Origin of the sequence: Dokdonia sp. R78006, from assembly GCF_042466145.1 — a bacterium.
In the GTDB taxonomy this organism is placed as follows: Bacteria; Bacteroidota; Bacteroidia; order Flavobacteriales; family Flavobacteriaceae; genus Dokdonia.
The window spans coordinates 3350908-3408578 of sequence record NZ_JAXHBU010000001.1; the positions used below are offsets into that span (position 1 = coordinate 3350908).

General features: G+C 37.7%; 53 protein-coding genes, 1 pseudogene and 1 riboswitch (1 of these 55 running past the window's edge). Of the genes and pseudogenes, 36 read left to right on the plus strand and 18 right to left on the minus strand.

Annotated features, from left to right (window positions below):
• Positions 1-20: 20 nt before the first annotated feature.
• The gene (locus SJY37_RS14870) at positions 21-1271 is read right to left on the minus strand and encodes a cation:proton antiporter (RefSeq protein WP_379953318.1); all 1251 of its coding nucleotides are present in this window, start codon (positions 1269-1271) and stop codon (positions 21-23) included.
• Between the two features lie 328 nt (positions 1272-1599).
• Between SJY37_RS14870 and SJY37_RS14875 the strand changes: the two genes are divergently transcribed.
• The 5 genes from SJY37_RS14875 to SJY37_RS14895 all read left to right on the plus strand — a co-directional run bounded on the left by SJY37_RS14875 (position 1600) and on the right by SJY37_RS14895 (position 4705).
• Positions 1600-2412, plus strand: a complete 813-nt coding sequence (locus tag SJY37_RS14875; RefSeq protein ID WP_298327216.1) for an alpha/beta hydrolase — start codon at positions 1600-1602, stop codon at positions 2410-2412.
• A gap of 23 nt (positions 2413-2435) precedes the next feature.
• Positions 2436-3050, plus strand: a complete 615-nt coding sequence (locus SJY37_RS14880; RefSeq protein ID WP_298327214.1) for an SGNH/GDSL hydrolase family protein — start codon at positions 2436-2438, stop codon at positions 3048-3050.
• Positions 3051-3292: 242 nt separating this feature from the next.
• Positions 3293-3664: a hypothetical protein gene (locus SJY37_RS14885; RefSeq protein ID WP_298327212.1), complete on the plus strand. Its 372-nt coding sequence runs from the start codon at positions 3293-3295 to the stop codon at positions 3662-3664.
• Positions 3665-3768: 104 nt separating this feature from the next.
• Positions 3769-4257, plus strand: a complete 489-nt coding sequence (locus SJY37_RS14890) for a hypothetical protein (protein WP_298327209.1) — start codon at positions 3769-3771, stop codon at positions 4255-4257.
• A 121-nt stretch (positions 4258-4378) separates the two neighbouring features.
• Complete coding sequence (locus tag SJY37_RS14895) at positions 4379-4705, plus strand: multidrug efflux SMR transporter (protein ID WP_298327207.1); 327 nt, start codon at positions 4379-4381, stop codon at positions 4703-4705.
• Positions 4706-4838: 133 nt separating this feature from the next.
• Here SJY37_RS14895 and SJY37_RS14900 read toward each other — a convergent pair whose 3' ends face one another.
• Entirely contained in the window at positions 4839-6008 is a 1170-nt protein-coding gene (locus SJY37_RS14900) for a proline dehydrogenase family protein (protein ID WP_298327205.1), read from the minus strand.
• 90 nt (positions 6009-6098) lie between these two features.
• Between SJY37_RS14900 and aroB the strand changes: the two genes are divergently transcribed.
• A complete protein-coding gene (gene aroB / locus SJY37_RS14905) occupies positions 6099-7178 on the plus strand; it encodes a 3-dehydroquinate synthase (protein WP_379953319.1) in 1080 nt (359 codons plus the stop codon).
• On the opposite strand, the gene SJY37_RS14910 is transcribed toward aroB, so the two are convergent.
• The 3 genes from SJY37_RS14910 to SJY37_RS14920 form a co-directional block, all read right to left on the minus strand.
• A complete protein-coding gene (locus SJY37_RS14910; protein WP_379953320.1) occupies positions 7175-7699 on the minus strand; it encodes a DinB family protein in 525 nt (174 codons plus the stop codon). The two genes, aroB and SJY37_RS14910, sit on opposite strands and share 4 nt — an antisense overlap.
• 81 nt (positions 7700-7780) lie before the next feature.
• On the minus strand, positions 7781-8263 hold the full coding sequence (locus tag SJY37_RS14915) for an Lrp/AsnC family transcriptional regulator (protein WP_013751723.1): 483 nt from the start codon (positions 8261-8263) through the stop codon (positions 7781-7783).
• 132 nt (positions 8264-8395) lie between these two features.
• A complete protein-coding gene (locus SJY37_RS14920; RefSeq protein WP_379953321.1) occupies positions 8396-9445 on the minus strand; it encodes a M14 family zinc carboxypeptidase in 1050 nt (349 codons plus the stop codon).
• A 282-nt stretch (positions 9446-9727) separates the two neighbouring features.
• Between SJY37_RS14920 and SJY37_RS14925 the strand changes: the two genes are divergently transcribed.
• The 3 genes from SJY37_RS14925 (at position 9728) to SJY37_RS14935 (ending at position 11543) form a co-directional block, all read left to right on the plus strand.
• Positions 9728-10177 carry a helix-turn-helix domain-containing protein gene (locus SJY37_RS14925; RefSeq protein WP_379953322.1) on the plus strand — a complete coding sequence of 150 codons (450 nt, stop codon included), beginning with the start codon at positions 9728-9730 and terminating at the stop codon, positions 10175-10177.
• A gap of 137 nt (positions 10178-10314) precedes the next feature.
• The gene (locus SJY37_RS14930; RefSeq protein ID WP_108876526.1) at positions 10315-10698 is read left to right on the plus strand and encodes a DNA topoisomerase IV; all 384 of its coding nucleotides are present in this window, start codon (positions 10315-10317) and stop codon (positions 10696-10698) included.
• Positions 10698-11543, plus strand: a complete 846-nt coding sequence (locus SJY37_RS14935) for a TerC family protein (RefSeq protein ID WP_298327182.1) — start codon at positions 10698-10700, stop codon at positions 11541-11543. Before SJY37_RS14930 ends, SJY37_RS14935 begins: the two co-directional genes overlap by 1 nt.
• Positions 11544-11637: 94 nt before the next feature.
• Here SJY37_RS14935 and SJY37_RS14940 read toward each other — a convergent pair whose 3' ends face one another.
• The 3 genes from SJY37_RS14940 to SJY37_RS14950 form a co-directional block, all read right to left on the minus strand.
• Positions 11638-12972, minus strand: a complete 1335-nt coding sequence (locus SJY37_RS14940) for a histidine kinase (RefSeq protein WP_339848674.1) — start codon at positions 12970-12972, stop codon at positions 11638-11640.
• A 6-nt stretch (positions 12973-12978) separates the two neighbouring features.
• The gene (locus SJY37_RS14945) at positions 12979-13608 is read right to left on the minus strand and encodes a hypothetical protein (RefSeq protein WP_379953323.1); all 630 of its coding nucleotides are present in this window, start codon (positions 13606-13608) and stop codon (positions 12979-12981) included.
• 79 nt (positions 13609-13687) lie between these two features.
• Positions 13688-14359, minus strand: a complete 672-nt coding sequence (locus SJY37_RS14950; RefSeq protein ID WP_298327173.1) for a DUF2306 domain-containing protein — start codon at positions 14357-14359, stop codon at positions 13688-13690.
• A 147-nt stretch (positions 14360-14506) separates the two neighbouring features.
• Here SJY37_RS14950 and SJY37_RS14955 point away from each other — a divergent pair, with 147 nt between their 5' ends.
• From SJY37_RS14955 to SJY37_RS14965, 3 genes are all read left to right on the plus strand, one after another.
• A complete protein-coding gene (locus tag SJY37_RS14955; RefSeq protein WP_298327171.1) occupies positions 14507-15121 on the plus strand; it encodes a Crp/Fnr family transcriptional regulator in 615 nt (204 codons plus the stop codon).
• Between the two features lie 75 nt (positions 15122-15196).
• Positions 15197-15403 (plus strand): DUF2892 domain-containing protein, encoded by a 207-nt coding sequence (locus tag SJY37_RS14960; protein ID WP_298327168.1) that lies wholly within the window; start codon positions 15197-15199, stop codon positions 15401-15403.
• 148 nt (positions 15404-15551) lie between these two features.
• A complete protein-coding gene (locus SJY37_RS14965) occupies positions 15552-17423 on the plus strand; it encodes a SulP family inorganic anion transporter (protein ID WP_379953324.1) in 1872 nt (623 codons plus the stop codon).
• A 1244-nt stretch (positions 17424-18667) separates the two neighbouring features.
• Here SJY37_RS14965 and rho read toward each other — a convergent pair.
• The gene (gene rho, locus SJY37_RS14970) at positions 18668-20440 is read right to left on the minus strand and encodes a transcription termination factor Rho (protein ID WP_379953325.1); all 1773 of its coding nucleotides are present in this window, start codon (positions 20438-20440) and stop codon (positions 18668-18670) included.
• A gap of 202 nt (positions 20441-20642) precedes the next feature.
• Here rho and SJY37_RS14975 point away from each other — a divergent pair, with 202 nt between their 5' ends.
• The 3 genes from SJY37_RS14975 (at position 20643) to SJY37_RS14985 (ending at position 23351) form a co-directional block, all read left to right on the plus strand.
• On the plus strand, positions 20643-21053 hold the full coding sequence (locus SJY37_RS14975) for a DUF4293 domain-containing protein (RefSeq protein WP_298327161.1): 411 nt from the start codon (positions 20643-20645) through the stop codon (positions 21051-21053).
• A gap of 251 nt (positions 21054-21304) precedes the next feature.
• The gene (locus SJY37_RS14980; protein WP_298327159.1) at positions 21305-22879 is read left to right on the plus strand and encodes a GMC oxidoreductase; all 1575 of its coding nucleotides are present in this window, start codon (positions 21305-21307) and stop codon (positions 22877-22879) included.
• Positions 22880-23000: 121 nt separating this feature from the next.
• Positions 23001-23351 (plus strand): hypothetical protein, encoded by a 351-nt coding sequence (locus SJY37_RS14985; protein ID WP_298327157.1) that lies wholly within the window; start codon positions 23001-23003, stop codon positions 23349-23351.
• A 208-nt stretch (positions 23352-23559) separates the two neighbouring features.
• On the opposite strand, the pseudogene SJY37_RS14990 reads toward SJY37_RS14985, so the two are convergent.
• Positions 23560-24294 (minus strand): annotated as a pseudogene (locus SJY37_RS14990) (bacteriorhodopsin-like).
• A 114-nt stretch (positions 24295-24408) separates the two neighbouring features.
• Between SJY37_RS14990 and SJY37_RS14995 the strand changes: the two are divergent.
• From SJY37_RS14995 to SJY37_RS15010, 4 genes are read left to right on the plus strand one after another with little or no spacing between them, the layout of a single operon-like run.
• Positions 24409-25314, plus strand: a complete 906-nt coding sequence (locus SJY37_RS14995; protein WP_298327151.1) for a Brp/Blh family beta-carotene 15,15'-dioxygenase — start codon at positions 24409-24411, stop codon at positions 25312-25314.
• A gap of 1 nt (position 25315) precedes the next feature.
• Positions 25316-25855: a DsrE family protein gene (locus SJY37_RS15000; RefSeq protein ID WP_298327148.1), complete on the plus strand. Its 540-nt coding sequence runs from the start codon at positions 25316-25318 to the stop codon at positions 25853-25855.
• Positions 25856-25903: 48 nt separating this feature from the next.
• Positions 25904-27523 carry a M1 family metallopeptidase gene (locus tag SJY37_RS15005; protein ID WP_298327145.1) on the plus strand — a complete coding sequence of 540 codons (1620 nt, stop codon included), beginning with the start codon at positions 25904-25906 and terminating at the stop codon, positions 27521-27523.
• 49 nt (positions 27524-27572) lie between these two features.
• Positions 27573-28070 (plus strand): hypothetical protein, encoded by a 498-nt coding sequence (locus SJY37_RS15010; protein ID WP_298327142.1) that lies wholly within the window; start codon positions 27573-27575, stop codon positions 28068-28070.
• Between the two features lie 13 nt (positions 28071-28083).
• On the opposite strand, the gene SJY37_RS15015 is transcribed toward SJY37_RS15010, so the two are convergent.
• Positions 28084-29316, minus strand: a complete 1233-nt coding sequence (locus tag SJY37_RS15015; RefSeq protein ID WP_298327139.1) for an ABC transporter permease — start codon at positions 29314-29316, stop codon at positions 28084-28086.
• Between the two features lie 36 nt (positions 29317-29352).
• Here SJY37_RS15015 and SJY37_RS15020 point away from each other — a divergent pair, with 36 nt between their 5' ends.
• The 4 genes from SJY37_RS15020 (at position 29353) to SJY37_RS15035 (ending at position 35815) form a co-directional block, all read left to right on the plus strand.
• On the plus strand, positions 29353-30579 hold the full coding sequence (locus SJY37_RS15020; RefSeq protein ID WP_298327138.1) for a DUF1343 domain-containing protein: 1227 nt from the start codon (positions 29353-29355) through the stop codon (positions 30577-30579).
• Complete coding sequence (locus SJY37_RS15025; RefSeq protein ID WP_298327136.1) at positions 30572-31234, plus strand: hypothetical protein; 663 nt, start codon at positions 30572-30574, stop codon at positions 31232-31234. The genes SJY37_RS15020 and SJY37_RS15025 overlap by 8 nt, the downstream gene beginning before the upstream one ends.
• Positions 31235-31429: 195 nt before the next feature.
• Positions 31430-34234, plus strand: coding sequence for a TonB-dependent receptor (locus tag SJY37_RS15030; RefSeq protein WP_298327134.1), 2805 nt, complete (start codon positions 31430-31432; stop codon positions 34232-34234).
• Positions 34235-34375: 141 nt separating this feature from the next.
• Complete coding sequence (locus SJY37_RS15035) at positions 34376-35815, plus strand: S41 family peptidase (protein ID WP_298327132.1); 1440 nt, start codon at positions 34376-34378, stop codon at positions 35813-35815.
• Positions 35816-35892: 77 nt separating this feature from the next.
• On the opposite strand, the gene SJY37_RS15040 is transcribed toward SJY37_RS15035, so the two are convergent.
• Both SJY37_RS15040 and SJY37_RS15045 read right to left on the minus strand, forming a co-directional pair.
• Complete coding sequence (locus SJY37_RS15040; RefSeq protein ID WP_379953326.1) at positions 35893-36966, minus strand: YncE family protein; 1074 nt, start codon at positions 36964-36966, stop codon at positions 35893-35895.
• 8 nt (positions 36967-36974) lie between these two features.
• Positions 36975-38831 (minus strand): TonB-dependent receptor, encoded by a 1857-nt coding sequence (locus SJY37_RS15045; RefSeq protein ID WP_298327127.1) that lies wholly within the window; start codon positions 38829-38831, stop codon positions 36975-36977.
• Between the two features lie 32 nt (positions 38832-38863).
• Positions 38864-39070, minus strand: a riboswitch (cobalamin riboswitch).
• Between the two features lie 120 nt (positions 39071-39190).
• Between SJY37_RS15045 and SJY37_RS15050 the strand changes: the two genes are divergently transcribed.
• The 7 genes from SJY37_RS15050 (at position 39191) to SJY37_RS15080 (ending at position 45867) form a co-directional block, all read left to right on the plus strand.
• Positions 39191-40372, plus strand: coding sequence for an ABC transporter substrate-binding protein (locus SJY37_RS15050; protein WP_298327125.1), 1182 nt, complete (start codon positions 39191-39193; stop codon positions 40370-40372).
• Positions 40365-41390 (plus strand): iron ABC transporter permease, encoded by a 1026-nt coding sequence (locus SJY37_RS15055; protein ID WP_298327122.1) that lies wholly within the window; start codon positions 40365-40367, stop codon positions 41388-41390. The genes SJY37_RS15050 and SJY37_RS15055 overlap by 8 nt, the downstream gene beginning before the upstream one ends.
• The gene (locus tag SJY37_RS15060; RefSeq protein WP_298327119.1) at positions 41391-42182 is read left to right on the plus strand and encodes an ABC transporter ATP-binding protein; all 792 of its coding nucleotides are present in this window, start codon (positions 41391-41393) and stop codon (positions 42180-42182) included.
• A gap of 5 nt (positions 42183-42187) precedes the next feature.
• Positions 42188-42715, plus strand: a complete 528-nt coding sequence (locus SJY37_RS15065) for a hypothetical protein (protein ID WP_379953327.1) — start codon at positions 42188-42190, stop codon at positions 42713-42715.
• 82 nt (positions 42716-42797) lie between these two features.
• Complete coding sequence (locus tag SJY37_RS15070; protein ID WP_298327114.1) at positions 42798-44033, plus strand: DUF2130 domain-containing protein; 1236 nt, start codon at positions 42798-42800, stop codon at positions 44031-44033.
• Positions 44034-44081: 48 nt separating this feature from the next.
• Positions 44082-45491, plus strand: a complete 1410-nt coding sequence (gene rmuC, locus SJY37_RS15075) for a DNA recombination protein RmuC (RefSeq protein WP_298327112.1) — start codon at positions 44082-44084, stop codon at positions 45489-45491.
• A gap of 7 nt (positions 45492-45498) precedes the next feature.
• Positions 45499-45867: a hypothetical protein gene (locus tag SJY37_RS15080; RefSeq protein WP_013751691.1), complete on the plus strand. Its 369-nt coding sequence runs from the start codon at positions 45499-45501 to the stop codon at positions 45865-45867.
• A 45-nt stretch (positions 45868-45912) separates the two neighbouring features.
• Here the strand turns inward: SJY37_RS15080 and SJY37_RS15085 are convergent, their stop codons facing one another.
• From SJY37_RS15085 to rpmH, 3 genes are all read right to left on the minus strand, one after another.
• Positions 45913-46251 carry a T9SS type A sorting domain-containing protein gene (locus SJY37_RS15085; RefSeq protein ID WP_379953328.1) on the minus strand — a complete coding sequence of 113 codons (339 nt, stop codon included), beginning with the start codon at positions 46249-46251 and terminating at the stop codon, positions 45913-45915.
• A 251-nt stretch (positions 46252-46502) separates the two neighbouring features.
• Positions 46503-49355: a carbamoyl-phosphate synthase large subunit gene (carB, locus tag SJY37_RS15090; RefSeq protein WP_298327105.1), complete on the minus strand. Its 2853-nt coding sequence runs from the start codon at positions 49353-49355 to the stop codon at positions 46503-46505.
• 106 nt (positions 49356-49461) lie between these two features.
• Positions 49462-49623 (minus strand): 50S ribosomal protein L34, encoded by a 162-nt coding sequence (gene rpmH, locus SJY37_RS15095; RefSeq protein WP_013751688.1) that lies wholly within the window; start codon positions 49621-49623, stop codon positions 49462-49464.
• A 199-nt stretch (positions 49624-49822) separates the two neighbouring features.
• On the opposite strand from rpmH, the gene SJY37_RS15100 reads away from it, so the two are divergent.
• From SJY37_RS15100 to uvrB, 3 genes are all read left to right on the plus strand, one after another.
• Complete coding sequence (locus SJY37_RS15100; RefSeq protein ID WP_298327102.1) at positions 49823-50404, plus strand: DUF2892 domain-containing protein; 582 nt, start codon at positions 49823-49825, stop codon at positions 50402-50404.
• Positions 50405-50490: 86 nt separating this feature from the next.
• Entirely contained in the window at positions 50491-51669 is a 1179-nt protein-coding gene (locus SJY37_RS15105) for an aspartate aminotransferase family protein (RefSeq protein WP_298327099.1), read from the plus strand.
• Positions 51670-51777: 108 nt separating this feature from the next.
• Positions 51778-53778, plus strand: a complete 2001-nt coding sequence (uvrB, locus tag SJY37_RS15110) for an excinuclease ABC subunit UvrB (RefSeq protein ID WP_298327096.1) — start codon at positions 51778-51780, stop codon at positions 53776-53778.
• Positions 53779-53832: 54 nt separating this feature from the next.
• Here uvrB and SJY37_RS15115 read toward each other — a convergent pair whose 3' ends face one another.
• Complete coding sequence (locus tag SJY37_RS15115) at positions 53833-54267, minus strand: Hsp20/alpha crystallin family protein (protein WP_298327093.1); 435 nt, start codon at positions 54265-54267, stop codon at positions 53833-53835.
• Positions 54268-54387: 120 nt separating this feature from the next.
• Positions 54388-54783: a TerB family tellurite resistance protein gene (locus SJY37_RS15120; protein ID WP_298327090.1), complete on the minus strand. Its 396-nt coding sequence runs from the start codon at positions 54781-54783 to the stop codon at positions 54388-54390.
• Positions 54784-54942: 159 nt separating this feature from the next.
• Here SJY37_RS15120 and SJY37_RS15125 point away from each other — a divergent pair, with 159 nt between their 5' ends.
• The 3 genes from SJY37_RS15125 to SJY37_RS15135 all read left to right on the plus strand — a co-directional run.
• A complete protein-coding gene (locus SJY37_RS15125; protein WP_298327088.1) occupies positions 54943-56316 on the plus strand; it encodes an amidohydrolase family protein in 1374 nt (457 codons plus the stop codon).
• Between the two features lie 134 nt (positions 56317-56450).
• Entirely contained in the window at positions 56451-57143 is a 693-nt protein-coding gene (locus SJY37_RS15130; RefSeq protein ID WP_298327085.1) for a fumarate hydratase, read from the plus strand.
• Positions 57143-57671: the 5' portion of a DUF3307 domain-containing protein gene (locus SJY37_RS15135; RefSeq protein WP_298327081.1), read on the plus strand. The gene runs 188 nt beyond the window's last position; only the first 529 of its 717 coding nucleotides appear in the window; it begins with the start codon at positions 57143-57145; its stop codon lies off the right edge, out of view. The genes SJY37_RS15130 and SJY37_RS15135 overlap by 1 nt, the downstream gene beginning before the upstream one ends.

Sequence of the window (57671 nt, forward strand, 5' to 3'; positions counted from 1 at the left end):
TATCTATGTGTCACAGTCCCTTACACTTTGTCAGACAGTGAGGTCCTTTTTACAAGTTTCTCTACCGTGAGACCTTGTACTAAAATGGAAAATACCACGACAATATAAGTCATCACGAGAAACATATCTCTGTACATATCTTCAGATAGACTGAGCGCTAGTGCTATAGAAATCCCGCCTCGTAGTCCGCCCCAGGTCATTATGAGGTTTGTTTTTGGCACAAAATCCAGCTTGTCTTTAAAGACTCTTATAGGTAACCACAGTGATATATACCTGCTTATGAGTACGAGAGGTATGGCGATTACTCCGGCAAGTAAATAACTATTTTGATAGGTGAGAATGAGCATTTCCATCCCAATGAGTACAAATAAAATAGCGTTAAGCAAGATGTCTATGAGCTCCCAGAATTTATCTACATAATGCTCTGTTGTCTCAGACATTGCGGCTGTGCGCACTCTATCATTCCCTATTAATAATCCGGCAACTACCATCGCTAGTGGAGCAGAAAGGTGCAGCTGTGTTGCTAGCACTGTACCCACCATCACAGCAGCAAGTGTAATAATTACTTCTGTACTAAAATCATCAATAGATTTCATCATTTTATACGTGATCCACCCTATAATCATTCCTAGCAATATTCCTCCAAGTACTTCTTGACCAAACAACGTCAAGATATCTACCGGTGTCACAGGGCTATCTTTTGCACTTGCAATCCCAAAGATGGTCAAAAATACCACGACTCCTACCCCATCGTTAAAGAGAGATTCTCCCACGATTTTGGTTTCTAGTTTCTTAGGCACTTTGGCTTTTTTAAGAATCCCAAGTACGGCAATAGGATCTGTAGGCGAGATAAGAGACCCAAAAAGTAGACAGTAAATAAAGTCTACCTCCATACCTAGTAGCTGTAGCACGTAGAAAACAAAGGTACCTACCAGAAATGTGGATACTAGAACACCTAAGGTTGCAAAGGCGAGTATAGGCCAGCGCTGCACTTTGAGTTGTTCAAAATTAGTGTGTAGCGCTCCTGCAAATAGCAGGAAACTAAGCATATAGTCCATAAGTACTTTCTCAAAGTCTATCTCCTTGATGAGTTGTATTTCGGCTTTGAGTAGGGTATCATCAAAATAGCTTAAAGCGAAAACAGCTAGGGTGTACACAATGGTGATGAGCATAAGCCCTATGGTAGTGGGTAGCTTGAGAAAACGCGCATTTATAAACCCAAAAAGAGCGGCAAGAAATATTAAGGCTGCTATAATGATGTAATAATCCATAGTATATCTTCTTAAATCGCAGTTTCTCAATCACAACAGATAGTCGAACTGCTTTTTTGTACAAAATTTAAAGGTGTAGTACCTGCTGGCACATTAGAACGGTAAAAATAAGACATCTACTGCTGCTATAAATGTTTGTTATGTTTTCTCTACATAAGTATGCAGAACAATGTTCTAATTGCATTAAACATCCTCAAGTTATTCCCTGAATACTAGCTAGTAACATAAAAATTCCTTGTATATTTAAGTCTATTATATCATGGTTGTGTAAGACGACTATTGATTACTAGTATCAAAAATCTATCACTACATTTTACCATCATTTTATATGAAGAAGCTTTTATTACTATTGTCTCTTTGTGGCATACTCGCTAGCTGTGCTAAGCATCAAGCACCTATTAATGATGTGATCCCAGAACATGATAGTCTTACAATAACCTCAACATTAGTACATGAGGATCGAGTAATTAATGTTTGGACTCCGCCATCATACGCTACATCTAGCGATAGTTTCCCAGTGCTTTATATGGCAGATGGAGGGATTAAAGAAGATTTTCCGCACATTGCAAATACGCTGGCCCAGCTTATTGCAGAACGTAAAATACCTCCTTACATACTCGTGGGGATTGAGAACACAGACCGACGTAGAGATTTATCTGGCAGCTCTCAAGTAGCTGCAGATGAAGAATACTGTCCTCTTACAGATGGCGCAAAAAACTTTAGAGCTTTCATTGCAGAAGAACTAATCCCAAATATAGACAGCACCTATAGGACTCAAGAACAAAAAGCTATTATAGGAGAGTCACTTTCTGGTCTGTTTGTGATGGAGACTTTTTTCTTGCAGCAATCACTTTTTGATACCTACATCGCAATGGATCCTTCCTTGTGGTGGAATGATCAATATCTTGTAAAAAATACTACCGCGTTCCTAGAAAATGCTCCACAAAAGCAAACTAAACTCTGGTTTGCTGGTTCTAGTGCTCAAGATATCTCAATAGCGACTAACGAGCTTGCAGATATTTTGAAAACTATAAAACACCCTACACTTATGTGGACTTATAGCGATGAACCTAACGAGCAGCACAATACTATCTTTAGAGCCACCAAAGAGAAAGCATTGATATGGGCGCTCAATAAATAGAAAATTATATTCAAATTTTTTCTATGCGCTATTTCCTCTTCCTACTTTGTCTATGCTTTACTGCAATTACTAGCAGAAGTAATACACTGCCTGAAATTAAAGACCCCACAATAAACATCTTATTTATAGGCAATAGTCTGACCTACACTAATGATTTGCCAAAGCTTGTAAAAGCACATGCAAAAACCAAGGGTATAAAGACTAAGACACACATGGTTGCATTGCCTAATTATGCGCTGGAAGATCACTGGAATGATGGCAACATACAGCAGCTCATCGCCACTGGCAAGTATGACTATGTCATCATTCAGCAAGGGCCGTCTTCACAACATGAGGGTCGCGACATGCTTATTACTTATGGTAAAAAATTTGCCACTCTCTGCAGTAAGTACGATGCCAAACTTGCTTACTTTATGGTATGGCCCTCATTACAGTATCACCACACCCAAGACGCTGTCATACAGAATTATCATGATGCCGCAACTATCAACAACGCCATCATACTTCCCGTAGGTATGACTTGGAAAGAGTATCACAACTCCAACAATAGTAATGATTACTATGGTCCTGATGGTTTTCATCCCTCGCTTAAAGGGAGTAAAGCCGCTGCGGCTAGTATTGTCTCTCATTTATTTTAGTCTTAAAACACAATATTGCTGTTTTAAATTTATGCCAACTCTTGTTAGTTATGATTGATTTTAAATACGCTTTCGCGAAAGCGTAACAACATCACCCATAGTGCTTCTCTAATCACATACTGTTCTTTCAAAAGCGCTACTTTCTCCTAAACGCCCATTTATATTGAATGGCAACTCTTAAAATCACTCACAAAGTTTTATTAATTAAACTTCAGTATTAAAAACTAAATTACATTTGCGGCGTGAACACAACTCTTAGACATATAAGTGTATTTATTCTAGTAGCCCTTTGCAGTATTGCAATGAGTGCTATGGATACATCATTTGTTAATTTAAATGAGAATATCACTACTTCTTCCTCAACAGAAAAGGTAACTGCTGCTGTTTCGGCAATTATTGTTGGAGAGTTACCGCAGTCTGAAGTTGTGATAGAGGCGCCTAGTACTATAAGTGTTCCCCATCTCAAGAAGTTCGTTTCTAGCTGTGGAACTTTATCACATACTACAGATGTACTCGCTAGTAGTACGTATACTCAGTACATAAAGACCTCGATCAATGTTTTAATACATCATCGTAAGGCAGATCACATCTTTCCTTTTCATTATTTCTGGTAATTTTTTTTGTATTGCTTCCAGGCGCTAGTAATTGCTTCTGGAAAACATTTAAGGCATTGCAATAATTGCAATGCCCAGTATATCAATATCAAAAAAATAATATCATGGATTTAGGAAGTATTACCGTAGGAACAATCATTGTAGCAATTTGCATCATACCATTTGTGATGATGGCTATGAATAAAAAGAAGAAAGAAAATAAAATGCTACAAGCACTTAATCATATCGCAACCGCTCAAAATCACACCATAAGTGATTACGAGTTTTGTGGAGATTTTGTGATAGGAAGAGATAAAGAGTTAAATGCCATTTTCTTTTACAAGGAGAGTAATGGACAAGCACAATCATCCTCTGTAGATTTATCCACTATTAAGAACTGCCAGACAGTAAAAGCGCATAGAAATATAAAGAGTGATGGCGAGCAACTTACTATTACAGAACGCGTAGCACTAGCTTTTACCCCATCTAATGCCACCGAACCAGAAGTAAGCTTCACATTATATGACGTAGATAATATGCAGCTTAACGGCGAACTACAACTTGCAGACAGTTGGAGTACACTTATTAATAAAAGGCTACAGATAGCGAGTTAAAGAAAGAAGCCCTATAAAATCTATAGGGCTTTTTTTATATTTACTTAAAGCTTGATACGTAGATTACTTCTCTACACAATGAAGCTAACACCGTTATTTAAATACACTTTACACCAATCATATGAACTGGATACTATTAGTTATTGCTGGGCTTTTTGAAGTTGCATTTGCTGCTTGCTTAGGTAAAGCAAAACAAGCGGAGGGAGCTGAGAGTACCTACTGGTACATTGGTTTTTTACTCTGCTTGACGGTGAGTATGCTCTTGCTAGTAAAAGTGACTCGTGTATTACCTATAGGCACTGCATATGCTGTGTGGACGGGTATAGGAGCTGTAGGAACAGTATTGCTAGGTATTTTTGTATTTAAAGAACCGGCTACCTTCTGGAGATTGTTCTTTATCGCAACACTTATTGTCTCTATAGTAGGTTTGAAATTTGTATCGAATTAATAAAGTGGCTTAGAGTTTAAAATTCGCATGTAATAATTCACAGCTAGCAATTTTTAAAAAGCAAAAGGTCTAGCATATGCTAGACCTTTGTGTTTGTATGTTTCTATGTATGACACTTAGATACTATTTGTAATTATAGTCTTCGTCTTTTCTTCTCTGCTTTGAGTAATTCAAGTTCGCGGTTAGTTTGTCCTGCTACAGAGGTATTCTCCTCTGCTCTTCTCATTAAGTAGGGCATCACATCTTTTACTGGGCCAAATGGAAGGTACTTTGCTACATTATAGCCTTCCTTAGCGAGGTTAAAGCTTATGTGGTCACTCATTCCGTAAAGCTGTCCAAACCATACTCTATTGTCCTCTTTTGCTATTCCCATTTCTCCCATCAGTTTTACAGCAAGTAAAGAGCTATCTTCATTATGAGTTCCTAGAAACAGTGAGATGTCATTTAGGTTTTCAATAATGTAACGCATGGTTGCATTAAAGTTTTCATCTGTTGCTTGTTTAGTAGCGCATATAGGAGTTGGGTATCCTTTTTCCTTTGCTCGTTTGTGCTCTTTCTCCATGTATGCCCCGCGTACGACTTTTATACCTATTGTAAATCCGCGAGCTCGGGCTTCTAGGTGTAATTTCTTTAAGTAATCTAATCGATCATGACGGTAGCATTGTAATGTGTTATACACAATAGGCTTTTCCTTATTGTATAGTGCCATCATTTCTGCCACTAGATCATCTGCAGCGCCTTGCATCCATGATTCTTCTCCATCTATCAATACTTCTACATCACGCTCGTAAGCAATCTTGCATATTGCGTTTACACGCTCTTTAATACGCTCCCACTCTACTTGCTCTTTGGCATCTAGTTCTTCTCCTTCGGTAAGCTTTTGCCAGATAGCAAAACGACCAACGCCCGTTGGTTTAAAAACAACAATAGGCATCGCTTCTTTCTCATCTGCAAACTTCACCAGACCTATCACCTTATTCATGCACTCATCAAAAGATGCTGCTTCTTCTTTTCCTTCTACAGAGTAGTCTAGTACAGAGCATACATTTGCACTATACAGTTTATCTACAGAGGTCATACAGTCTTGTTCATTTACACCACCACAAAAATGATCAAACACCGTTGAGCGTATGAGACCTTCTACAGGTAAGTTTGCACCTAGTGCAAAACGAGCAGCCGCTGTACCTATGCGCACAAGCGGTTCTTTAGAAATCATTTTAAATAAAAAGTAAGCGCGTTCTAGTTCGCTATCTGATTTAAGAGCAAATGCAGTTTCAGTATTTTCAAAAAGAGAGGTTTGCATATCAATATATTTGTTACACAAATATACACCCACTTTAAACTTTTTTTACTCAAAAGTGAGTAATTTGCAACCGTTAAAATTTCAAAAATAATGACTGCCATACAAGCCGCTTCTTACGACATCCTTTTTAATGAATCTGGATATGATGCCCTTAATGTATTACTACTACAGAGCAACTACAGCAAGATCTTCGTTATAGTAGATGAGCACACACACGAGCACTGTCTTGCACCTTTTTTAGGCAATCTCGCGACAGAGATTCCTATTGAGATAATTGAGATTCCTTATGGGGAAATCAACAAGACTATAGAAACGTGTACTGGAGTATGGGATGCACTGGCAAATCTAGATGCAGACAGAAAAGGGCTTATTATCAATGTAGGTGGTGGGGTTGTCACAGACCTTGGTGGTTTTGTAGCAAGCACTTTTAAGCGTGGTATGGATTTTATAAACGTTCCTACCTCTTTACTCTCAATGGTAGATGCTAGTGTAGGTGGTAAAACTGGTGTGGATCTAGGTACATTGAAGAACTTAATCGGGGTAATTAACAATCCGCAGATGGTATTGATAGATGGTGGCTTTCTTGCAACCTTACCTCCAGAAGAATTACGTTCTGGACTTGCAGAGATGTATAAACACGGTCTCGTGGCAGATAGAACGTATTGGGATAAGCTCAAAGATCTGAGCGCCATGACAACAGATGACTTGAGCCAACTCATCTACGAGAGCATCATCATTAAAAATGATATTGTAATAGAAGACCCACGCGAGCAAAATGTGCGTAAAGCGCTTAATTATGGGCACACTTTAGGTCACGCCATTGAGTCGTACTGTCTAGCATCTGAGGATAGAACAACCTTGCTACATGGAGAAGCCATTGCAATTGGGATGATTTTGGAAAGCTTCATTTCGGTGGCGCTTTCTGGTTTATCACAAGACGAACTAGATGAGATTACTGCAACCTTTAATGATATGTATGATGCGGTAGCTTTCGCGAAAGCGGATATAACCTCCATCATCGAGTACTTAAAGTATGACAAGAAAAATGCCAATGGGCAAATAAACTTCGTACTTCTAGAAAGTATAGGAAAGCCAGTAATAGACAAGCAAGTCTCAAATGACCTTATCCACGCAGCATTTGATTATTACCAGGCTAGCACTATAGATTAAAGATAGCGCTCCTTAATAATTCTAATGTGGTGACGCTCGTGACCAGCTGTGATAAATGCAGCTGCGCGAGGACTCATCGGGCTCCCGCTTGCGGTACCTATGTTTGCAATAGTCTGCGCTGTCATAGACGCATATAATAATAAACTACACTGTCTTACAGAGATATACTCGGCAATAAGAGAATCTACAGTGCGACTGTTTGCATCACTAGATAGTACAAAATCATCTTGCTCAAAACCTTGTAAAGGCGTGCTATCCATTCTCGAGAAACGTAATGCGCGATAGCTAAAGATGCGCTCTGTGTCTATAAGATGCAGTAGGACCTCCTTAGGGGTCCACTTCCCTTCTTCATAACGCAATAACAACTCACTTTCAGAAAGCGATGTAAAGAAGTCCTTAGTATCTTCCATCCCTTTCTCGAGCGCTTGAGCAATACCTAGCGAGCCAGGTACTTGATCTATATACTGTTTGTAATACTCATTATATTCTCCCTCTTTAACTGCGCTAGTGGTTATCATCATGTTTGTTTTTAAAATCTAAAAGTAACAAAAAACCCTTTCTCAACAGAGAAAGGGTTTTAGTAAAATAAAGTCTTATTGTAATTACACTAGATCTTGAAAGATAGAGTGCATTAATCGTTTTTTATCATTGATGCTCTCTTCTAGAGAGATCATCGTTTCTGTACGGTACACTCCGTCAATATCATCTAGCAAGAAAATTACGTTCTTTGCATGATTCGTATCTCTTGCACGTATCTTACAGAAGATATTAAACTTTCCTGTAGTTACGTGAGCCACAGTTACAAATGGAATCTGGGCGATACGCTCAAGTACAAATGTAGTTTGTGATGTCTTATTAATATACACTCCTACGTAAGCAATAAAAGAATATCCTAACTTTCCGTAATCAAGTGTTAATGAAGAACCTGTGATGATTCCCGCCTCTTCCATTTTCTTAACACGTACGTGAACTGTACCTGCCGAAATAAGAAGTTTTTTTGCTATATCTGTAAAAGGAGTTCTCGTATTTTCGATAAGCATATCGAGAATTTGGTGATCTACCTCGTCTAATTTAAATTTTGCCATTCAACTGTGTCTTTTGAGTATAATGCAAAAATAATAGAATAATACTGATTATTCTGTAATATTTTAATCTATTTAACGATAACGTTGTCGCAGCCATTTTACCCATAAAAACGGGCACTAAATCGATAATTATTAAGGAAGTTTAAACGCAGATGCATTATCCAGTAAAGCATGAGCAAACTTACCGCTACTCAACGCTGGCTCAAGGGCTGTTGGTTCAAAAACGATCTCCCCATCCTCTACCCGCTCTACATAATATATCCCACGCTTGCTGTCCTCATCCTTTACATGCACGTCACAATAACAAGCACTATGCTCAGGAATATCTTTATAAGCACTTATATCATACTCTAGTGTCTCACTACAAGCTTCAATCGCATATAATAAGGCAGCAAATACGTAAGCTCGAGTTTTCTCTCTACCATAATCATCTGGATAGTGACCAGCTTCAAATAACACAGTGGGCACTCCAGCTTCTTGAAAAGCATCACCCACACAATTATTATTAAACGCATCATTATACAACCCTATATTTCCATCAAGATCATTACGTAGGTTTTTAAAAATATGAGCAATGATACTTGCAGACCGCTTTCGCGAAAATGTGAAACTCCTCTCCACATCTGCCGAAGGTGCAAGGAAGGAAAGTATAGATGGTTTACCTGTTTCTTCAAAACCATAGATGGTTCTTTGACCATGTAAATTGAAACAATAATCAGGTTTAAAGGCATCAAAAACACCACGCAAAATTTTTGATTCTGGCTGAGTCAAATCTTGTGCATCGCGATTGAGATCTACCTCATTTGCATTTACTCTTGTCCAGTTTTTTGAGCCATCTGGATTAAGCATTGGGATCATAAAAAAGGTGCAATTTTCAATCACTTTTTTATAGAAATCCGAATCTTTTTTTTGCTCTAAAAAACGACAAAAATCAAGCATAGATTTTGTGGTTGTAGATTCATTTCCGTGCATCTGTGACCACATAAAAATCTTCACTTTTCCGGTACCAAAAACAACCGAATTAATAGGTCTATTTTCTACCGAATGATCCAGTGTATCAATCGTAAAATCTGACGATAATTGAGAGACAAAATCGGTGATAAATTCTGGTGATATATATCTGCCAGAAATAGATTCTTCACGGCATTGGGAAAACAGTTGTAATAACTCAGGTAACTCCATATGTATTCTTTGGACTACAAAGATACTTTTTTTACAACTCTTCATTAAAACGCACTGTTTACATTTGTAAACAGTGCGTTTTATATACAGAAGTAACGTTTTACTGGAAGATTATCTCCAATTAAACAAAATGCACCTTTCAAAAACTCTAGTTGTTTTAAATCAGTATTTTAAAGACCCATTACTAAAGTATTAATTTAATACAATAACACACCTATACTAACTATTTACACATAAGAACATCCATAGTTTACATTTGTAACGTATCTTTGCTGTATACAAATGGAAACACTCATAAACAACACAAAATTTGCGCAACGCCTCCAAGAAATCATGGATGCAAACGAATTGAGCGCAACTGCTTTTTCAGAAAAACTACACGTAGGAAGAGCTACCATATCTCATCTTATGGCTGGAAGAAATAAGCCCAGTTTAGACTTTGTAATGACCGTAGTTGCTACCTTCCCGGAAGTGGAATTACAATGGCTTCTTTATGGAACAAAATCAAGTCTAAAAACCACCACTCCTACTCCATCAAACCACACTACTTTTTCGACTGATGTGCCTTCAAAAAATGATCAAGAATTCGCATCAAAAACAAGTGCTACTCCACCATCAAACACGGAGCAAAAAACACTCAAAAACATCACTGCTTTTTCCTCTTCAAAATCACCTATTAAGAGAGTGATTATTTTCTTAGAAGATGGAACTTTTGAGAGTTATGAGATGTAATAATCACCTACTCTCTTCTTCAAAAATCACCTTACATCGCATACACTTTTGGTAAGAAATTTTTAGTCATTTTACTTCTTTAAAATATCTAAGACTTACTCTCAATTACTCACGTTCCTGTGGTATTTTTGTAACCTATGAAGAATCAATGGAAAGCTTTTTTTGTGATAATTAGTGTTTTCGCTTTAAGCTGTGAAAGCCCTGAACGTGATTGTACAGATTTTAAAACAGGGACATTTACATTTGAAACATTACTAGATGGAGAACTCGTTGCAACCACCTTTAAACGTAACGACACACTAGAGATAGATTACTTTAAGGGCAAAGCAGACTCCTCTTCTGTGCGATGGATTAACGACTGTGAGTACATTGTCAAGAAGCTCCACCCACGCAGCATGAGTGAAGAAAAAGCGCTACACATGAAAATCATAGCTACTGACGGAGATTTTTATACCTTTGAATACTCCCTTGTAGGAGAAACCAACAAACAACGTGGCATCGCCAAAAAAACAACTGACTAATGTTTGACATTCTTACCACTGCAGATGCTTGGGTAGCACTGCTTACACTTACCTTTCTTGAAATCATATTAGGTATTGACAACATCATTTTTATCTCCATAGCCGCCGAAAAGCTCCCACAAAAGGATCGTAAGAAAGCGACTAATATAGGTCTAGCCCTTGCAATGGGTATGCGTATTGCACTACTCTTTGGTATCTCATGGTTAGTTGCACTTAGCGCACCATTCTGGCACATTAATCAAAGCTGGATTAGTGGAGGTATAAGTTGGCAAGCTGTCATATTACTAGCGGGAGGATGTTTCTTGATATGGAAGTCTGTGCATGAAATTCATGAAAAAGTAGACGAGACAGGTCTTGAAGAGGAAGAAATCTCAAAGAAGAGCTCTACCACACTAGGTAATGCTATTGTACAAATCGCAGTAATCAACCTTGTATTCTCTTTTGACTCTATACTTACTGCCGTGGGAATGACTAATGGTCTTTCTGATAATCCAACAGACGCGTTGATCATTATGGTGATTGCTGTAGTCATTTCTGTAGGAATCATGATGCTTTTTGCAAACCCTGTAGGAAACTTTATTGCAAAGCATCCTTCATTACAGATATTAGGCCTCTCATTCTTAATTTTAATAGGTTTTATGCTTATTGCAGAAGGCGCGCACCTATCACACCTAGAAATCTTTGGATCGTCTGTAGGAGCTATCCCTAAGGGTTATTTATACTTTACGATTGCATTCTCGCTTCTAGTAGAGTTTATAAACTTTAAATACCGCGCTATGAAGACTAAAGACTCTGGTGCTCAAATCCAAATGAAGAAAAACGTAGAGCACCTTACTAAAAAGTAATACACTACACGCTCACATAAAAAATCCCCTTGAAACTACGTTTCAAGGGGATTTTTCTTTTCGTTCTGACTATAACAAGCAGTAAGACGTTAGATTAAAAGTTCTCGTCTTCCATGAGCTTTTCTACCTTTTTACGCTCCCACGCCTTGTTAAACAAAGGACTCCACCCAAACACTTCTGATGCATGACCAGCAACCCCCCAGCCCCATCCTAGTATAGGAAACAAAGCCCAAGGAAAGCTTGTAGACTGCACATTAAAGTATATAAACACAGGCACCATAACCGCATAAATCGTAAAGTGAATGTAAAAACCTTTAAGGTCTTCTACCTTCTTCTTTGCACGCTGGTAACGTTTATCTGCAAGGAGTTCGCTCTGCCTAGGCTCAAATGTCACTTGCTCTGCTTGTGTTAATAGCGGTATCCCAACTTGAAAAGTCTCACTATCATCTATTATATGCACTTCACTATTGGATAGTAAACTATAACGTTGCTTGATGTTTTGCAAGCCTACACCACTACTCTTCTTAATAACCTGTTTGGCTTGGATATTATTCTCAATAAAGAGCCTATTGCCATCTTCATAAATCTTAATATATAGTTTCTTGTTAGGCGTTACCTGGTTGTGTTTTACAGCGTTTTCAAGCAATAACTGCAAGGATAGCGGCACTACTTTATATTCTTGATGTGAGGCACTTTCTGGGATTTCTACCACGATACTATCCTCAAAGCGCATCTTGATTAGATTCATATACGTACGAGCAAAGGTTAGCTCCTCCTCCAGCGGCACTAGCTCTTTATTCTTTTGCTCTAGCACATACCTATAGACCTTAGAAAGCGAAGTGGTAAACTTGGTTGCCTGTTTTGGGTTTTCCTCAATAAGACTTGCCAGCACATTTAAACTGTTGAATAAAAAATGTGGATCCAGCTGATTTTTAAGTGCATCAAATTTTGCCGAAGCGGCTCCAGCAATAATTTTAGACTGCTTTACCTTACTCTCCTGCTTATTCTTCCAGCGACTCACCGCATAAAATGAAGAAGTTGCTACGGCTGTTATTAGAAAAGGAAAAATATAATCTTCAAGGCCTTCACTAGCCATATATTCATCAAATGATATTTTATAATATCCTGTAATAAGTATTAATCGAAGCAAAAAAACCGTAATTAAAGTCACAACAATATGCGCAATTAGCGCATAAGTAAGCACCTTTAAATTCAACAGACTGCCTGTAAAACGTTTTCTAAAGTTCACTATAACCATAGTGTTCACTGCATACAGCGCTACAGAGAAGATTTGGTTTTGTATGAAAAAGGTTATCACACCATCTCCATACCAAGGATTACCCAGCACATACAATATAATACTGTGAACGATAAATATTGTTAAGCCTACAATATTTGCCTTTGCAAACTCTTTTAGATAATATTTCATTTCTTATTAATTACAAGCCTCGGCACTTTCTAAAGCTCTTTTTACATTTCCTTGAGGATGGAATTTAGTCTCAGGTTTAAAGGTAGCAAAAAGCGTGATGGCACGCTGCAACTCTGCGCAATATGGCGCTATTGAGCTCCCAAAATATCTTGCGCTTCCCATGTCCCACTGCGCCTTTTCTGCTATAAAAATAGGGTTATCTGGCTCTTTGTTTACCATTTTTTGATTGAGCTCTCCTATAGTCCCTGCATATTTCATCCCGTATTTCATACCATCGTGAGCGACCCAAACTGTATAAAGCTGCGCTTGCAAGTGGTCTGCATATGGATTATCTGGAGCTATCGTACGCATTGTATTTATAAACTCTTGCGCCTTATCTAGCGTCGCCTTCATAGTGGCTTCCTCTCTGTTTTCAAAGTCTCTCCAGTTACGTATTATAGCAATTTGAGCAACATAATACGTAGGGAGCCAATTATCTTTTTCGACAGTAGCAATGCGCTCAAACAGGTTTGAAGCCTCATCAAGCTTGCTTTCTTCCCAAAGCTCCATCGCTTTTGTCATTCCTTGCTCGTACTTAGTTTGAGCCATAAGAAATGTACTGCTCCATAATGCGATAATAAGAAGTAAATGTTTCATAATATATTGTTTTGTGATTGATGATGTAAAGATGGTTTTAAGTACGCTTTCGCGAAAGCGTAACCTACCCAACCGTCATTTATAAAGTCTCAGTTGTAGTTTTCTTGCGAGGTTTTGTTTTACGTAACCAATAACCAATGAATAAAACACCAAATATGGTAGGCAGTAACCAGCTTAATAGCGCCGGAAGTACTTGATTTGTGACAAAGAAAGCGGTAAAAGCTGCGATATATCCACCTGTTATTTTACCTATATGAAGTCTAAGATATTTTTTACGCAATGATGCTATATCTCGCATTGCACGTATATCTCCTACAGCATTAAGAACACCAATTCCTCCAAAGATTATAAGAATCCACCCCATAGAAGAACCCGAAAGCAATGATAACGCACCATAAACTATCATTGCCAGACCTATGATGAGCATAGAATAAGAAATGATTTTATCATAGCGTAATTCACTCGCTTCCTTTATCTTTTTAAAACGGAGTGCTCTATACCCAGAAAGAACTAGATACACACTAAAAAGTCCTACAACAAATAAAAATGGGTTGTTATGATCTGGAAGTAACGATGCCACAATACCTGAAATACCAGCTGTAAGCATCCCGTAATAAAAAACCATTCCTGACTTTTTATGCCAAGCATTTCCTTTACGAGCAATTACAGAGATAGTTCCCGCTATGAGGGAGATAAAACCACCTATGGCGTGTAGTGTTATAAATATCTCGAAGAAAGTATCGTAGTTCATCGGTTAGATTTTTAAATATTGAGACTGTATTGCTCATGATTGATAATACAAATATGAGCCAGAATTCAGTAATCATAAAAAGGTTGCTACTCAATTGCTATAACAGCCTACCGAATTGTAGTTTTACAGCACCTAGTATAGATACCTATGATAATTAAAGAGCTTTTTCCAAGATTTCATCCAGACCTCATTAAGGAAATAACCACACACGGCATCATAAAGGAACTCCCTGCGCAAACAGAATTACTGCGAGAAGGACAGTATGCAAAGGTTATTCCCATCGTAATACACGGACTCGTAAAGGTATATTCTCGCTATGAAGATAGAGAACTTCTACTTTATTACATAGAACCGGCAGAGAGTTGCATCATCTCTTTTTCTTCTGGAATCTCACAATTACCCAGTCGCGGATTTGCAATTACAGAAACAGATGCTAAACTTCTTCTTTTACCTGTAGACAACGTACAGCAATGGCTTAAGACGTACCCTGCGCTCAACACCTTATTCTTTAAAAACTATGATGCGCGTTATCTTGACATGATGAACGCTGTAAATCACCTCCTATTTGATAAAATGGATGCACGCATACTCGATTATCTAAAAGAAAAATCGCGTGTTACAGCAACTCAAACACTTCATATCACTCATAAGGAAATAGCAACAGATCTAGGCACCGCAAGAGAAGTCGTAAGCAGGATCTTAAAAAAACTGGAGATTGAAAATCACATAACCCAAGAAGGACGCACCATAAAAATCATGTAAGTGTGACTACAGTCACCGTTTACAAGAAATCCTCCCATTACATTTGTGTAGTATTACTTCTAAAAAAAACACACTATGAAAAAGAATATGGGAAATTTAGATCGCGGTATACGCATAGCGGCTGCAGTGATTATTGGTCTATTATATGCAGCTAACGTTATAAATGGCACGGTGGCAATTATACTGGGCGTCGTAGCACTTATTTTTATCGCAACAAGCTTTGTTTCATTTTGCCCGCTTTATGCTCCCTTTAGACTAAGCACGTACAAAGTAAAAAAATAACATACCCTTACATCTTAAGCCCTTACAAGTTATCTTGTGAGGGTTTCTTTTTTTACGCTTGCGCGAAAACGTTACCGTAACTCCCATAAATGCGCTATAGCTATCCCTTAAGAATACACTATCTTTGCGGCTTCTTAAAAACAGCCTTATGAAGCGTCTTTTCAACAATTTCACCTCTAATCCTAAGAATGATATCGTTTCTGGTATTACGGTTTCTTTAGCCATGATACCTGAAGTAGTTGCATTTGCATTTGTGGCTCAAATAAGCCCAATTGTGGCGTTATTTGGAGCATTTGTTATTGGGATTATCTCAGCACTTTTTGGCGGTAGACCAGGATTAATCTCGGGAGCAGCAGGAGCAGTTGCCGTGATTTTTGTACAGATGATTCAAGAAGGTCATGCAAAGGGATTACTCTTTGACCAGCCTGTTGAAAATATGGGATACTTCTATTTACTCGCCGCGGTGGTGTTAATGGGAGTTATTCAGGTCTTTGCTGGCTTGTTTAAGTTGGGGAAATTCGTGCGCTTGATTCCGCATCCTGTGATGATGGGGTTTGTAAACGGACTCGCTATCGTGATATTCCTTGCACAACTAGGAATGTTTAAAGAAAACAAAAAAGACTACGCTGGTGATAATATGCGTAAAACAGCTTCAAAGGAGCTCATTTATACTGTATCTGACAATGAAGTAAAGGATAAGGTCTCAAATACTGTACTATTTACAATAGAAGGAAACTCTGTAATAAACAAGGCAACCAACAAAGAGGTGTTTGTATTATCTGACGGACAAGTATATGATACAAATACGCAAAAGGTTGTTTTTAATGCTTCTCAAGATGGATTTTACTCTGTAAAAGACAAAGGAGTCGTTAAGACCTGGATGCAAGGAAAGTCATTATATACAATGATAGGGCTTGTGTTACTCACCATGCTCATCGTATGGGGACTACCTAAAATCACCCCAAAGATTCCAGCTGCATTAACGGCTATTCTTATTGTATCGCTCATATCAATTTTTGGCGGATTAGACTCTGTAAACGTTGGCGAATTCATTAGAGATGGTGGTGGTGCAGGTCTCAATGGTATGGCAGAAATCTCAAGTAAGCTCAATGTATTTGAATTATGGAGCAGCCTGCCATTTAACCTAGACACTCTTAAGTTTATAGCGCCTTATGCATTTCTTGCAGCCTCAGTAGGTTTAATTGAAACGCTTATGACTATGAACCTAGTAGATGAGATGACAGACTCTAGAGGTAATGGAAACAGAGAATGTGTAGCACAAGGAGCTGGAAATATCGTGAGTGGTGTTTTTGGAGGAACCGGTGGTTGTGGTATGATAGGACAAACAGTAATAAATATTAACGCTGGAGGACGAGGACGACTATCTGGAGTGATGATGGCAATTACACTACTTACCTTTATATTATTTGCAGATAAGTTTATTGAGCAAGTACCTATTGCAGCCTTAGTAGGTGTAATGTTTATGATGGTTATTGAGACATTTGCTTGGTCTAGTTTTAGAATTTTAAAGAAAATACCAGTTTCAGATGCTTTTGTTCTTATTATAGTATCTGCTGTAACTGTATTCTTTGATCTTGCCATTGCAGTGTTTGTAGGCGTTATTATTGCTGCTTTATCATTTGCTTGGAGTAGCGCTAAGAAAATTAGAGCTAGAAAGAGATTTAAAGCAGACGGAACAAAGGTGTACGAAATCTGGGGTCCGTTATTCTTTGGAAGTATTCAGAGTTTTAATTCTAAGTTTGATATCAACGGTGATCCAGAGCATATCGAAATTGACTTTATCGAAGCAAAAGTAGCAGACCACTCTGCGCTAGAGGCGATTTATATTTTACTAGAGAAGTATGAGGCCGCAGGAAAAACAATTACGCTAAAGCACTTGAGTACTGAATGTAAAGATCTAATGCGTAAAGCATCACCTAAGTTTGATAAAGTGATTGAAGAAAGTGTAGACGATCCTCGATATCATGTGCTTTCTGGTATTTTAGATACAGAAGCTTAGATAGCTTAGATTGAGAAAGGCTTTTCCCTAGCCCTAAAGGGTGAGTCTATTTAAAAAAAGCTTTTCCCCGACCCTAAAGGGTGAGCTTTTTTATACGTAAAGATTTTTCTTGGCCTTGAAGGTGAGCTTCGTTTGAATGTTTTTCTAGGGTTTGAAGGTGAGCTTATTATGAAAAACTTTTCCCCAGCCATAAAGGGTGAGCTTTTCTATACGTAAAGATTTTACGTACTCATAAAATTAAGCTTTTGCAGATTAACACTTGCATTAGCTGCTAGCCCCGATTGTAATGAAAATCCCGCAGTGTAGCGATAGCAAAGCGAGGAATTGTAATGTAAAGCGGGAAACTGCTCTTGTAAGAAAACAAAACGTGAGCGCTCCTAATACACACTAAAAACTTAAATGAAAATCCCGCAGTGTAGCGAGGAATTGAAATGACGGATCAGCTTTAGATTTCAAAAAGCTTTTCCCCGCCCCTAAAGGGTGAGCTTCGTTTGAAAAGCTTTTCCCCGCCCCTAAAGGGTGAGCTTTTTTTTTACGTAAAGATTTTTACATGCTCAGAAAATTGATCTTTTGCAGATTAACACTTGCATTAGCTGCTAGCCCCGATTGAAATGAAAATCCCGCAGTGTAGCGATAGCGAAACGAGGAATTGCAATAACGGGTCAGCATTTGATTCCAAAAAGCTTTCCCCCAACCCTAAAGGGTGAGCTTTTCTATACGTAAAGTTTTTTACGTACTCAGAAAATTGAGCTTTTGCAGATTAATACTTGCATTAGCCGCTAGCCCCGATTGTAATGAAAATCCCGCAGTGTAGCTATAGCGAAACGAGGAATTGTAATGAAAGCGGGAAACTGCTCTTGTAAGGAAACAAAATGTGAGCGCTCCAACTAGACAAACAAACTTAAATGAAAATCCCGCAGCGAAGCGAGGAATTGTAATGACGGATCAGCTTTTGATTTCAAAAAGCTTTTCCCCGGCCCTAAAGGGTGAGCTTTTTTTTTACGTAAAGATTTTTACATGCTCAGAAAATTGATCTTTTGCAGATTAACACTTGCATTAGCTGCTAGCCCCGATTGTAATGAAAATCCCGCAGTGTAGCGATAACGAAACGAGGAATTGTAATGAAAGCGGGAAACTACGCTCGCAAAGTAGCGCTACTTATGCGCTCCAAAACCTTACTAAAAATCATAAAAAAACCTCTCAATGCTATTGAGAGGTTCTTTGTTATACTAAAAAGAGGATGCTTATTGATTCATTGAGATCAAGAATTCCTCATTGTTTTTTGTGCTCTTAATACGATCGCTCATAAACTCCATTGCCTCTACTGGGTTCATATCTGCAAGATATTTACGTAATACCCATAGACGTTGCGTGGTGTCTTTACTGTGTAGTAAGTCATCACGACGTGTAGATGAAGAGGTAAGATCGATAGCTGGGAAAATACGGCGGTTTGCAATATTACGATCCAGTTGTAGCTCCATGTTACCTGTACCTTTAAATTCTTCAAAGATTACTTCGTCCATTTTTGAACCGGTGTCTGTAAGTGCTGTAGCAAGAATGGTAAGTGACCCACCTCCTTCAATGTTACGTGCTGCTCCAAAGAAACGCTTAGGCTTGTGCAATGCATTTGCATCTACACCTCCAGAAAGAATCTTTCCAGATGCTGGCTGTACGGTGTTATAAGCACGTGCAAGACGTGTGATAGAGTCAAGAAGTATTACTACATCGTGACCACACTCTACAAGACGCTTTGCCTTTTCAAGTACAATATTTGCCACTTTTACGTGCTCATGTGCTTCCTTATCAAATGTAGAGGCTACTACCTCTCCATTTACATTACGCTGCATATCTGTAACTTCCTCTGGACGTTCATCTATAAGAAGTACTATTTGATATACCTCTGGGTGGTTTGCCGCAATAGCATTTGCCACATCCTTAAGTAACATGGTTTTACCCGTTTTAGGCTGTGATACAATCATACCACGCTGCCCTTTACCTATAGGAGCAAACATATCCATCACACGAGTAGATATACTCGCTTGACGATCTGCTAGGTTAAATTTTTCTGTAGGAAATAATGGTGTTAAGTGCTCAAAAGAAACACGATCTCTAACGATGTTAGGGTTCAAACCATTAATCTTACTTACTTTAATAAGTGGGAAATATTTCTCCCCTTCTTTTGGAGGACGTATTACACCTAGTACCGTATCACCAGTTTTAAGACCAAAAAGTCTTATCTGTGATTGTGATACATAAATATCATCTGGAGATGCTAGGTAATTGTAGTCAGAACTACGTAAGAAGCCGTAGCCATCTTGCATAATATCTAAAACTCCTTCACTCTCTATAATCCCTTCAAATTCAAAATCTGGCTCGCGGTAACGGTTACGGCTATCCTTGTTACCATTGTTACCATGCGTATTACCGTCTTTTTGATTACGGTTATTACGTGGCGTATTAGTACGCGTATTTGTGTTTCGATTATTGTCGCGAGGTGCACGCTTATCATTGCTTTGACGGTTGTCATTGCTGTTGCGCTTATCGTTATTACGAGTATCTTTTTGATTATCTCGTTTTTGTGGTGTCTTTGTATCGTCTCCACCTTTTCCTTTAGCAGGTTCACGTTTTACCGCTTCTCTCTTTGCCTGTGGCTCTCTCTTTGCAGGAGCTTCTTTTTTTACAGGAGGTTTTCCTTTTGCCGGAGCATCTTTAGCTTCCTCAGTGTTTGCTGCGAGAGCATCCTTAGTATCTTTTGCAGTTTTTGCTGGACGTGGAGCACGAGGTTTACGCTCTTCTCTAGGCTTACGTTCTGTCTTAGGAGCAGGAGCTTGTGCAGCTGCTTCTTTTACTTTAGGCACTACTGCCTCTATTTTTTTTGGGTCTGCTGCTTGTAAATCAAGTATTCTATAAACAAGGTCTAGCTTTTTTAATGTTCTGTATTTAGGAACATTAATCCCTTTTGCAATCTCTTGAAGCTCGGGAAGCTTCTTTGCTTTTAATTCTGAAATATCAAACATCTAGTAATGTGGGTAAATTATTAATCGGGTGATTAGAGCGTACCAAAAGAAGAATTTGATACTAAAAATATTAAGCAATTAAGTAACAAGCGGAGAGCCTTTTACATAATTACAAGACAATGATACAATTTTATTTTCAAAGTTTTCTTAGCAATATCACAAAATGAGACTTATTTTTACCACAGTTTAAAATGAGAATCACGTGATACAACGTATACAAACTATATATCTTTTACTAGCAGCCTTAGTTTCACTAGGATTGCCTTATGCCTTTAGCCTTTATTCTGATATGGATGGTGAGGCCGTGTGGGCAGTAGATGATATTTCTTACATAACACTTTTTAGTCTTAGTGCTGTATTCTCATTTATTTCCATATTTTTATGGAATAATAGAAAGAACCAATTCGTCTTAGGACGTCTCAATATCTTATTAAACTTTGCATTATTAGGTATTTTGGTATATCGATCACAAATGTTATCTGGAGGAACGGCGGTTCTTGAGAAGGGTATTGGGATGATCATTCCGCTTGTTTCTATCGTTTTACTAGTCTTGGCAAACAAGGCAATCAAGCGCGATGAAGATCTTGTAAAATCTGTAGATAGATTACGATAAGCCTATAATCTTAGTTTTATTAGTGCGTAAAGCCTCTCATTTATTTGTGAGGCTTTTTTTATGCTTACGCGAAAATGTGATATCAAAAACCACACATTATCAAATAACTCCCCTACCCTCTTATATACTCCTCGTCAATGAACAGTAAAATTTGATATTCACTTTTATGCTATTTAAACCAGTGATAAACGAGCAGAAGAAAGAAGTTTAGTAAATTACGAGCTCAATAACCTCACACGCACAAAATCAATATGAACCAAAAAGACTTAGCATACGACTATATTATTGTAGGAAGTGGTTTTGGAGGTTCTGTGAGCGCTCTTCGCCTTTCTCAAAAGGGATATAAAGTGCTCGTTGTTGAAAAAGGAAAATGGTACAAAGCAACCGACTTCCCTAAAACCAACTGGAATCTCAGGAAATGGCTCTGGATGCCATACCTGCGCTTTTTTGGGATTATGAAACTATCGATATTTAAACACATTGCCATTATTTCTGGAACTGGTGTAGGTGGCGGCTCGCTTGTATATGCAAATACATTACCCACACCTAAAAGTGCTTTCTTTAACTCTGGGAGCTGGAAGTTGCTCAATGATTGGGAAAACGACTTAAAACCTTACTATAAGGAAGCACTAAGAATGCTAGGCGCAGCGCAAAATCCGTCCTTATATGATGGAGATAAAGCTCTCAAAGTCGTAGCAGACGATTTAAATATCGCACAAAGGTTTAATCCTACGCGGGTTGCAGTTTTCTTTGGAACTCCTAATAAAACAGTAAAAGACCCTTATTTTAATGGAGAAGGGCCAGATCGCGCTGGATGTAATTTTTGTGGTGCGTGTATGACTGGCTGTCGCCACAATGCAAAAAACACGCTTGACAAGAACTACCTATACCTCGCTCAAAAACAAGGAGCCACCATACTTGCCGAAAATGAAGTATATGATGTACAGCCATTAGATAAAAATGACAGCGCTCTAGGATATGAAGTCTCAATGAAGAAAAGCACGCGCATCTTTGGTAAACATCAAAAAATCACCACCAAAGGCGTTATCTTTTCTGGCGGTGTACTAGGTACAGTCAAGCTTTTGCTAGCTCTGAAAACTAAATCGTTACCACTTCTATCAGACCATCTAGGTGAAGATATACGAAGTAATAATGAAACGCTTATAAGTGTCTCCACACTAGAAAAAGATAAAAACCTCTCAAAAGGTATCGCTATAGGAAGCATACTTGATACAGATGAAAATAGTCATCTAGAAATATGTAGATATGGGGAAGGCTCTAATGCGTGGAAACTTGCTCACTTACCTTATGTAACGGGTTCAAATGCATTCTCACGACTTTTTAAGACTGCGATCAAGCTGATTAAAAATCCTGTAGACTATTTTAAAATCTACATCAGCAATGGCTGGGCAAAGAACACCGTTGTCTTATTATTTATGCAAACGCTAGATAGCACATTACGTTTTAAAAGAAATACATTTGGGAAGATGACATCTACAGTAAGTTCTGGAAAGGCTCCTACCCCATTTATTCCAGAATCTATAGCGCTTGTAAAGTCTTATAGTAAGGCTATAAAGGGTGTGAGCACCTCCTTTGCTTTAGAAACGCTAGCAGGAATACCATCTACAGCACACATACTAGGCGGTGCAGTTATGGGAGAAAATACAGAAAGCGGAGTTATAGATAAAGACAACAATGTTTTTGGCTATAAAAATATGCTTGTGGTTGACGGAGCTATGATTTCGGCAAACCCTGGTGTGAATCCTTCACTTACCATTACTGCCATTGCAGAAAGAGCGATGGATCAAATACCAAACAAGCAATAAAACAAAGCCTAAGATACATCTACGTTTGCCCATCAGAAAAACGTTGCAAGGATTAAAAAATAAGTTCGTAGTTACAAAATAGTTATACTTTTCCCTTTTAAACACTACCTTCACCGCCACTATGGAAAAAACAGAATTTTTAGAACAGCACCTATTTAATGATTTGACTAATCTCAATAAAGAGTCGGAGGCAGATGACTCGTATCAGTTCTCTGAGGCAGATTTTGAGATTGTGCTTCAGCGTGCAGAGCATTTTGGATTAGGTGTCTTTACCATCGAATCATGGCACAACGGTGTATCTACTGGTGTATCAAAGCATGAAGATTTCAGAAAAAAGGCAACAGATGCCAAGTGGTATAAAAAAGCTTTTTTGACTTCTAGAAAAGGTCAAGCAGGACTTACCTATGCTGGAACTTATAAGATTTCTAGTAAATTATTATCAAGAGAGACTTTTCAAGAAGAGGAAGAGTAAGATTTACTTGTAATCATTTCAACGTTTGGAGGCTCGTAAAAGTAACGACTCACAAAGGTTGGCAATTATTAAATGACTTAGAAATTTTTCGCGAAAGCGTAATACATCTATTTTACAGCATAATAATTACTAAAACCGACACATAAAAAAACGCAACCATTGCTGGTTGCGTTTTTCATTGAGTGTTCTCACCTTTTACTAATCAAACTTAAACAACCTCAACTTCATTCTTCTTTACAGCTAGTGCATAAATCACTAGTCCAAATCCTATTTTATTAATAGCATCTGCAATATTGTAAGCGATATCTACGCTTCCTTTTCCTAGGATGCTTGTGTACCATCCATCTGTACCTAGCATGTATCCTAATGGATAAATAGCCCAACCTACGAGTACAAACCAGCATAATATTTTATGTGCTTTGAGGATATCTCCACCTGCGGCTACTGCTATTTTTTTTGCGCTTCCTAACCAGATTTCATACACAATATAGAAGTATGCTGCTCCAGAGATAGCACCCCACAAGGCTGCCTGATCTTGGAATACCGCTTCTCCAAAGTATCCTGTTACTAACATGATTACAGAAAATGCAATAAGCTTCCACATAAGTGCAGGTTTTGCGCCAGCTACTTTTAATATTAAGTAGAATTCAACACACATTAATGGAACTGTAAGTACCCAATCTACTTATCTAAAAAATGTAGGAGACTCTTGAATAGCAAACCAGTAATCTCTCATGTACCAGTAGTGCACTGCAGCAATAAACGTAATTAACCCCGATACAAGGACTGAGGTTCGCCACTTCTTGTTAAATTGGTTAAGCGATAGAAAAAAGAAAGCAGAAGCTGCCATCATCGCCATCGCACCTACAAAGAATGTAAATCCTACATAATCACTTGGATCTAATCTTGTAGGGTCGGCCAGTAATAGTAATAAAAATTTCATAGCATTGATATTTTTAATTAAACATTTGTTTAAGTAAATTTAGATAATGTTAAACAAATAAATAATTATTTTCTCATAATTTTTTCATTAAAATTATCAATACATAAATTATTCATGACAAAAATTCTCAATATCACAATCATAGGTAGTTTTGCAGGCTTATGGGTCGCCACATTATTTTCTAGTAAGGCTGAGCTGATTTTGGGTTTTTTACTTATTCTCACCTTTGGTATCATACACGGATCAAATGATTTATTATTAATAGAGAAGTTATTTACTAAGGAGAAAAAAAGGAGCTTCCTTAAATCGCTCTTCTTTTATGTGCTTACAGTGTTGCTTACTTTTCTAGCATTTTACACCATCCCTTCTATCACAGTAATTCTATTTATCATTTTTAGCGCATATCATTTTGGTGAACAGCACTGGGAGTCTAAGGTGGACACTAAGTACAAATGGTTCTCACTTATATTGCAAGGGAGTTATGGAGCCCTCATTCTCATTATATTATTTCTTTTTAATGCAGAGCAAGTAGATGAGATTGTAATGGCAATCACAGGAGCACCTTTTCCACCCGCATTTCTATTGTACTCTTTATACAGTATTCTTACTTTATTAGTAGTTACAGTAGCCATTTTAGCTTTTAACAGTGATAGTTTTAGAAAGGTATTATTAAAAGAGCTCTTCTTTCTAGGCTTACTGGTGGTCATATTTAAAATGTCATCCCTCATCTGGGGATTCACTATATACTTTGTGCTATGGCATAGTCTTCCATCACTTTTTGAACAAATACACTTTATATATGGTAGATTTACTAATCAAACTATCTGGCTCTATATAAAAAATGCGTTGCCTTATTGGATTATTTCAATCATCGGGATTGGTTTAAGCTACTTTTGGCTTAAGGAAAGTGTGCTTTTCTTTGCAATTTTCTTTTCCTTTATCGCCGCAGTGACCTTTCCTCACTCGTTGATTATATCATTAATGTTCAAAAAGAAAAATAATAACACAAAAACTCACTAACATGAAATATACTTTTTTACTTTTTTTAAGTCTCGCTTTCGCGAAAGCGCATGCACAACAACCCGTATCTACTCCTGGCAATGTCATAAGTGATTTTGGAAAAACCTATGAGGTTGACAATCCTGATTTCAAAACAGATACCACAGCAGTATTTAAAGTGATTTTTGATGTGGCAAAAGCACCTGAAAATCCAAGTCAGCGCAATCCATACATCGAGACGATGGCGCGATTTCTTAATATGCAGGAAAAAGCGGGAGTTCCTGTTACAAATATGAATATACGCGCTGCTATACATGGACAAGCAGCCTATGGAATGCTTACCAATGAATTATATAAAGAAAAATTTGGCGTAGATAATCCAAATATCGAATTACTAGAAGCATTAAAAGAAGCAAACGTATCACTCATACTCTGTGGTCAAACTGCCGGAGCGCGTAATATTACTAAAGAACGAAGACTAGAAATGATTGACGTAGGACTCTCGGCAATGACGGTATTAAGTCAATCACAAATGGAGGGTTATACGCTCATCGCTTTTTAAAGATTGCCCTACCTTCATAAATCTGCACCATTAGATAATTACACCCACATGCGCTTACTATTTACCCTAGTTTTCTCTTTTATCACACTATCTGTATTTTCCCAAGAAGTTACCCGTCAAGACAGCCTTAGAGGATCAATCACTCCACAAAGAGCCTGGTGGGACCTCGTTCATTATGACCTATCGGTTACGGTGATGCCAGAATCAAAATCTTTAATAGGTACTAATATAATGACCTATCGAGTGCTAGAAGAAGGCGTAACCGAGTTACAAATAGATCTTCAAGCCCCTATGGAACTCACTGCAGTAATGCAAGATGGACACTCTCTTGATGTACGTTCTGAAGGTGCTGCTCATTTTATACAACTAGAAGCCCCTCAACCAGAAGGAACTATAAAAAGTATAAGTTTAAATTTTGAAGGTAAGCCTCGCATCGCCGTAAACCCACCGTGGGATGGAGGTATCACTTGGCAACAAGATAGCAATGGTAAACACTTTATCGCTTCTTCAAATCAAGGCATAGGTTCCAGCGTATGGTGGCCTAATCGTGATCACCCAGCAGATGAAGTGGACAGCCTAGACATGCATGTTACCGTTCCCAAAGATCTAGTAGACGTATCTAATGGACGACTGGTGAGCATAGACAGTACAGCATCTTCAAAAACATATCACTGGGCAGTGAGAAATCCTATAAATAATTACGGAGTTAATCTTAACATAGGAGATTATGTAAACTTCTCAGAACTATATAAAGGAGAGAATGGACCACTGGATATGAGCTACTGGGTACTGCGTGAAGATGAGAAAAAAGCGAGAGCTCAATTTACACAGGCACCTATGATGATGGAGGCTTTTGAACATTGGTTTGGTCCTTATCCATTTTATGAGGATAGTTTTAAACTCGTACAAGCTCCATACTTAGGCATGGAACATCAAAGCTCTGTAACTTATGGAAACAAGTTTAAAAATGGCTACCTAGGAAGCGATCTATCTGGCACAGGACAAGGACTTAAATTTGACTTTATAATCATACATGAATCTGGTCATGAATGGTTTGCAAACAACATTACAAATAAGGATGTTGCAGATATGTGGATTCATGAGAGCTTTACTAACTACTCAGAAAATCTTTATCTAGATTATCATTTTGGCAAAGACGCTGCTAGTGAATATGTAATTGGACTGCGTAAAAACATTAGAAATGATAGACCTATCATAGGCACTTACGATGTAAATCGTTCTGGAAGTGGCGATATGTACTATAAAGGTGCAAATATGCTACACACCATACGCACCATTGTAGATAACGATGAGCTGTGGCGAGAGACTTTACGTGGACTTAATAAGGAGTTTTACCATAAAACCACTACAAGCGCAATGGTAGAAAATTTTATGTCTAAAAGATTAAACCAGAACCTCACTCCTATATTTGACCAATATTTAAGAACGGTAAAAATCCCAACCTTTGAATATAAAGTGAGTAAAAAGAAACTGAGTTATCGCTACACAAATGTGATAAATGATTTCTCTATGCCACTTTCTATAATGATAAATGGTAAATTACAATGGGTCAAGCCTACAGATCAGTGGCAAGAGCTTAAAATGTCTAAGAAAATAATTGATATGAGTATACCAGAGGATTTCTATATACAAACAAGGAAACTGTAGTTAATCAAACCAATACACTGTTGCTTTATAATGAGCAACCATCTATCATATGCTATTAAAATGGAGTTTACTCTTCTTATGCTTGTTCATTACTGCGCCTTCAGTGACATTAGATGAATTTTCAAAAGGAAAACAGCAACAGCACTTCCCAAAAGAACTTAAAAAGAAACAGTTATATCTAGGTATGACTTTAAAAAAGTTTGAAAAAAAGGCTCCAAAAGCGACACGCTTAGATAAAGAGTCGGAGTTTAAAATAGAATACATGGAAGCTGTAAGTGATAGCTCTATTACATCGTATAGCTATTTATTTACAAAAGATAAAGAACCTCTATTATATGCCATTACCGTTGCATATAAAGACATGAGCACCGTACGATCCCTTGCCGAATCGCTAATGGGTAAACCTAATAACAACGAGGAATGGCGTATGGAACCTTCCATCATTAAAGAAGACTTTACAATGGGTGCTTGGACCTTTGGCCACAAGCTCGTTTATGGAGCAACTATAATTAATAGCGAATGGGAAAAAGGATTTCAGTCTAACTAATCGCTATTATTCTTTACTCAAAACGTATTGCCTTTACCGGACTTATTTTTGTTATGATGTAAGATGGGATAAGGAGTATAAGCACACAAACCACAAACACGCCTACATTAAGACAGAGAATATGCCAGAAGTCTATGAGCACAGGCGCCTCACTTACATAATAGGTAGATGGGTCTAACTTCACAAAACCAAATATTTTCTGAGCATATAATATCCCTAGACCTATAAGATTACCCCAGAAGAGCCCAAGGCCTATTAGGTACATGGCATTATAGATAAAAATCTTACGCACACTCCAGTCTGATGCTCCAAGTGCCTTGAGCACGCCTATCATTTTTGTACGTTCTAATACTAGTACAAGCAGCGCCACAATCATATTAATACCTGCAATCAATATCATGATAACAATGATTAAAATGATATTGAAATCAAATAGTTTAATCCACTCAAAAATATTGTAATTACTCTGTATTACAGAGATAGACCTTAAAGTAGAACCAGAGTTTTCATACACCTTATTATTCAGTGCCTCAAGATTATCAAAATCATCTACAAAAACTTCAAAAGCTCCTACCTCATCTTTCTCCCAGTTATTTATACGAGTAAGATGACGACGATCACCCATGATATACACTTTATCAAATTCTTGATAGGCACTTTCATAAAGCCCTACAATCTCTAGTGCCCTCGGTCTAAAGCGCGTGTTATCTTTATTTACAAATTGTATGATTGCCTTATCGCCTACTTTAAAGCCTAAGCGGTTAGCTAGATAAGTACTAAAGATAGTCTCATTATTAAGCGCTCCCGTAAGTGCTGGCTTTCTTCCCTCCACTATATATTCCTCGATACGATTCCAGTCATAATCATCACCTAGGCCTTTGTAAATTACTCCTTCAAAGGTTTCTGCAGTCCTTATAACGCCAGCTTTTACAGTAATTGCTTGTACATGCGTTACCTCTGGTACTGCATTAAAATCTGGATAAAAATCTTGATCTATAGAAATTGGATTTGTCGTCTCTTCACTGTTATTTCCGTCAAAATTTGACACCACAATATCTCCAGAAAAGGCAGAAACTTTTTGTCTAATTTCTCTCTGGAGTCCTAGTCCTGTAGCAATAGATATAAGCATCATCACCATACCAATCGCAATTGCTACGATAGCAATTTTAATTATCGTACTGGAAGCACTACTTTTATACGATGTCGCGCTACTTAGGCGTTTGGCTATAAAATACTCTAAATTCAAATGCGTCTCATTTTCTTCAAAAATACCCTTTTTTTAATGCTCACACTGCTTATTTCTTGTGCAAATAGCGGTGGAGATAGTAACGCTTTCGCGAAAGCGGAATTTAAAAAAGAAACTGTACTACAAGAATCTCCTTCTCAAGAACCAATCGTTACCGCTGCCAATAGAACAGCGCTCTACTTACCATTTCTTAAAGATAAAAAAGTAGGTGTGGTTACTAACAAGAGCGGACTCATATTTAAAAGTACTCCCCACACTGAAAGGGAAAGTACGCACCTAGTTGATTCACTTATCGCTAACGGAATTAATGTTACGCGTGTTTTCTCACCAGAACATGGGTTTCGCGGTGATGTAGACGCCGGAGAGCAAGTAAAAGATGGAAAAGATCCTAAAACTGGTCTCAATATTATCTCTCTTTACGGTAAAAACAAGAAACCTAGCCAGGAGCAACTGGAAGGGCTCGATGTAATCCTCTTTGACATACAAGATGTGGGTGTTCGATTTTATACCTATATATCTACACTCACCTATGTGATGGAAGCCGCTGCCGAAAAAGGTATACCGGTGATTGTACTAGACAGACCAAATCCTAATGCTCATTATATAGACGGTCCTACGCTAGAAAAGGAGCACTCCAGCTTCTTAGGGATGCATGAAGTGCCCTTAGTATATGGTATGACAATAGGAGAATATGCGATGATGGTTAATGGTGAGGGCTGGCTTAAAGATAAAATGCAATGTAATCTTACGGTGATTCCATTAGAAAATTGGGATTACACGACTCCATATTCTTTACCTACGCGTCCTTCTCCTAATTTGCCTAATGATAAAAGTATTAACCTCTACCCTAGCCTAGGTTTCTTTGAAGGAACTACCATTAATGCGGGAAGAGGAACAGAAATGCAATTTCAAATTTTTGGAGCTCCAGATTTTTCACCTAGCAACTTCACATATTCTTACACTCCTGAGCCCAACTTTGGCTCAAAAGATCCTAAACATAATGGGCAGCTGTGCTATGGTGTAGACTTGCGCGCTCAAGAGTACATGAGCCGTGTAAATCTTGAATGGCTCATAGAAGCTTATACCGCAAGTACTGACAAAAATAAATTCTTCAAAACGGCTAGTTTCACCCTTCATGCTGGTAATAAAAAACTACAGCAGCAAATTCAAGATGGATATACCTTTAAAGAGATTAAACGAGACTGGATAAAGGATATAGAAAACTTTAAAAACATACGTAAGCAGTACCTTATGTATGAGTAACGATTCTTTTAACAGTGCGCTTAAAGCGAAAATTGGACAGGTTTTCACTCAATTTAAAAGTCAGTCTATAACGGCAGAGCAACTAGCTATAGCTGAAGAAGGATTTGTATTCTCTGAAGTAAATCCTCAAGCCAACATACTAGTGATGGGGATTAATCCCTCTCTCAGAAATGACTTTGTAAGCAGTAATGGATATAGCTACAACTATGACAACTTAAATTCTGATCGCTACTTCAAAAAATTCTCCACGCTACTTAAAGATTTTGAACAGTTTGGAATTACCTATTGTGATTTGTTTTATCAACGTCATACAGAGCAAAAACAAATAGAGTATTTCCTTAAAGATGAGAAAGGCCGCGATTTCTTAAAAAGCCAATTAGCCATCACAAAAGAGGTTATTGAGCATATTTCACCAGAGCTCATCTTACTGTTTAATAGAAAAGGAGCGACATTTTTTTCTCAAGAGTGGATTGGTTACACATTAGAACAACGAGTGCTAAACGCATCTCATTTTGAGAAGATTGATGACTTATATAATATAACTGAGCTAGAAACCTCAATATATTGTTCCTCTTTCCTAGGTTACAGAACCCGCAAAGAGACTTACACTCGCCTCTACAACGATATCGAACTGTTAATCAAATCAATAGCATAATTTTTTAAGGATTAACATGAAAGTCAGTGATAATGGCTGCTCCCATCCTCTTAGTTGACAAAAAATACGAACTATCTAATTTTTATTAAAAAATAGATAGCAAATATCTGCTTGGGTTATATTTTTGTCTTAGTTTTAACACAAATTAACAGGTATTCAATATCTGTTAAAACATTATTAACTAACAAATCAACTATGCACAAACTCACGTTAACTATTTTAGGTCTATTAATTGGTGTGACCTCATTTGCTCAAGTTACTGTAACAGGTACGGTGACAGATAAAAACAATGTTCCCATCTCTGGCGCAAACGTCATTGAAAAAGGAACTACCAATGGCGCTATCACCGATTTTGATGGTAATTATAATATCACGGTACAAAGCGACGGTACTTTAGAGATAAGCTACTTAGGTTTTGACACGAAGCGTATAGCAGTAAATGGAAAATCATCTATAAATGTAACTCTTGAAGAAGGTGTAGGCCTTGGTGAGGTGGTACTTGTAGGATCAAGAACTGCTCCAAGAAGTCAGGTAGATACCGCTGTACCAGTAGATGTCGTATCTGCAAAAGAATTACAAACTACAGGACAAGTAACATTTGACAAAGCCTTACAGTACAAGATACCATCATTTAATACAGTACAAACCCCTGTAAATGATGCAACTTCTCTTCTAGATCCTTATGAAATAAGAAACATGGGGCCTTCTAGAACCTTAATCTTAATTAATGGTAAAAGAAAGAATTTAAGTGCACTTCTTTATACTCAAACTTCTCCAGGACGTGGAGAAACGGGTGCAGATATCTCTGCAATCCCTACAGATGCAATAAAGCGTGTAGAAATTTTACGTGATGGTGCATCTGCACAATACGGATCTGACGCAATTGCGGGTGTAATGAACGTTATCTTAAAAGATAATGATAATGAAGGCTCGGCGACGCTAAGAACAGGAATCACTTCTGAAGGTGATGGTGAGATGGTAGGAATCAGTGTAAATAATGGTTCTACTATAGGAGATGATAAAGGTTTTATAAACTATACAGTAGACTTTTCTAAAGTAAATCTTGCAAATAGACCTGGTACTGTTGATGCTGCTGGAGAAGCTGGTGATTTTGGAGCAGACCTTGCAGATGTTCAAGAATTTTTATCTCGTAACCCAGATGCAAATAACATTAACGGATCACCAGAAACTGCATCTTCTAAATTTCTAGTAAATGGAGGTTTTGACTTAAGTGATAATACTGAGTTGTATTTTAATACCGCTTATGTTTATAAGAAGGTAAATAGTTTTGCAAACTACAGAACTCCATATTGGAGAACTATAGAAGATTTTCCTTATTTAGCAGACTTTTTTCCTGGTGACAACCCGAATAATGCGGGTGGATATGATGGTTATGTGCCTACTTTTGAAGGGCTTCTTAATGATTATAATGGTACTATTGGTATCAGAACTTCAATAAATGATTGGAATGTTGATGCTAGTTATACGACTGGCGGAAACACACAAACCTACCGCGTAAGTGATTCTCATAACAGAAATGTAGTGTTTTCTCCATCTGTTTTTGTTGATGCAAATGGAAACGGTACTGTAGATGATGGTGAGATTACAGAAGGATCGCAATTATACAGAGAAAACAGCGCACGTCAGTTTGATCCAGGTGGAACAAAATTCACTCATAATGTAGGTAACATTGACATCTCTAGAATACTTTCAGACAAAGTAAGTATTGGTTTTGGTGCTGAGTTTAGAAACGAAGTATTTGAGGTAATTGAAGGAAAACTTGATTCTTATGATGGTGGTGGAGCAGATTCATTTGCAGGTAACAGCCCTGAAAACTCTGGAAAGTTTAACCGTTACAACATTGGAGGATATTTCTCTTTAGATTATGATGTATCTGACGCTTTCTTATTGAGTGGTACAGTTAGAACAGAAAATTACTCTGATTTTGGAAATACGTTTGTTTATAAATTTAGTTCTCGCTATAAGCTTACAGACAATCTTACAGTAAGAGGTTCACTATCTACTGGATTTAGAGCTCCAACATTACACCAGATTTATACACAAAAAGCACAATATAGCTTTATCCCAGGACAGGGAATACAAGTGGGAGGTTTAGTAAATAACGTGTCTACACAAGCACAATTATTAGGAATCGATGAACTAGATGCAGAAACATCAAATAACTTCACCATAGGTTTTGGTGGTAAACTAGCAAACAATCTTACGTTTACAGTAGATTACTACAACATTGCTGTAAAAGATCGTATTGTTTTAGGATCTGAAATTACAGGAACTGCTTTTGATGATGATGGTAATAATATAGGTACTACTCCACTAGATGATATTTTAAGAGACAATAACTTGAGCGATGTAAGTTTCTTTTCTAACGCTATTGATACAAGAACCTCTGGACTTGACGTAGTGATTAGCAAAAGAAATATTGAGTTAGGTAACGGTAAGCTTGGACTTAATCTATCTGGTAATTATACAATTACAAACGAACGTGATGGTGCTGTAAAAAACCCGCAACTTGTTGAGGATTCTGGACAGTCTGTAGTAAATGCTACACAAGAAGCTTTATTCTTTACCTCTAGACCTAGAACTAAGTGGATTTTAGGTGGTAATTATGATATCGGGAAGTTTGCTTTCTCTTTAAACAACACATATTTTGGTAAAACTACATTTAAGCAACAAGGACTTGATGACAACCTACGCACAGAGTTTATCCCTAAGATTGTTACAGATCTTGGTATCAACTATAACGTAACTGAAAAAATCACACTTGCGCTTAATGTAAATAACTTACTTAACGTATTACCAGAATGGGAATTTAAAGCAGAAAATGCAGCAGGGTCAGCTATACTAGCAGATGCAGCAGCAACGCAAAACCAATCTAATTTAATAACTTTCAATCAGCGTTATTCTCAGATGACGTATGATGGTTATCACTTTAGCCAGTTAGGTACGATGTTTAACTTATCTCTTAACTACCAGTTCTAAAGATCTGATTTATAACAAAAGCCTCTCTATATTCATTTATAGAGAGGCTTTTTTATGAAATAACGAGAAACTATGTAATCTTTGCGTTGGTATTTCGTTTAACTATATTTACAGTATATCACCATTAAACCCTCATTATTGATGAAAAACATAACGCTCCTATCACTCGCACTTCTTGTATTTTTAAGTTCTTGTGATGATGACCTTGATGACAATCTAATACCAGCAGAGAATATTGAAATATCTGACTTTGTATATCGAGGTTTAAATTATTGGTCACTATATAAAGAAGATGTACCAGAACTAGCAAATGACTTTTTTGAAAATGACGCCGCTAGATTTGATTATTTAAGTCAGTTCTCTTCTCCGGAAGCGACTTTTGAGGCACTAACATCTACACGAGATCGCTTTAGCATATTAAGAGATGATTATGTTGCTCTAGAAAACTCTCTTGCAGGTATACGTACTTCTTCTGGATTAAACCTGTCTTTGTTAATTATGCCTAACGATCCTACTACTGCTTTTGGAGTTGTACGTTATGTAGTAAATGATAGCCCAGCAGATCTTGCCGGAGCAGAGCGAGGAATGATATTTACAATTGTAGATGGACAACCACTCACAAGTGGTGATGGACAAGCGATAGATGGAAGTACAAATTTTAATAGCTTTTTTGCTCCAGATAGTTACACCATAGGATTAGCAACCTATGATGGAACAGACTTTACCACGACAGGAGAAGAAATTGTAATTACAAAAACTGAACTCACCATAAACCCTGTACATACGGTAAACTTACTGAGCGTGGGAGGTAATGAAATAGGATATTTACATTACACAGGATTTACTAATGAATTTGATAGCGAACTCAACGCTGCTTTTGCGCAGTTCCGTAGTGCGGGAGTTACAGACCTTGTTCTTGATTTAAGATATAATGGAGGAGGCTCTATAGAAACTGCAAATGATCTTTCTACAATGATTACTGGACAGTTTAATGGTCAAGAATTCATAACGCAACAATATAATGCAGATAGAAATCAAGCAAATGAATTTGTAAGAAGATTTAACAACAACCTGGGCTCTGGAGATGATGGACCAGCTATAAACAGCTTAGGCTTGACTAGAGTTTTTGTATTAACAACAGGGAGATCTGCAAGTGCGAGCGAACTTATACTAAGCGGTCTTGATCCTTACATTGAGGTAATTCAAATAGGAACTAACACTGTAGGTAAATTTGAAGGTTCATTTTTATTATATGATGCCCCTGCACCTAACTTCCGTCGTTCGGAGGCAAACCCTAATCACCGTTATGTAATGCTTCCATTAGTATTGAAATCTGTAAACGCTGATGGGCTAACAGACTACTTTGATGGTTTCACACCAGACTTACTAATTGCCGAAGATTTTGAAAATTTTGGACAACTAGGAGAACAAGGAGAACCATTACTCGATGCAGCTATAGACATTATACTTAATGGTAGAAGTAGCACAAACTATAATACTAGTATACAACGATCTATTTATGACTCAGAGCAAGAAGATCCATTATACCAGCGCATGATGGTTGATCGTATCGATTTATAAACAGTAACTTAAGAGTAATAAAAAAGGGGTAACAAATTGTTACCCCTTTTTATTGTAGTCTATTCTAGGAATAAATACTATTCATTAAAATATATCTGATCTGTTCCTAAGCTGGCACTAAGTGAAGTGATAATAGTCCCAGATGTAAGATCATAAACCTCTATAGTTCCATTGCTAGAGAAATCCCCTGGATTTGCGCCTATTAAGATATCATCTCTTACAACTATATTAAACAAGGATAATCCAGTTAGTTCTGGAGTAGTAGGTATTGCGAAGTTTGTCGTAGAAGAAACAAAAACCTCCCCATTTAAATAGTAATAAAGATTTTGGCCTTCTATATTAATAGAGTTAGGATGATCTGTAACTCCAAAATCAAATGAAGCAGATACTGTATTTGTAGTTGTATTGATTGCAGATAAACTTCCAGCAGTCTCTGTACCTGTAAATGCAGGAGAACCTCCAGCAAGCACCCATAAATCACCTGAGCTATCTAACTCTAATCCATTAGGTGCATCACCTACTGGTATTGTTGTAACCACAGTATCTGTAGCAGGATCAATCACTGTAACAATGTTATTTACGCCAAAACCACCTTGGTTTGTTACATAAAGATAAGTCCCGTTGTAAAGTATTTCTTCAGGTCCTTCTTCTACTGCGATAGTATTTGTGATTGTATTAGTGGCTAGATCTATAACTGCAATATAATCATCTGTTGCATCTGCTCCGTCTCCCCAGTTAGTCAAATATCCCTTACCGTCTACACTTGCAAAAAATCTTGGATTAGATAAACCAGTCTCTATACGAGCTATTTCTTCAAAGGTAAATCTGTCTACTATCGTAAGTCTATTCCCAATATTTGCAACCACATAGGCATTATCCTCTGTAAACCCTATAGATTGCACAATGTTACCTAGGTTGTCATTGTTTACCGTCTGATAAATATCATTTTCGATAGCACTAAATCCTTCATCGATAAACGATACTGTACCAAAACCATTATTAAAAGGTCCTTGATTAGTTACTAAAAATCCATTCCCATAGGCCTCATCTTCTACTTCTACTTCTATAATCGGCTCTGTGAAGTCATCATCACTTTCACAAGAAAAAGCAAATAGCGATAGTACGGATAATAAATAAATTGTTTTTTTCATAATTGTGTTTAAAAGGTATACGTTGTTTGTATTAAAAAGTTGCGCCCAGGATTAGGTCTAAAAGCGACCGTCTGGTAATTTGTGTTCAAGACATTATTTAATTGTGTAGACAATATCATTTTATGATTTCCATTCTTAAAAAGTTCTGCAGATACTCCTGCGTTTACAACAAAAGAATCTTCTACTGTTGATGTATTATCCGTTGTCGTAAATACGCTTCCATTATAAGTACCTTGAATGTATGAGCTAAGCCAACTATAATTATGACTCAAACCTATAGTTCCTTTGTTTTTAGGCACATAAATAAGTTGCTTATTAGTTTCTGCATTCTCTGCAATTGTATGGGCATATGCTGCGCTTGCTGCAAGACGATGCTGTCCTATTTTCTTATCTAATTTAAAAGAAAACTCGGCTCCATAATGCTCCGTATCTTCAATGTTTACAGGACTCCATATTCCTGCACTGTTAGGTTGCCATTTAATAAGATCGTCTGTATCTATATAAAAACCTCTTAAACCTAAAGTGACGTTGTTCTGACTTCTAGAAATCCCTAGCTCGGCTTGCTTACTGGTTTCTGGACGGATATCAGGATTACCCATAGCTCCTGGACCGGCCCAGTAGGTATCATTAAATGTAGGTATACGGTAATTGCGGGAAGCGTTGAATGAAAGAATGTACTCTTTCGCGAAAGCGTAATCCAAACCAACCCCTAGCAAGAATGGACTACGATAATCTTCAACAACTTCCTGCCTTACCTGTATTTCATAACTCAATGTCGATAGCACTTGATGTTTCCATAATGCTACGGCAGAGGCACTCCTTCTTGAGGCATTCTCGATGGAGGCCCCCGCTGCCGATATCGTGTTTATTTCTCCCAAAAACGTAAGTCTCTTGGATGAATCTATTTTTAAAGTCCCCTCATAGTTTGCTAGGTAACGAGCGGCTTTGCCTAAATCATTAAGGTCTGACTCATTGTTTGCAAAATATCTGAATTGCTCGTAAATATGAGCTAGTCTCAAGGTTCCATCATATCGCTTGCTTAGATTTTCCCAAGCTACTAAGGTTCTCGTGTTGCGATCCTCATAAGCATCATTAGATGGTGCGGTAAGCGTACCAGAAAAATTACGATCGCCTACATATGTGTTATGGTGTAATTTTAAAATTTGAGTATTATCTCCATCACTTGATAATAGGTAGCCAGCATTGAGATTGAGATCTAGATTCTCATATTGACCGTTAGCATTGAACAAATTATCTGTATCCAGATAGTCAAAATCATTTTCAGACTGCTGGAAATCGGCTCCTACGTCCACATAAAATTTGTCTGTAGAAAATCTTGTTTTTGCATGTGCTACCTGTGTATCAAAACTTCCATAACCCGCAGAAATAATAGTCTCAGCACGTTTGTAGAACTGGATTTCATTATTAAGGTGGACGCTCCCTCCTATTGCTCCTGAGCCATAAATGATGCTACCACCGCCTGCACGCACATCAAGATTATCATAATTATTAGTGGAAATGGTATTAAAATCAGTTTGACCTGTGAGCTGACTGTTTATGTTGATACCATTCCACACCACGGCTGTTTGAGAAGCATTTGTCCCTCTAAAAGACGCCGAAGAAACTCCTCCAGGACCATTTTCCCTAAAATATATACTTGTATTATTCTTCAAAACATCTGTAAGAGATGTTCTAGATTGCTGTATAATGCTATCAGATATTTTTTGAATTGCAATCCCCACGCTGTGCTCTCGCAACTTCACGTCGCTCAAAATCACCTCAGGTAAAACTTGAAGTGTATCTATCTGTCCAACAGACGCGTGTGCATAAAGCATCACTGCAATAAAAAGGAAAATATGTCTCATTATCTACCGCCTCTTTACCCGAGAGTCGCTTGATTTTAATTAAGAATTGTGGCAGGTCTCCTGGCTTGCTTTTGTTACACCTTCCCATCACAACACCTTGTGACAGTGGCTTTGTAGTAGTAACAAACCCATAAAGGGCTTAGCTTACAGTTGCGGGAACAGCTTCCGTTTTTAACGGAATTCCCTATTAATCCTCCGTGCTCGTGTGGCACATTAGAACCAAAATTCGGCACAAATATACATAACTAAGTTTCAGTCTATCTATAAATATTTAAAAACTAATCACAAGCTCAAGTTGGTCATTTGTAATCTTAAATGAGCGCTTGTCGCATTGATTATTTTAATGCTACTTTTGACAGATGAAGAATACTACCCTATTTCTAGTTACTTTATTATCACTTTTCATTTCATGTAAAGAGAAGTCAAAAGAGGTTAAAAACAACGATAGCCAAGGCACCATATTGTCTATAGATTATGCAAACGGATTTTCTATAAAACAATATTCAAATCATACAATTATAACAGTTACAGAAGCATTTCCTGGAGCGCAAAAGGAATTCAAATATGCGCTAATTCCAAAAGAATCTTTTGGAGAAAACACAGATATAGAGCAGTCTAAAAAACTAGAAGAAAAACTTAAATCACAAGGCGTAGATGCCATTCTCAAAACACCGTTAAACACTGTTGTCGTTACTTCAACCACACATATTCCGTCATTAGAAATGCTGAAGGTAGCAGAGACTTTAAAAGGTTTTCCTAATCTTGATTATATCTCTAGTCCGCTTTCGCGAAAGCGTATTGCAAACAAAGAAATTATTGACCTTGGTCAAAACGAATCACTCAATACAGAACTCACTATCGAGCTGCGTCCCGAGGCAATTATAAGCTTTGGTGTAGAGGGAGAAAACAAGTCACTTAACAGTGTAGAACGAGCTGGAATTCCTGTACTATATAATGGAGATTGGGTGGAAAAAGACCCGCTAGGAAAAGCAGAATGGATTAAGTTTTTTGGCGCACTATATGGCAAAGAGCGAGAGGCAGATAGCATTTTTAATCACATAAAAACGAATTACAACCTACTAAAAGAGGAAATAGCCGCTATAGAAAATAAGCCAACAGTTTTAAGTGGCGGCATGTTTAAAGATATCTGGTATCTACCTAAAGGTGATAGCTGGCAAGCAAAAGTACTTGAGGATGCTGGCGGTAATTACTTGTGGTCTGAGACTGAAGGAGCTGGAAGTATCGCACTAAGTATAGAATCTGTACTAGAGAAAGGACAGCAAGCCGACTTCTGGATAGCACCAGGACAGTATACTAGTTATGCTAAGCTTGCGAGTGACAATCCCGCTTATGCTCAGTTTGACGCATTTAAAAACAAGAAGGTTTACACGTTTGCAAAATACAAAGGAGAAACTGGCGGTTTGTTATATTACGAGCTAGCACCTAACAGACCTGATTTAGTATTGCGAGATCTTGCCAAAATCTTACATCCAGAAATGATTACAGAGGCATTTACCTTTTTTGATACACTAGATGAATAACAATAGCTACATCCCTACGTTTCTCATTCTTACGCTGGTGCTGTTAGTATGTGTACTAGCAAATCTCAGTCTGGGATCTGTTGCTATACCTATAAAAGATGTTATTGCGAGTCTTACAGGTTCTGAGGTTTCAAAATCTTCTTGGGAATATATTATTGTAGATTATAGGTTGCCCAAGGCCATCACCGCGATTATTGCGGGATCTGGACTTGCGGTATCTGGATTGCTCATGCAAACACTTTTCCGTAATCCGCTGGCAGGTCCTTTTGTATTAGGTATTAGTAGTGGAGCAAGTTTAGGGGTTGCATTATACATTCTGGGAGGTACCGCTCTCGGACTTTCTACAGCACTTCTTTCTGGTAAATGGGGTCTTATAATCGCCGCCAGCGCAGGTAGTTTTCTGGTATTACTTATGGTTATAGGAGTCGCTACACGTGTAAAAGACACCATGGCATTGCTCATTATAGGTCTTATGGTAGGCAGCCTTACTAGCGCCGTAGTGAGCGTTCTAGCATACTTCAGTAAAGCCGAGGAGTTACAGCGTTTTGTTTTTTGGTCTTTCGGGAGTCTTGGTGATTTATCATGGAATGGCGTTGGGATTTTGACACTTTGTTTTGCCGCAGGATTAGTTTTATCCATCGCAAGTCTAAAATCACTCGATAGCTTTTTACTTGGCGATGCTTATGCAAGAACCTTAGGCACTAGATTCTCACGTTCAAGATTGGTTATTATCATCGCAACTAGCCTGCTAGCCGGTAGTATTACTGCCTTTGCAGGTCCTATTGCTTTTATAGGGCTTGCAGTTCCGCATCTTATTCGTCAGGTGATAAAAACCACAAGACACATTATATTATTACCAGCGGTAATTATGGGAGGTGCTATTTTAATGCTTATTTGTGACACGATTGCGCAAGTACCTTTTAGCGAATTTACACTTCCCATCAACGCAATTTCTGCGATGGTAGGAGCTCCTGTTGTAATTTGGTTATTAGTGCGTAAAAAGAAATTACTTTTCTAGATGAATATTCCGAGTTCACATAGCATTTTACAAACTACAGATCTTTCTATAGGCTATCTGGCATCGCCAGTAAATACTGTCATTGCTAGCGACATAAACCTAAATATAAACAAAGGAGAACTCGCAGGTATTGTGGGAATTAACGGCGCAGGAAAGTCCACATTGCTTCGCACATTATCTGGATTACAACCTACTGTGAGTGGTGAGGTTACGCTTTCGCGAAAGCAAATAAAAACCATTTCTCCATCCCTACTCGCACAACAACTAAGTGTTGTACTTACTAACCAACCTATCTCAAAAAATCTATCTGTTGCCGAACTTGTAGCCTTAGGAAGACAACCCTACACAAACTGGCTGGGAACCATTTCTGATACCGATAGAGAAGTAATTATCGAGGCTCTTAAAAATACGGAGACCTTCACACTCAAAGAAAAAAAATGCTACGAGCTTAGTGATGGGCAGCTGCAGCGAGTTTTAATAGCACGTGCGCTCGCTCAGAACACAGACGTAATTTTGCTTGATGAGCCTATGACACATTTAGACCTACATCACAAGGCTTCCCTGTTAAAACTGCTTACGTCTATTGCCCATACGCATGGTAAAACAATATTATTCTCCACACATGATATCCCTTATGCGTTAAACGCCTGTGACAAGATGATAGTCATGAAAAGTGGTACCACGCACTTTGACACACCATCTAGCTTGATAAGCAATGGAGTTTTTGACACATTGTTTCCTGCTGATAATGTGGGGTTTGACAGAGAAAAGCGTATCTTTTTTCTCAAATAATCTCAATGAAAACTTTTTATACAAGTATAATCCTCTTAATAATCATTACGAGCTGCTCTGGATATAGAGCAACCACAAAGCACACTACTAAGATTAATGATATACTTGTCGCGCAGGAAATAACATCAAATGAAGTCTATAAGATTATAGACACTACAAAACTCTACAAACTTGTCGCTCATTATTATAAATATGATGAAGATAAGGTAAACGCAGTGACTACTTATAATTATAAAAAATACTTGAAGTTTTATAAAGACGGCAGGCTAGCGGTTTTTGATGAATTTGACTTGAATAGTCTAGATACGCTACGAGCTCAAAAAACAGACCAGGGCTACTACGACTATAATTACAACACCCTATCTACTAGAAACTATATTACAAATAAAAATGGTTCACAGCTCTATAATCCGCAATATCAAGAGCTTGTGGGAGATACTTTATCTCTTTATTCTCAAAGTACAAAGAACGTGAGCCACTATCTTTCTGTCGATATCCCATCACATGTTTTTGTTGAAAAAGCAAACTGGTAAATCGAGTGTATGTTTACCACTTCTCCTATCTTTATAGCATATTTCCAAATATTAGGAATTACTATCAAAAATAAAGAGATCGATGACTGATAAAATCCAATGCCCTAATTGTGCTCACAACTTTGACGTAGAAGAGGCGTTATCAGGAAAACTACAGGCGCAGTTTAAAGCACAATACGAACGTAAAGTAGCAGAACAAGCCGAAAAATTTAATGTAGAACGTGCAAAGCTTGAAAAGGAAGTAGCACTCTTTGAAGAAAAAAAAGAGCGTGAGAATGAGCTTTTTAAGGCAAAATTAGAGCAGCGCTTAGTTAAAGAGCAGGAGAAAATCGAAAAGTCAACTCAAGAGGCTTATGAGCAGCAATTGAAATCTCTACAGTCTGAAAATGATAAACGCAAGGAAGAAAACCGAGCATTAAAATCGGCTGAAATAGATTTACTCAAGCGTGAAAATCATCTAAAAGAACAAGCAGAAGAGTTACAACTCACCATGCAAAAACAGCTGCTTGAAAGTCAAAAAGATATAGAGGATAAAGCCCGAGCAAAAGAACGTGAAGCTATGTTCCTTAAAGAAAAGGAATTTGAAAAGAAGCTTAACGATCAAAAGAAGCTTATCGATGAGATGAAGCGCAAGGCAGAGCAAGGAAGCATGCAAATGCAAGGAGAAGTGCAGGAACTTGCGCTAGAAGAATTACTTGCTCACTCCTACCCTTTTGACAATATTACGGAAGTTGGTAAGGGAATACGTGGTGCAGATTGTATTCAAAATGTTGTTAATAGACTCCAGCAACAATGTGGTTCTATCGTTTATGAAAGTAAGCGCACTAAGAATTTCTCAAACGACTGGATAGAAAAACTCAAGCAAGATCAAATACAATGTAAGGCAGATATTGCCGTGATTGTAACAGAAACATTCCCTAGCGATATGGATCGTTTTGGAGAAAAGGACGGTGTCTGGATTTGTGGTTTTCATGAGGTTAAAAGTGTCTCATTTGTACTGAGAGAGATGCTCATTAAAACACAGTCAGTAAAATCATCTGACGAGAATAAAGGAGATAAAATGGAACTTCTTTATGGATACCTTACTAGTAATGAGTTTGTGCAAAACATAAAACGCATAGTAGAGAACTACGATGGTATGATTAATCAGCTCAACTCAGAGAAAAAGGCAATGCACAGAATATGGGCATCTCGTGAAAAGCAAATCTGGGTGGTACAAGAAAATATTTCGGCCTTATTTGGTTCTATAAAAGGGATTGCTGGTAATGCACTAGAGACATCTTCAGTACTAGATTTACCAGACACTCAGATAGATTAACCTTTGTAAATAAACATTCTCAATATATCTTATCACTTCTTTAATTATATGGACAACACACTTCTTCTTATTATCATTGGTTGCCTGGGCATTCTCATAGGAGGACTATTAGGATTTTACATTGCAAATCTTAAGAAGAAAGGACAGTTTATAAGTTTACAAGAACGCCTTCACAATGAGCAAGAGAAGGTAGTTGAGGGTAAGACCGCTTTCGCGAAAGCGCAACAAGAAACCACATCGCTTAGACAAGAAAGCAGCAATCAGCTTCATGCATTACGCGCTGAAAGTGAGAAGCAAATAGCTTACATAAGAGAGGAAAAAGATCAATTTCAAAATGAGCTTACTGCACGTGATGTTGCCTATGAGAATCTCAAACTCCGCATGGATGAGAAGACCAATGAGCTAGAGCAATTACAAGAAAAATTTACCAAGGATTTTGAAATTATAGCTAGTAAAATACTCGATGAAAAGTCGAATAAATTCACGCTACAGAATCAAAAAAATATTGACAGTATATTAAAACCTCTTCAGGAAAAAATTGAAAAATTTGAACTCAAAGTAGAGTCTACTAACAAGGAAGCAATACACAGAAGTTCTGCCTTACATGAGCAAATTAAAGGCCTCACGGCTCTTAATGAACAAATGACTAAGGAGGCAAACAATCTTACCAAAGCACTCAAAGGTGATAGTAAAATGCAAGGTAACTGGGGAGAACTTGTGCTAGAAAGGGTACTAGAAAAATCTGGTCTTGAAAAAGATAGAGAATATTTTATACAGCAGAGCTTTACTACAGAAGAAGGAAACAGAGTATTACCAGATGTGGTGATTCACCTTCCAGATAACAAAAAAATGATTGTAGATAGTAAAGTCTCGCTTCGCGCTTATGAGCGATTTGTAAATGAGGAAGAATTACATTTACGTGACACTCATTTAAAAGATCATGTAGCTGCTCTAAAACGTCACATACAACAGCTCAGTGATAAAAATTACCACGATCTTTACCAGATTGAAAGTCCAGATTTTGTATTACTTTTCATCCCCATTGAACCAGCATTTGCGGTGGCGACAAACTATGATAATCAATTATATAATCAGGCATTTGAGAAGAACATTGTGATTGTTACTCCATCTACGCTGCTAGCAACATTGCGCACCATCGATTCCATGTGGAATAATGAAAAGCAACAACAGAACGCACTAGAGATTGCAAAGCAAGCCGGAGGGTTATATGATAAATTTCATGGGCTAGTGACCGATCTAACTGCTGTAGGCAAAAAGATGGACGATGCTAAGACCGGATATTCGGCAGCAATGAATAAACTTGTAGAAGGAAACGGAAACCTAATTACACGCGTTGAAAAACTAAGAAAAATGGGAGCAAAAGCAAAGAAGCAACTTCCAGAAAACATCGTTAATCGCGCTATTGCGAGTGACGACGATATAACTTTAATAGAATAAATCAATTATGAAAAAAATATTATTTGTAGTGTTAACCACCATATTTCTTATGGCTGCGGGATGGTTTGCATTTATATACTACGTGCCTTATAGTAAAGGAACTCGCGCTGGAGAACTTATAAAATTCTCCAATAAAGGAGTAGTATTTAAAACTTGGGAAGGTGAGATAAGTCAAGGGATAAGTGGCGCACAGATATTTAGTTTCTCGGTATTAGATCAAGAGAAAGAAGCTATTGAAGCACTTAATGAATATCAAGGGCAATATGTGAAGCTAGAATATATAGAACGATTTGGGACATTTTCTTTTTGGGGAGATTCAAAATACTTTGTGACAAAAGTAATTCCAGAACAATCACCACATTTTAATAGACAATAAAAAAAGCCGCAAATTGCGGCTTTTTTTATGAGTATGATTTTAGTGCTAGTTTTTAACTAGTCTCTTGGTAGTCGTACGCTTACCATCTGTAAAAGAAACTATATAAATACCCGCTTGTAATCTCGTTATATCAATGTAATCATCATTTCCAGTGATGTTTTTACTTAGCATGGAATCTCCTAAGATATTATAGATTTCGACCTTAAGTTTACTATCAGAATCATTAGAAATTTGAACTTTATCAATTGCAGGATTAGGATAAATTGACACCGCTTCTGCTAGAGAAGTTTGGCTTACATTATCAACCTTCTTATAGTTATTTTGAGCAACAACCGCACTTACCGATAGGAAAAAGAAGCTCAATAAAAGTAATTTTTTAATCATCAATGGGGGAAAATTAATTATCTGTGCTTACAATATAAGATTGATTTCTTAAAAATCTTACTATTGCAAGAATAAACCTACAATTATATTACAATAGCACGTCAAAATGCAAAATTTTTAACAATATTAAGCAAAGAAAGTAAACATTATACTCTCATGTACAGCTTGTTAGATTTATTTGAGCCAACTGTTTAGCACAAAAAAGCCTACTTAATCAAGTAGGCTTTTTTAAAATTATTCCGAGATAATATTTAATTACTCAAGTACATTTTTCTACGAGCATATAAATCATAAAATGCATCATCTCTTAAGTTGTCAATAAAGAGTATACTTTCTCCAGTACTCTTCATTTCTGGTCCTAAGTTTTTATTCACATTAGGAAATTTATTGAAAGAGAATACTGGTTGCTTGATCGCATATCCTTCTAGTTGCGGGTTAAAAGTAAAGTCCTTTACTTTTTTAGCTCCTAGCATCACCTTAGTAGCATAATTCACATAAGGTTCTTTGTAAGCCTTAGCAATAAATGGAACCGTACGAGATGCACGAGGATTTGCCTCTATAATAAACACCTTATCATCTTTAACAGCAAATTGGATGTTTATAAGACCTACCGTATCAAGAGCTAGTGCAATTTTTCTAGTGTGATCTTTTATTTGCTCCATTACAAGATCTCCCAGGTTAAAAGGAGGCAAGGTAGCGTTAGAGTCACCAGAGTGAATACCACACGGTTCTATGTGCTCCATAATACCGATGATGTAAACATCTTCGCCATCACAAATAGCATCTGCCTCTGCCTCTATAGCTCCATCTAAGTAGTGATCTAATAGTAATTTATTGTTAGGGATTTTACGAAGTAAATCTACTACGTGTTCCTCTAGTTCATTGTCATTTATTACAATCTTCATTCCTTGCCCTCCCAAAACATATGATGGTCTTACAAGAATAGGGTAATCAAGTTTTGCTGCTACGGCTAGAGCCTCATCTGCTGTTTCGGCGACGTCAAATTCTGGATAAGGTATATTAAGATCTTTTAAAAGTGTAGAAAAACTTCCACGGTCTTCGGCAAGGTCAAGTGCTTTATAGCTTGTTCCTAAAATTTTGATACCATAACGATCTAACTTTTCAGCCAACTTAAGAGCTGTCTGTCCTCCTAGTTGAACAATTACCCCTTCTGGTTTTTCATGACGGATAATGTCATAAATATGCTCCCAGAATACTGGCTCAAAGTAAAGTTTATCTGCAGTATCAAAATCTGTAGACACTGTTTCTGGATTACAGTTAATCATGATTGTTTCATAACCACACTCTGCAGCTGCCATTACACCGTGTACACAGCAGTAGTCAAATTCTATTCCTTGACCTATACGGTTAGGACCAGAACCTAATACGATAACCTTTTTCTTATCTGAAACAATACTCTCATTGTGAGTTGTTAATGTTCCATCTGCCAGCTCTACATCATTTTCAAAAGTAGAATAGAAATAAGGAGTTTTTGCAACAAACTCTGCTGCACACGTATCCACGAGCTTAAATGTTCGATTTACACGTAGTTCATCACGTTTAAATGTTACCTCGCTTTCTAAGCATCCTAACATGTGCGCAATCTGACGATCTGCAAAACCTTGTTGCTTAGCTTCCATTAATAAATTTCGCGGAAGCGTATCTAATTTATAAGTAGAAATTTCTTTCTCCATTGCATACATTTCCTCGTATTGCTTAAGGAACCACATGTCAATTTTAGTAATCTCATGAATACGGTTTAATGGAATACCCATCTGGATTGCATCATAGATTACAAATACACGATCCCAACTCGCATATGTAAGCTTCTCTATAATCTGGTCATAGCTTTTATAGCCTTTACCATCTGCTCCTAACCCATTACGCTTAATCTCAAGTGATTGTGTCGCTTTGTGTAATGCTTCTTGAAAAGAACGACCTATACCCATCACTTCTCCTACAGATTTCATCTGTAAGCCAAGTGTGCGATCACTTCCTTCAAACTTATCAAAATTCCAACGTGGAATTTTTACAATAACATAATCTAAGGTAGGCTCAAAAAGCGCAGATGTAGACTTAGTAATTTGATTATCCAGCTCATCAAGGTGGTAACCTATTGCTAGCTTAGTTGCAATTTTTGCAATAGGATATCCAGTAGCTTTAGATGCTAGTGCAGATGATCTTGATACACGTGGGTTAATTTCAATCGCAATAATCTCCTCTTCATTATCTGGATTTATTGCAAATTGTACATTACATCCTCCTGCAAAATCACCTATACTACGCATCATATGGATAGCCATATCACGCATTTTTTGATAAGTCACGTCAGAAAGTGTCATTGCTGGAGCTACTGTTATAGAATCTCCAGTGTGGATTCCCATAGGATCCATATTCTCTATTGCACAGATTATTACTACGTTATCATTTGCATCACGTAATAATTCTAGCTCATATTCCTTCCAGCCTAAAAGAGCCTTATCTATCATCACCTCGTGTACTGGCGATGCTTCAAGACCATGTGAAAGTAATTTATCAAAATCTTTTTCTTCAAATACAAATGAAGCTCCTGCTCCACCTAGCGTAAATGAAGAACGTATCACTAATGGAAAACCAAACTCTTGCGCAATCTCCTTTCCTTTTAAGAACGAGTTTGCACTTGCTTGTGGTGCCATCGGTATACCTATGTCGCGCATCAAGTTTTTAAACTGATCACGATCTTCTGTAATATTAATCGCAGCAATATCAACACCTATAAGTTCTACACCAAAGTCTTTCCAAATCCCTTTTTCGTCTGCCTCGATACAAAGGTTGAGTGCAGTCTGTCCACCCATTGTAGGAAGTACAGCATCTATCTGAGGATGTTCCTTTAAGATTTGAATAATTGACTTCGTATTTAATGGTAATAAATACACATGATCCGCCATTGTCGGATCAGTCATAATAGTCGCAGGGTTAGAATTGATAAGAATAGTCTCAATACCGTCTTCTCGTAAAGAACGTAAAGATTGAGATCCAGCATAATCAAATTCACACGCTTGACCAATGACTATAGGCCCTGAGCCTATAAGTAGAATCGATTTTAAGTTTTGATTTTTAGGCATTTACTTAATTTTTTTCTAATGTTTTCTAAAATTAGGAACTTACAGGGTATAAAAAAAGGTGTTGCTTAAAAAAAGCAACACCTTATATATACATCTTAAAGATGCATTATTTTTTGTGACGAGTTTCAGAAGATACACTGATTTTCTTTCTTCCTTTAGCACGACGACGTGCTAAAACTTTACGACCGTTTACTGAAGCCATACGCTCTCTAAAACCGTGTTTGTTTCTTCTTTTTCTTTTTGATGGCTGAAACGTTCTCTTGCTCATTTTGTATCTTCTTTAAGGTCTTTATAAGACCGCCTTTAATTTCTTTTTATTACAGCTCTCTAAGCTGGGCGCAAATATACGAGAAGTTTTTACTTCTGCAAATGGAAAAATGAAAATATTTTATCTCCTTTTGTATACCTTTGCAATCGCCTCACAGAGTCAGGCAAAAATAACAAATCATTCGACCTAAATACAATATATGTTCAATAAAAATATCAAACTTGTTCTTGCCCTAGCCACACTGGCCGCTGCTGTATGGCAGTTTATTGAAAATGAAATAGGAAACGGCATCATGCTCTTACTATTAATGGGAATATTTATATTCTTATACTTTAAGAACGAAATTATACTCCTAGCCTTCTTACGCCTACGTAAACAAGACTTCCCTGGAGCACAAAAATGGCTCGAAAAGATTAAAAACCCAACCACTGCACTCGTAAAAAAGCAAGAAGGATATTACAATTACCTACAAGGATTAATGGTATCACAAACTAATATGAGCCTTGCCGAAAAATATTTTAGAAAAGCTATAGAGCTAGGTTTATCTATGGACGCAGATCTTGCAATGGCAAAACTGAGCCTTGCAGGTATAGCAATGAGCAAAAACCGCAAGCGAGAAGCACAAGTTCTTATGAAGGAAGCAGAGTCTCACGATAAGCACAATATGCTAGGTGAACAACTCAAAATGATGAAAGAAAATATGAAACGTGCGGGTAACCAACCTAAACAACAGTATGGACAGCGCACATCTGCCCGTGCTGGAAGAAGACAAGGGAGATAACATCGTCCTTAGTATTATTTAGAAAAACGTGTATTTGATTTCGCTTTCGCGAAAATTTGAGATTTCCCAGTGTCATCTACTATTATATGAAATCAGATTTCCTCACCTACCAAGCGCAAACCACTCCGCATCCACTAGCGATGGAAGTAGCACGTGCAGAAGGAAGCTATATATATGACACTACAAACAAAAAATATCTAGATTTTGTCGCTGGAGTTTCTGCTTGCAGCTTAGGACATCAACATCCTAGAGTAAAAAAAGCAATTACAGATCAGCTCGATAAATATTTACACGTAATGGTTTATGGAGAATACGCACAATCTCCAGCCGTACAACTCACAAAACTTCTCGCACAACACCTTCCTGAGCCACTAGAGAGCACGTATCTCGTAAATAGCGGCACAGAAGCGATAGATGGAGCTATAAAACTCGCAAGACGAGCAACAGGAAGAACAGAAATAATTGCTGCCGTAGATGCATATCACGGTAATAGCTATGGAGCGTTAAGCTTGATGAGTAATGAAGAGCGCACTGCGCCCTTCCGCCCTATGATAGGTGATGTCGCTTTTATTAAGTTTAATTGTGAGCGTTATCTTGAGCGTATAACAGAAAAAACTGCAGGTGTTGTCCTCGAGACAATTCAAGGTGGAGCTGGTTTTATAGAGCCTACTCATAATTTTCTAGCAAAAGTGAAAGCACGATGTCAGAAAGTTGGCGCCCTACTGATTTTGGACGAAATTCAGCCAGGAATGGGTCGCACTGGCAAACTCTTCGGTTTTGAGCATTATAATGTGACTCCAGATATTCTTGTTACTGGCAAAGGATTAGGTGGAGGTATGCCTATAGGCGCTTTTACCGCTTCACAAGAGATCATGTCTTTGCTTTCAGATAATCCAAAACTTGGTCATATCACCACTTTTGGCGGTCATCCAGTAATTGCGGCTGCTGCACTTGCCACACTTCAAGAAATTACAGAGAGCGACCTAATGCAAGAAGCATTAGAAAAAGAACAATTAATTAGATCACTACTAGTTCACCCGCTTATTACAGAAATACGTGGCCGCGGACTCATGCTTGCTGCAATGACACCTTCGGCAGAGATTGCTTCTGAAGTTATCCTCAAATGCCAAGATCGCGGATTGATTTTATTCTGGCTACTTTTTGAAAGTACTGCCATAAGAATCACACCTCCACTCACCATTTCTACAGATGAAATCAAGGAAGGTTGTGAGATACTTTTAGGTGCTTTGAACGAGGTTCACTAGGCACTTTACCTGTAAATAGCATAAGTTTCATTTTTTCTAACATTTCATTGGGAGTGTCACGCTTTCGCGAAAGCGTAAAAACTCGTAATTTTATAAAAAATTCTGCTCTTGAAATTTAAACTTGAATCACCCTTTAAACCTACTGGCGATCAGCCCACTGCTATTAAATCATTAGTAGACGGTGTAAACGCAAATGAAGCCTACCAAACACTGCTAGGTGTGACCGGAAGTGGAAAGACATTTACCGTGGCAAACGTGATTCAAGAAACGCAAAAACCCACACTGGTTCTTGCGCATAACAAAACACTTGCTGCCCAGTTATACAGCGAGTTTAAAGCATTTTTTCCAAATAATGCCGTAGAGTATTTTGTTTCCTACTATGATTACTACCAGCCAGAAGCATTTATCCCTTCCTCTGGAGTTTATATTGAAAAAGATCTTTCTATTAATGAGGAGATAGAAAAAATGCGATTGAGCACCACTACTTCCCTACTCTCAGGGAGGCGCGATGTGATTGTGATAGCTTCGGTTTCTTGTTTATATGGTATAGGAAACCCTGCCGAGTTTCAAAAAAACATTATTGAGATTAAGCAAGATCAAGTAATCGCCCGCACCATGTTTCTTAAGAAACTAGTGCAAAGTTTATATTCTAGAACGGAAAGTGAGTTTAACCACGGAAATTTCAGAATTAAAGGAGATACCGTAGAGGTTTTTCCTGGGTATGCAGATATGGCGTTTAGAATTCACTTTTTTGGTGATGAGATTGAGGAGATTGAAGCCTTTGATCCAGCATCTGCAGAAGTAATTGAGAAGTACTCGCAATTGCGCATCTACCCTGCAAATATGTTTGTGACCTCGCAAGATGTACTCCAAGGAGCTATAAATCAAATAGGCGAGGATCTTACAAAGCAAGTTGGCTTTTTTGAAGGTGTAGGTAAACATCTAGAAGCAAAACGCCTTGATGAGCGAACAAATTTTGACCTTGAGATGATACGCGAACTTGGGTATTGCTCAGGAATAGAGAATTACTCAAGATATCTTGATGGACGTGAGCCAGGTACTAGACCGTTCTGTTTATTAGACTTTTTTCCAGACGACTATTTAATGGTGGTAGATGAAAGTCACGTAACTGTCTCTCAAGTAAGTGCTATGTATGGAGGTGATAGAAGTAGAAAAGAAAACCTAGTAGAATACGGCTTTAGACTTCCTGCAGCAATGGATAACAGGCCTCTTAAATTTGAGGAATGGGAAGCTATGCAGAACCAAGTTATCTACGTATCTGCAACTCCCGCAGATTATGAATTACAGAAAACGGAAGGAGCCTATGTAGAGCAAATCATTAGACCTACAGGCTTACTAGATCCTATCGTAGAAGTACGTCCATCCCTTAACCAGATAGATGATCTTATAGAAGAAATCACAAAAGTCACGGCTCGTGATGAACGTATTCTAGTCACTACCCTTACCAAGCGTATGGCAGAGGAACTTACAAAATATCTAACGCGAATCGACATAAGAACCCGCTATATACACTCTGATGTAGACACGCTAGAACGTGTAGAAATCATGCAAGATTTGCGTAAAGGATTATACGATGTACTTGTGGGTGTAAACTTATTAAGAGAAGGACTGGATCTTCCTGAAGTTTCCCTTGTAGCAATTCTAGATGCAGATAAAGAAGGTTTTTTACGTAGTAACAGATCACTCACACAAACGATAGGTCGTGCTGCCCGTAACATAAACGGTAAGGCGATTATGTATGCAGATAAAATTACTCGCTCTATGCAAGAAACCATAGACGACAGTAATTATCGCAGACAAAAACAAATAGACTACAATACCAAGCACGGATTGAGCCCGATGGCAATTAAAAAATCGTTGGATAATGCGATGACTCAAAAAGAAGCTTATAAAATAGAAGCCGAAGAACTTGTAAACCTAGCTGCCGAAGATGCGCAAGAGTATCAAACAAGGCCGCAGATTGAAAAGAAAATAAGAAGCACTCGTAAGGCTATGGAAGCTGCTGCAAAAGAACTAGACTTTATGCAGGCTGCAAAGCTCAGAGATCAAATTAAGGTCTACCAAGATAAACTTAAGGAACTCGCATAAATAAGAAAGGGTCTCCTTACGGAAACCCAATCTCAAACTAACCAACTTAAATTGTTATGCTATCTCGATTAATCGAGATGGCTGCACACGAGCTTCCTCACGCTTAGGCAATCCTATTGCAAGAATTCCATCTACGTACTCGGCTGTTATTTTTGCTGTATTTACAGACTCAGGTAAGTTGAACGAGCGCTTAAACGAAGTGTAATTAAATTCTCTTCTCGTAAATTTCTGAGTTTCTCCAGTCTCTTCATCTTTCTTAATTTCAGTAGAGATTGTGAGCAAATCATTATCTAACTGAATATTAAAGTCTTCTTTCTTGAGACCCGGAGCAGCTACTTGTACCGTAAAGGAATCGTCCTTCTCTATAATATTTACAGAAGGTGTTGCAGTTGCAAATGTGTTTGTTCTTCCACCTAGCCAGTCAGTATTCAATAATTCTTCAAAAACTGATGGTAAATATGGAGCTGTATTTTTTCTAACTAAAGTCATAATTATAAATTTAAAGTTTAACTGATTCTGCTATGGGTTAGGCAAATTCAGTTCCAATGTAAATTTTATGACTTTTTGACCGATTTATAGAATTTAATGCTGCCTTTTTGTCAATTAGCGTTAGTTGTAGAATCTTTTAAAAATCTCAACAAGACGATGAGAAGGAATTATTTTATGCTCATAATCTCCCATTTCACTTAGGATTTGCTGCACTGCTTCTGCCCGTATACCTAGCTTTAGCCCGTAATTGCGTAGCGTGTCAATTTCTACAAATTGAGTTTCCTCATCTACATTCATCACCAATAGAAGCCTATGAAACTGCGTGAGGCGTTGCATTTCTGTCTTATACACCATCTTATCTTGAGGACTTTTTACAAGCGCATCAACCTCATCTTTTGATATTCCCATGCGTCTTGCAACCATAAGTATAAAATCATACTCGCGTTCATGTAAGTGATTATCTGCTTTTGCCATGAGCAACATATCAGATATAATTTGGAGATTTTCGGAGTTCATAGTATTTCTTTAAAGCGCAATGTAATTGATAATTTAGAGCGAGCGACATCCCTCCTATTAATAGTTGGCTATTTTGTAATTTTAAGACTTAGCTTTGAGGAACTACGCTTTCGCGAAAGCGTAACACTAAAACCACCTAAAACAGACACCATCAATCACATGAAGTATATATACTCAACCATAGCGATACTTTTACTACTAGTAAGTTGCAAGCCTAAGGGCACAAAACTAGCGTATGATCTCAAGATAAGCAATGTCTCCATTATAGACGAAAATGGAGCGCTAAGTAGTAATAAAAATGTGTATCTCAGTAATGATTCGATCTATAAAATTGAAGAGGTAAGCACACTATCGGATGATAAAGATGGTAATATAATAGACGGTAGTGGTAAGTTTTTACTTCTTGGGTTTTGGGATAATCACACTCATTTTCGCGGAGGCGAAGCTCTTATTCCGCAAAATGAAAAATTTCTTGAACAATTTATAAAATATGGAATTACAACGGTGCGCGATGCTGGAGGCGATCTCACTACCCAAGTACAGCAATGGAATGAAGAAATAAAAAATAAAAAGCGCATGGGTCCTACCATTTACACATCTGGACCTAAACTAGATGGAAAGAATGCTCGCTGGGCAGGTTCTATAGGCGTGAATACAGACGATGAGATAAGCAAAGCCCTAGATTCTTTGCAGCAACTAGGCGTCGATTATGTAAAACTTTATGATAGTACAATCGCTAGAGATACCTACCTATCTATTATAACACAAGCCGAAGAGCGCGGAATGATTACCTCTGGACACATGCCTTTTACAGTAACACTAGATGAAACTATAGCTGCTGGAATTGATAATATTGAACACCTCTATTATATTTTAAAAGGATGCTCTTCTCGTGAAAAAGAGATCACTCAAGACATAAAAGATGGAAAGCTAGGGTTCTGGGGAAGCATGGAACAGCTTATAGCAAGCTATGATGAGGAGGCAGCACAAAGTACTTTTGAGAAATTAAAAAGCAACAATGTGTACGTCACTCCTACTTTATACATAGGCGATGTGCTGAGTTATATGGACGAAGTAAATCACAGCGATGATGCTTATTTAAAAACGCTAGATGCAGATTTTATAGCCACTTATGAAGGGAGGAATAAAGGTGCTCTGAATGCTAGTCCAAAAGCTAAACAAGACAGGAAAGAGCTACAGCAATTTTTTCTAAATCTCGTTGCTTCATTAGACAAAGCTGGAGTTAATCTCCTTTCGGGATCAGATAGTGGCGCTTTCAACTCTTACACTTACCCAGGACCATCGTTACATGGAGAGTTAGAAGAAATGGTAAGGGCTGGCATCTCTCCAGCAAATGCAATTGCAACGATGTATCAAGGTGCAAATTTTTTACACAAGAAAGGCTATCATCTAGCTGCAGGTAACAAAGCAGATTTAGTGTTGCTTAATAGTAATCCGCTACTAGACATAAGCGCTACACAAGATATACATCTGGTTATTAAGAATGGTACAATCGTACATACTGAAAAATAGATTTATAAGCTTATTCACTTATAAATATACTTTATAAGCATATACACTTATAAATACACTCTATAAGCTTATTTACTTATAAATGTATTCTATAAGCATATTTGCTTATATTTGATTATTAAAGCATTCAAAAGGTGGATTATACCAATCATATAGTAATTTCTGGTGATTTTATTGCCTACACAAGTTTAAGCACGGACGAAAAGAAAACGCTCGAACAGCAGCTCTTACAGCTATTTCAGCAACTAGAAACGAAGTACGACACGTTCTCTAGACTCATTAAAGGAGATTATCTTGAGTGTGTAGTTCCAGATCCCCAAAATGGACTAGCCGTAGCGCTCGCTATCAAAACATTTATAAAGTCCTTAGAAATTGAGGAAAAAGTAGAAAATAATAGAACAAGAGTTTTTCAAACCTATAGCATACGCCTTGCCATGGGTTTAGGCAGGCTAGATAGATTTAATAGAGAAGAAAACATTATAGATGGCGATGCTATCTACAGGAGTGGTCGCGCCATAAGTAGTGAGAGCACTCACAATAAGGAGCGTATGGTTATAAAAAATACGCTATTCTTTAGCTCTATAAATGAAGAACTTAATCTCAACATAGATGCGATTATCTCATTACTAGATCACTTACTAGCACGAGCAACCAGCAGACAAAGCGAGGTCTTATTTCTAAAAATCATGGGTAATAGTGAAAAGGTTATCGCAAAAAAACTAGGCGTAAGTCAGTCTTCTATTAACCAGCACTCCACAGCCTCTGGATGGAATGGAATGGACAAAGCCATCAGGTATTTTAATCACACTTTAAGTAAGATTTCATAATGGATATAGCAACTCTCATCGCCCTACAGACCATAGGTCACCTGCTAGCAGATTATACCTTTCAATCTAAGAAAACTGCAAAGTCAAAGGCAAAAAAAGGCTTTAAAAGCAAACATCTCAAGTGGCATATTCTCACCGTGTTTATTGCTTCTTTTATCACCTCTCTCGATTATAGGTTTCTACCTTGGGCAATAGCAATCGCTGGTATACACTGGATTATTGACGGATTAAAACCTCAATTACTTAACAGTAAATGGCTGCATAAAGGTGCATTCTTTATAGATCAATTACTTCACATCATCACGTATGTGGTAGCAAGTGTTCTTTATGTAAATATCTTGGGATGGCAACCACTTATGCTTGATGCCTCCTACTTTTCACTTATATGCCTTATTGCTATGTTTCTCCTTTGTACAAAGCCGGCAAACATTGTGATAAAAGAGATTTTCAATCTATTCTCGGTTTCATTTACAGAAAAATCACAAGACCTACCTAATGCTGGCCGACTCATAGGTATCACAGAAAGAT

What these genes read in the sequence shown, in the direction of transcription:
- SJY37_RS15125 (WP_298327088.1), top strand. Translation starts at nt 54,943, where the DNA reads ATGAAGTATATATACTCAACCATAGCGATACTTTTACTACTAGTAAGT.
- SJY37_RS15050 (WP_298327125.1), top strand. Translation starts at nt 39,191, where the DNA reads ATGAAGAATACTACCCTATTTCTAGTTACTTTATTATCACTTTTCATT.
- SJY37_RS14950 (WP_298327173.1), bottom strand. Translation starts at nt 14,359, where the DNA reads ATGAACTACGATACTTTCTTCGAGATATTTATAACACTACACGCCATA.
- rpmH (WP_013751688.1), bottom strand. Translation starts at nt 49,623, where the DNA reads ATGAGCAAGAGAACGTTTCAGCCATCAAAAAGAAAAAGAAGAAACAAA.
- SJY37_RS14920 (WP_379953321.1), bottom strand. Translation starts at nt 9,445, where the DNA reads ATGGAGTTACCTGAGTTATTACAACTGTTTTCCCAATGCCGTGAAGAA.
- SJY37_RS14895 (WP_298327207.1), top strand. Translation starts at nt 4,379, where the DNA reads ATGAACTGGATACTATTAGTTATTGCTGGGCTTTTTGAAGTTGCATTT.
- SJY37_RS15115 (WP_298327093.1), bottom strand. Translation starts at nt 54,267, where the DNA reads ATGACTTTAGTTAGAAAAAATACAGCTCCATATTTACCATCAGTTTTT.
- SJY37_RS15120 (WP_298327090.1), bottom strand. Translation starts at nt 54,783, where the DNA reads ATGAACTCCGAAAATCTCCAAATTATATCTGATATGTTGCTCATGGCA.
- SJY37_RS14910 (WP_379953320.1), bottom strand. Translation starts at nt 7,699, where the DNA reads ATGATGATAACCACTAGCGCAGTTAAAGAGGGAGAATATAATGAGTAT.
- SJY37_RS15060 (WP_298327119.1), top strand. Translation starts at nt 41,391, where the DNA reads ATGAATATTCCGAGTTCACATAGCATTTTACAAACTACAGATCTTTCT.
- SJY37_RS14965 (WP_379953324.1), top strand. Translation starts at nt 15,552, where the DNA reads ATGAAGCGTCTTTTCAACAATTTCACCTCTAATCCTAAGAATGATATC.
- SJY37_RS15025 (WP_298327136.1), top strand. Translation starts at nt 30,572, where the DNA reads ATGAGTAACGATTCTTTTAACAGTGCGCTTAAAGCGAAAATTGGACAG.
- SJY37_RS14900 (WP_298327205.1), bottom strand. Translation starts at nt 6,008, where the DNA reads ATGCAAACCTCTCTTTTTGAAAATACTGAAACTGCATTTGCTCTTAAA.
- SJY37_RS15035 (WP_298327132.1), top strand. Translation starts at nt 34,376, where the DNA reads ATGAAAAACATAACGCTCCTATCACTCGCACTTCTTGTATTTTTAAGT.
- SJY37_RS14915 (WP_013751723.1), bottom strand. Translation starts at nt 8,263, where the DNA reads ATGGCAAAATTTAAATTAGACGAGGTAGATCACCAAATTCTCGATATG.
- carB (WP_298327105.1), bottom strand. Translation starts at nt 49,355, where the DNA reads ATGCCTAAAAATCAAAACTTAAAATCGATTCTACTTATAGGCTCAGGG.
- SJY37_RS15100 (WP_298327102.1), top strand. Translation starts at nt 49,823, where the DNA reads ATGTTCAATAAAAATATCAAACTTGTTCTTGCCCTAGCCACACTGGCC.
- rmuC (WP_298327112.1), top strand. Translation starts at nt 44,082, where the DNA reads ATGGACAACACACTTCTTCTTATTATCATTGGTTGCCTGGGCATTCTC.
- SJY37_RS14955 (WP_298327171.1), top strand. Translation starts at nt 14,507, where the DNA reads ATGATAATTAAAGAGCTTTTTCCAAGATTTCATCCAGACCTCATTAAG.
- SJY37_RS14980 (WP_298327159.1), top strand. Translation starts at nt 21,305, where the DNA reads ATGAACCAAAAAGACTTAGCATACGACTATATTATTGTAGGAAGTGGT.
- SJY37_RS15105 (WP_298327099.1), top strand. Translation starts at nt 50,491, where the DNA reads ATGAAATCAGATTTCCTCACCTACCAAGCGCAAACCACTCCGCATCCA.
- SJY37_RS15070 (WP_298327114.1), top strand. Translation starts at nt 42,798, where the DNA reads ATGACTGATAAAATCCAATGCCCTAATTGTGCTCACAACTTTGACGTA.
- SJY37_RS14930 (WP_108876526.1), top strand. Translation starts at nt 10,315, where the DNA reads ATGAAGAATCAATGGAAAGCTTTTTTTGTGATAATTAGTGTTTTCGCT.
- SJY37_RS14960 (WP_298327168.1), top strand. Translation starts at nt 15,197, where the DNA reads ATGAAAAAGAATATGGGAAATTTAGATCGCGGTATACGCATAGCGGCT.
- SJY37_RS15000 (WP_298327148.1), top strand. Translation starts at nt 25,316, where the DNA reads ATGAAATATACTTTTTTACTTTTTTTAAGTCTCGCTTTCGCGAAAGCG.
- SJY37_RS14925 (WP_379953322.1), top strand. Translation starts at nt 9,728, where the DNA reads ATGGAAACACTCATAAACAACACAAAATTTGCGCAACGCCTCCAAGAA.
- SJY37_RS14870 (WP_379953318.1), bottom strand. Translation starts at nt 1,271, where the DNA reads ATGGATTATTACATCATTATAGCAGCCTTAATATTTCTTGCCGCTCTT.
- SJY37_RS15010 (WP_298327142.1), top strand. Translation starts at nt 27,573, where the DNA reads ATGCTATTAAAATGGAGTTTACTCTTCTTATGCTTGTTCATTACTGCG.
- SJY37_RS15040 (WP_379953326.1), bottom strand. Translation starts at nt 36,966, where the DNA reads ATGAAAAAAACAATTTATTTATTATCCGTACTATCGCTATTTGCTTTT.
- SJY37_RS15085 (WP_379953328.1), bottom strand. Translation starts at nt 46,251, where the DNA reads ATGATTAAAAAATTACTTTTATTGAGCTTCTTTTTCCTATCGGTAAGT.
- SJY37_RS15005 (WP_298327145.1), top strand. Translation starts at nt 25,904, where the DNA reads ATGCGCTTACTATTTACCCTAGTTTTCTCTTTTATCACACTATCTGTA.
- SJY37_RS14940 (WP_339848674.1), bottom strand. Translation starts at nt 12,972, where the DNA reads ATGAAATATTATCTAAAAGAGTTTGCAAAGGCAAATATTGTAGGCTTA.
- SJY37_RS15045 (WP_298327127.1), bottom strand. Translation starts at nt 38,831, where the DNA reads ATGAGACATATTTTCCTTTTTATTGCAGTGATGCTTTATGCACACGCG.
- SJY37_RS14880 (WP_298327214.1), top strand. Translation starts at nt 2,436, where the DNA reads ATGCGCTATTTCCTCTTCCTACTTTGTCTATGCTTTACTGCAATTACT.
- SJY37_RS14945 (WP_379953323.1), bottom strand. Translation starts at nt 13,608, where the DNA reads ATGAAACATTTACTTCTTATTATCGCATTATGGAGCAGTACATTTCTT.
- rho (WP_379953325.1), bottom strand. Translation starts at nt 20,440, where the DNA reads ATGTTTGATATTTCAGAATTAAAAGCAAAGAAGCTTCCCGAGCTTCAA.
- SJY37_RS15055 (WP_298327122.1), top strand. Translation starts at nt 40,365, where the DNA reads ATGAATAACAATAGCTACATCCCTACGTTTCTCATTCTTACGCTGGTG.
- SJY37_RS14935 (WP_298327182.1), top strand. Translation starts at nt 10,698, where the DNA reads ATGTTTGACATTCTTACCACTGCAGATGCTTGGGTAGCACTGCTTACA.
- SJY37_RS15030 (WP_298327134.1), top strand. Translation starts at nt 31,430, where the DNA reads ATGCACAAACTCACGTTAACTATTTTAGGTCTATTAATTGGTGTGACC.
- SJY37_RS14985 (WP_298327157.1), top strand. Translation starts at nt 23,001, where the DNA reads ATGGAAAAAACAGAATTTTTAGAACAGCACCTATTTAATGATTTGACT.
- SJY37_RS14875 (WP_298327216.1), top strand. Translation starts at nt 1,600, where the DNA reads ATGAAGAAGCTTTTATTACTATTGTCTCTTTGTGGCATACTCGCTAGC.
- SJY37_RS14995 (WP_298327151.1), top strand. Translation starts at nt 24,409, where the DNA reads ATGACAAAAATTCTCAATATCACAATCATAGGTAGTTTTGCAGGCTTA.
- aroB (WP_379953319.1), top strand. Translation starts at nt 6,099, where the DNA reads ATGACTGCCATACAAGCCGCTTCTTACGACATCCTTTTTAATGAATCT.
- SJY37_RS15020 (WP_298327138.1), top strand. Translation starts at nt 29,353, where the DNA reads ATGCTCACACTGCTTATTTCTTGTGCAAATAGCGGTGGAGATAGTAAC.
- SJY37_RS15080 (WP_013751691.1), top strand. Translation starts at nt 45,499, where the DNA reads ATGAAAAAAATATTATTTGTAGTGTTAACCACCATATTTCTTATGGCT.
- SJY37_RS14890 (WP_298327209.1), top strand. Translation starts at nt 3,769, where the DNA reads ATGGATTTAGGAAGTATTACCGTAGGAACAATCATTGTAGCAATTTGC.
- SJY37_RS15065 (WP_379953327.1), top strand. Translation starts at nt 42,188, where the DNA reads ATGAAAACTTTTTATACAAGTATAATCCTCTTAATAATCATTACGAGC.